Annotated in this window: 48 protein-coding genes and 1 pseudogene; 25 read left to right on the forward strand and 24 right to left on the reverse strand. The window is 35.2% G+C overall.

Translation table 11 applies throughout. The annotated features are described in order from the left end of the window. Positions 1-602: 602 nt before the first annotated feature. The 6 genes from EA412_11325 to EA412_11350 all read left to right on the forward strand — a co-directional run bounded on the left by EA412_11325 (position 603) and on the right by EA412_11350 (position 3817). A complete protein-coding gene (locus tag EA412_11325; GenBank protein ID TVR77312.1) occupies positions 603-806 on the forward strand; it encodes a hypothetical protein in 204 nt (67 codons plus the stop codon). A 96-nt stretch (positions 807-902) separates the two neighbouring features. Next, positions 903-1214: a type II toxin-antitoxin system RelE/ParE family toxin gene (locus EA412_11330; GenBank protein TVR77313.1), complete on the forward strand. Its 312-nt coding sequence runs from the start codon at positions 903-905 to the stop codon at positions 1212-1214. After that, positions 1201-1491, forward strand: a complete 291-nt coding sequence (locus EA412_11335) for an XRE family transcriptional regulator (protein ID TVR77314.1) — start codon at positions 1201-1203, stop codon at positions 1489-1491. The genes EA412_11330 and EA412_11335 overlap by 14 nt, the downstream gene beginning before the upstream one ends. Positions 1492-1570: 79 nt before the next feature. Next, positions 1571-2419 carry a GntR family transcriptional regulator gene (locus tag EA412_11340; GenBank protein TVR77315.1) on the forward strand — a complete coding sequence of 283 codons (849 nt, stop codon included), beginning with the start codon at positions 1571-1573 and terminating at the stop codon, positions 2417-2419. Positions 2420-2472: 53 nt separating this feature from the next. Continuing rightward, a complete protein-coding gene (rluF, locus tag EA412_11345; protein TVR77316.1) occupies positions 2473-3204 on the forward strand; it encodes a 23S rRNA pseudouridine(2604) synthase RluF in 732 nt (243 codons plus the stop codon). A gap of 157 nt (positions 3205-3361) precedes the next feature. Continuing rightward, a complete protein-coding gene (locus EA412_11350) occupies positions 3362-3817 on the forward strand; it encodes a hypothetical protein (protein ID TVR77317.1) in 456 nt (151 codons plus the stop codon). A gap of 88 nt (positions 3818-3905) precedes the next feature. Here the strand turns inward: EA412_11350 and EA412_11355 are convergent, their stop codons facing one another. From EA412_11355 to EA412_11370, 4 genes are all read right to left on the reverse strand, one after another. After that, positions 3906-6938: a hypothetical protein gene (locus EA412_11355; GenBank protein ID TVR77318.1), complete on the reverse strand. Its 3033-nt coding sequence runs from the start codon at positions 6936-6938 to the stop codon at positions 3906-3908. Positions 6939-6989: 51 nt separating this feature from the next. Next, positions 6990-8192 (reverse strand): exonuclease subunit SbcD, encoded by a 1203-nt coding sequence (gene sbcD / locus EA412_11360; protein TVR77319.1) that lies wholly within the window; start codon positions 8190-8192, stop codon positions 6990-6992. Between the two features lie 87 nt (positions 8193-8279). Next, the gene (locus tag EA412_11365) at positions 8280-9266 is read right to left on the reverse strand and encodes a hypothetical protein (protein ID TVR77320.1); all 987 of its coding nucleotides are present in this window, start codon (positions 9264-9266) and stop codon (positions 8280-8282) included. A gap of 27 nt (positions 9267-9293) precedes the next feature. Further along, the gene (locus EA412_11370; protein ID TVR77321.1) at positions 9294-10838 is read right to left on the reverse strand and encodes a hypothetical protein; all 1545 of its coding nucleotides are present in this window, start codon (positions 10836-10838) and stop codon (positions 9294-9296) included. Between the two features lie 162 nt (positions 10839-11000). On the opposite strand from EA412_11370, the gene EA412_11375 reads away from it, so the two are divergent. The 6 genes from EA412_11375 (at position 11001) to EA412_11400 (ending at position 18486) form a co-directional block, all read left to right on the forward strand. Then, the gene (locus EA412_11375) at positions 11001-12758 is read left to right on the forward strand and encodes a T9SS C-terminal target domain-containing protein (protein ID TVR77322.1); all 1758 of its coding nucleotides are present in this window, start codon (positions 11001-11003) and stop codon (positions 12756-12758) included. A 75-nt stretch (positions 12759-12833) separates the two neighbouring features. Next, positions 12834-14033: a glycosyltransferase gene (locus EA412_11380; protein TVR77323.1), complete on the forward strand. Its 1200-nt coding sequence runs from the start codon at positions 12834-12836 to the stop codon at positions 14031-14033. Between the two features lies 1 nt (position 14034). Next, entirely contained in the window at positions 14035-15231 is a 1197-nt protein-coding gene (locus EA412_11385) for a glycosyltransferase (protein TVR77324.1), read from the forward strand. Continuing rightward, the gene (locus EA412_11390) at positions 15200-16438 is read left to right on the forward strand and encodes a bifunctional 3,4-dihydroxy-2-butanone-4-phosphate synthase/GTP cyclohydrolase II (GenBank protein TVR77325.1); all 1239 of its coding nucleotides are present in this window, start codon (positions 15200-15202) and stop codon (positions 16436-16438) included. The genes EA412_11385 and EA412_11390 overlap by 32 nt, the downstream gene beginning before the upstream one ends. Before the next feature lie 5 nt (positions 16439-16443). After that, a complete protein-coding gene (ribD, locus tag EA412_11395; GenBank protein TVR77326.1) occupies positions 16444-17499 on the forward strand; it encodes a bifunctional diaminohydroxyphosphoribosylaminopyrimidine deaminase/5-amino-6-(5-phosphoribosylamino)uracil reductase RibD in 1056 nt (351 codons plus the stop codon). Between the two features lie 93 nt (positions 17500-17592). Then, complete coding sequence (locus EA412_11400; protein ID TVR77327.1) at positions 17593-18486, forward strand: WYL domain-containing protein; 894 nt, start codon at positions 17593-17595, stop codon at positions 18484-18486. Between the two features lie 210 nt (positions 18487-18696). On the opposite strand, the gene EA412_11405 is transcribed toward EA412_11400, so the two are convergent. Beyond that, entirely contained in the window at positions 18697-19728 is a 1032-nt protein-coding gene (locus EA412_11405; GenBank protein TVR77328.1) for an acyl-CoA reductase, read from the reverse strand. Positions 19729-19859: 131 nt separating this feature from the next. Here EA412_11405 and EA412_11410 point away from each other — a divergent pair, with 131 nt between their 5' ends. Continuing rightward, the gene (locus EA412_11410) at positions 19860-20207 is read left to right on the forward strand and encodes a 4Fe-4S dicluster domain-containing protein (protein TVR77329.1); all 348 of its coding nucleotides are present in this window, start codon (positions 19860-19862) and stop codon (positions 20205-20207) included. Between the two features lie 53 nt (positions 20208-20260). On the opposite strand, the gene EA412_11415 is transcribed toward EA412_11410, so the two are convergent. The 5 genes from EA412_11415 to EA412_11435 form a co-directional block, all read right to left on the reverse strand. Further along, a complete protein-coding gene (locus tag EA412_11415) occupies positions 20261-20821 on the reverse strand; it encodes an NUDIX hydrolase (protein ID TVR77330.1) in 561 nt (186 codons plus the stop codon). After that, on the reverse strand, positions 20808-21500 hold the full coding sequence (locus EA412_11420) for an NAD-dependent deacylase (protein ID TVR77331.1): 693 nt from the start codon (positions 21498-21500) through the stop codon (positions 20808-20810). Before EA412_11420 ends, EA412_11415 begins: the two co-directional genes overlap by 14 nt. Positions 21501-21509: 9 nt before the next feature. Beyond that, positions 21510-21968 carry a hypothetical protein gene (locus EA412_11425; protein ID TVR77332.1) on the reverse strand — a complete coding sequence of 153 codons (459 nt, stop codon included), beginning with the start codon at positions 21966-21968 and terminating at the stop codon, positions 21510-21512. A gap of 315 nt (positions 21969-22283) precedes the next feature. Continuing rightward, entirely contained in the window at positions 22284-24398 is a 2115-nt protein-coding gene (pnp, locus tag EA412_11430; protein ID TVR77333.1) for a polyribonucleotide nucleotidyltransferase, read from the reverse strand. A gap of 54 nt (positions 24399-24452) precedes the next feature. Then, a complete protein-coding gene (locus EA412_11435; protein TVR77334.1) occupies positions 24453-24725 on the reverse strand; it encodes a 30S ribosomal protein S15 in 273 nt (90 codons plus the stop codon). Positions 24726-24944: 219 nt separating this feature from the next. On the opposite strand from EA412_11435, the gene EA412_11440 reads away from it, so the two are divergent. The 3 genes from EA412_11440 to pdeM all read left to right on the forward strand — a co-directional run bounded on the left by EA412_11440 (position 24945) and on the right by pdeM (position 26956). Continuing rightward, on the forward strand, positions 24945-25124 hold the full coding sequence (locus EA412_11440) for a Lacal_2735 family protein (GenBank protein ID TVR77335.1): 180 nt from the start codon (positions 24945-24947) through the stop codon (positions 25122-25124). A gap of 69 nt (positions 25125-25193) precedes the next feature. Further along, the gene (locus EA412_11445; protein TVR77336.1) at positions 25194-26279 is read left to right on the forward strand and encodes a hypothetical protein; all 1086 of its coding nucleotides are present in this window, start codon (positions 25194-25196) and stop codon (positions 26277-26279) included. A gap of 17 nt (positions 26280-26296) precedes the next feature. Next, positions 26297-26956 carry a ligase-associated DNA damage response endonuclease PdeM gene (gene pdeM / locus EA412_11450; protein ID TVR77337.1) on the forward strand — a complete coding sequence of 220 codons (660 nt, stop codon included), beginning with the start codon at positions 26297-26299 and terminating at the stop codon, positions 26954-26956. A 9-nt stretch (positions 26957-26965) separates the two neighbouring features. Here the strand turns inward: pdeM and EA412_11455 are convergent, their stop codons facing one another. The 7 genes from EA412_11455 to EA412_11485 all read right to left on the reverse strand — a co-directional run bounded on the left by EA412_11455 (position 26966) and on the right by EA412_11485 (position 34431). Further along, on the reverse strand, positions 26966-27994 hold the full coding sequence (locus EA412_11455) for a glycosyltransferase family 2 protein (GenBank protein ID TVR77338.1): 1029 nt from the start codon (positions 27992-27994) through the stop codon (positions 26966-26968). Positions 27995-27996: 2 nt separating this feature from the next. Then, positions 27997-29097 (reverse strand): glycosyltransferase, encoded by a 1101-nt coding sequence (locus EA412_11460; GenBank protein TVR77339.1) that lies wholly within the window; start codon positions 29095-29097, stop codon positions 27997-27999. Positions 29098-29139: 42 nt separating this feature from the next. Next, positions 29140-30477: a hypothetical protein gene (locus EA412_11465; GenBank protein ID TVR77340.1), complete on the reverse strand. Its 1338-nt coding sequence runs from the start codon at positions 30475-30477 to the stop codon at positions 29140-29142. Positions 30478-30480: 3 nt separating this feature from the next. Then, positions 30481-31848 (reverse strand): hypothetical protein, encoded by a 1368-nt coding sequence (locus tag EA412_11470; GenBank protein ID TVR77341.1) that lies wholly within the window; start codon positions 31846-31848, stop codon positions 30481-30483. A gap of 1043 nt (positions 31849-32891) precedes the next feature. Beyond that, the gene (locus tag EA412_11475; protein ID TVR77342.1) at positions 32892-33245 is read right to left on the reverse strand and encodes a DUF2442 domain-containing protein; all 354 of its coding nucleotides are present in this window, start codon (positions 33243-33245) and stop codon (positions 32892-32894) included. Next, complete coding sequence (locus tag EA412_11480; GenBank protein ID TVR77343.1) at positions 33229-33462, reverse strand: DUF4160 domain-containing protein; 234 nt, start codon at positions 33460-33462, stop codon at positions 33229-33231. Before EA412_11480 ends, EA412_11475 begins: the two co-directional genes overlap by 17 nt. Positions 33463-34152: 690 nt before the next feature. Then, entirely contained in the window at positions 34153-34431 is a 279-nt protein-coding gene (locus tag EA412_11485) for a hypothetical protein (GenBank protein TVR77344.1), read from the reverse strand. Between the two features lie 24 nt (positions 34432-34455). On the opposite strand from EA412_11485, the gene EA412_11490 reads away from it, so the two are divergent. The 3 genes from EA412_11490 to EA412_11500 all read left to right on the forward strand — a co-directional run bounded on the left by EA412_11490 (position 34456) and on the right by EA412_11500 (position 38098). Next, on the forward strand, positions 34456-36621 hold the full coding sequence (locus EA412_11490; protein TVR77345.1) for a hypothetical protein: 2166 nt from the start codon (positions 34456-34458) through the stop codon (positions 36619-36621). 90 nt (positions 36622-36711) lie between these two features. Then, positions 36712-37341 (forward strand): DUF4294 domain-containing protein, encoded by a 630-nt coding sequence (locus EA412_11495; GenBank protein TVR77346.1) that lies wholly within the window; start codon positions 36712-36714, stop codon positions 37339-37341. Between the two features lie 160 nt (positions 37342-37501). Continuing rightward, the gene (locus EA412_11500) at positions 37502-38098 is read left to right on the forward strand and encodes an FKBP-type peptidyl-prolyl cis-trans isomerase (protein TVR77359.1); all 597 of its coding nucleotides are present in this window, start codon (positions 37502-37504) and stop codon (positions 38096-38098) included. A 21-nt stretch (positions 38099-38119) separates the two neighbouring features. On the opposite strand, the pseudogene EA412_11505 reads toward EA412_11500, so the two are convergent. Then, positions 38120-39001 (reverse strand): annotated as a pseudogene (locus EA412_11505) (pirin family protein). A 253-nt stretch (positions 39002-39254) separates the two neighbouring features. Between EA412_11505 and EA412_11510 the strand changes: the two are divergent. Together EA412_11510 and EA412_11515 are read left to right on the forward strand one after the other, a co-directional pair. Continuing rightward, on the forward strand, positions 39255-39650 hold the full coding sequence (locus EA412_11510; GenBank protein ID TVR77347.1) for a DUF4783 domain-containing protein: 396 nt from the start codon (positions 39255-39257) through the stop codon (positions 39648-39650). A 56-nt stretch (positions 39651-39706) separates the two neighbouring features. Then, the gene (locus EA412_11515) at positions 39707-40126 is read left to right on the forward strand and encodes a DoxX family protein (protein ID TVR77348.1); all 420 of its coding nucleotides are present in this window, start codon (positions 39707-39709) and stop codon (positions 40124-40126) included. Positions 40127-40132: 6 nt separating this feature from the next. On the opposite strand, the gene EA412_11520 is transcribed toward EA412_11515, so the two are convergent. From EA412_11520 to EA412_11545, 6 genes are all read right to left on the reverse strand, one after another. After that, complete coding sequence (locus EA412_11520) at positions 40133-41272, reverse strand: amidohydrolase (protein TVR77349.1); 1140 nt, start codon at positions 41270-41272, stop codon at positions 40133-40135. A 33-nt stretch (positions 41273-41305) separates the two neighbouring features. Next, positions 41306-41983: a peptidase M23 gene (locus EA412_11525; protein ID TVR77350.1), complete on the reverse strand. Its 678-nt coding sequence runs from the start codon at positions 41981-41983 to the stop codon at positions 41306-41308. A gap of 22 nt (positions 41984-42005) precedes the next feature. Next, positions 42006-43076, reverse strand: coding sequence for an alanine/ornithine racemase family PLP-dependent enzyme (locus EA412_11530; protein ID TVR77351.1), 1071 nt, complete (start codon positions 43074-43076; stop codon positions 42006-42008). Positions 43077-43084: 8 nt separating this feature from the next. After that, positions 43085-43546, reverse strand: a complete 462-nt coding sequence (locus EA412_11535) for an N-acetyltransferase (protein TVR77352.1) — start codon at positions 43544-43546, stop codon at positions 43085-43087. A gap of 13 nt (positions 43547-43559) precedes the next feature. Next, complete coding sequence (locus EA412_11540) at positions 43560-45005, reverse strand: sodium:solute symporter family protein (protein ID TVR77353.1); 1446 nt, start codon at positions 45003-45005, stop codon at positions 43560-43562. A 245-nt stretch (positions 45006-45250) separates the two neighbouring features. Further along, positions 45251-45802: a hypothetical protein gene (locus tag EA412_11545; protein ID TVR77354.1), complete on the reverse strand. Its 552-nt coding sequence runs from the start codon at positions 45800-45802 to the stop codon at positions 45251-45253. A gap of 389 nt (positions 45803-46191) precedes the next feature. Here EA412_11545 and secA point away from each other — a divergent pair, with 389 nt between their 5' ends. Genes secA through EA412_11565 form a run of 4 tightly spaced genes read left to right on the forward strand, consistent with a single transcriptional unit; the run spans position 46192 to position 51843 of the window. Further along, positions 46192-49512, forward strand: coding sequence for a preprotein translocase subunit SecA (gene secA, locus EA412_11550; GenBank protein ID TVR77355.1), 3321 nt, complete (start codon positions 46192-46194; stop codon positions 49510-49512). 20 nt (positions 49513-49532) lie between these two features. After that, positions 49533-50186, forward strand: a complete 654-nt coding sequence (gene deoC / locus EA412_11555) for a deoxyribose-phosphate aldolase (GenBank protein ID TVR77356.1) — start codon at positions 49533-49535, stop codon at positions 50184-50186. Positions 50187-50231: 45 nt separating this feature from the next. Beyond that, positions 50232-50681 carry an SPOR domain-containing protein gene (locus EA412_11560; protein TVR77357.1) on the forward strand — a complete coding sequence of 150 codons (450 nt, stop codon included), beginning with the start codon at positions 50232-50234 and terminating at the stop codon, positions 50679-50681. Next, positions 50674-51843 carry an amidohydrolase gene (locus tag EA412_11565; protein ID TVR77358.1) on the forward strand — a complete coding sequence of 390 codons (1170 nt, stop codon included), beginning with the start codon at positions 50674-50676 and terminating at the stop codon, positions 51841-51843. The genes EA412_11560 and EA412_11565 overlap by 8 nt, the downstream gene beginning before the upstream one ends. The last annotated feature ends 525 nt before the right edge of the window (positions 51844-52368 follow it).

Raw genomic sequence — 52368 nt, forward strand, 5'->3', positions numbered from 1 at the left:
TGTCACAAAATTAAAACTTAAATCAGCATTCTTTAAAAAAAACGAATTTCTTTCACTTGCCAATGCCGGAAAAGCAGCTTGACCTGTTGCCTGAAAGTACAATTGATCTCCGTTCAGGAGAGCTGACAATAAAAATCATCCCGACAAAAGCACTAAACAGCGTAAAAAGTCCAAACTCTGCCGTTGAATATAAACGAGTTATTACCGGATAAAAAATAACACCTATAAGCTGTGATACTGCTGAACCACCTGCAATTAATCCGGCACTTTTAGAAAAAGTACTGCTAAAAATTTTATTTAAAATGCGATTTTGATATCAGTAACTAATTGGGCTTAATCGGAAATATTTGCAATATAAAATTTTGCTTCTTAAGCATTATCACTTTTAAACTACTTTTTGTCACAATCTATAAAAAATTCAGGAATCAACATTCAAAAAAGAAATTGCTTGAGGGAATTTAATCATTTGGTTTAATAAAAAAAACCAGTTTATTGGAAGCCGCTGTTATTTTACCGCACTTTTGGATTGGTAGTCAGGAAGTTTGCGAAGGCTTATATTTTAGATCATCACTTGCGGACACTAGCGACAGAAGTGAATTTGCATGTTTCTTTATACCCTAAACAACAATAGCACTTTTTATATAACACTAAAGGTGTTGCACCAAAAGTGCTATTTTAAATTAAAAATAAGGTTTTGTTGGAAAAATTTGGCTTGGTTTGATGAAATGGATATGAAGTTTTTAGTTACTTGGTGGGGGGGTTCTAAAAAAAGAGGGTGGCACATACCACAGACAAACACCAGCTAAAAAGGAAAAAACCAACCCTAAAATTTTGAATAAAGTAAACTAATTAGTTAACTTTGTTGTTGTGGTAAGAGAAATTATTTTTTTGGAGACAAGGTAATTGACTTTTATAAAGCACAGGATTCTAAAATTCAAACCAAAATAGAGTATGTTTTAGATTTAGTGCGGTTTGAACGTCAAGTTCCGATTAAATTCTTTAAGAAATTAGAGAATACTGATGGGATTTATGAAGTACGAGTAATTACTTCAAAGAAAAGCATACGAATCCTCTGTTTCCGGGATGAAGGAACATTGGTGATTTTGACAAATGCTTTTTTTAAAAAATCACAAAAAACTCCGAGAAATGAAATCAAACTTGCCGAAAAGTTAAAAGGTGAATATTTAAAACAGAAAAAAGGTGAAAAACATTAAAACATTAAATCAACTTCTGGACGAGAAGTATGGGAAAAAAGGAAGTGCGAAGAGAGATCAGTATGATGCTGATTCTCTTGCTTTTCGTTTAGGTGTTATGCTAAAAGAGGCTCGTATTGAAGCGAACCTGACACAAGAAGAACTCGCCCAAAAAACCGGAACGAAAAAAAGTTATATCTCCAGAATAGAGCGGGGATTAAGTGATATTCAAATTTCTACTTATCACAAACTTATCGAAATCGGTTTAGGAAAACATCTTAATATTTCAATTGGTTAAAAGGCAAAAACCTTTTATCAACCCTTAACTGAAAAAAGCTTTAGAATAACTGTTATCTTTGCAGCATACAGTTTTTAATATGATATATATAGGGAAATACAATAAGCTACAGGTTTTGAAAGATACTCCTCAAGGGAAATACTTAGGTGATGATGTTGGCAATGAAGTGCTTTTGCCGAATGTGTTTATACCGGAAGGATTGGAAACCGGCGATGAGATTGAGGTTTTTGTTTACAGAGACTCAGAAGAACGACCGGTAGCAACAACCGAAAAACCACTGGCAACCGTCGGTGAGTTTGCAACTTTAGAAATCGGTAGCGTGCTGGATATTGGCACCTTTTTTAATTGGGGCTTACCAAAACAACTTCTGGTCCCAAAGGCACTGCAACACAAACCCATAGTCGCTGAAGATAAATTTCATGTGGTGCATATTCTCATGGATGAGGTTACAGACAGAATTGTTGGCACTACAAAGATTTCCCGGTATTTGGATAACTCTAATATAGAAGATCTTTCTGCCGGGGATGAAGTGGATTTAATCGCTTTTCATGAAACGAATCTGGGCATAAAAGTTATTATAAATCAAAAACACGAAGGCTTAATTTACCGGGATGAGATTTTTAAACCCATAAATTACGGCGATACTTTTAAAGGTTATATTAAAAAAATACGTGCTGAAAATAAAATAGACATCAGTCTTGAAAAATTCGGTTATCGTAAAGTTGATCCGGGCGCTGAAAAAATAATGGAGGTCTTAGAAACTTCTGACGGATTTTTGCCTTTGCACGATAAAAGCGATCCGGAATTGATAAAAAAACATTTAGGCATGAGCAAAAAGGTGTTTAAAAAAGCCATTGGCGCAATGTATAAAAAACGACTGATTCGATTGGAAAAAGATGGGATTCACCTGAATAAATCCGGCAAATAAAAGCTGATATAACACATAAATTTTCGCACAGATTTTTTAATTAAAGTACGTAAGTGGAAAAGCAGAATCAGGATTCAATCAGTTTAAATAAATATATCAGCAGCACCGGAATATGCTCCAGAAGAGAGGCTGACCAAATGATAAAAGACGGCCACGTCAGCATTAACAGGGAAATAGCCAAAACCGGCAACCGGGTGTTTGAAGGCGATATCGTAAAAATTAAGGGTAAACTTTTAAAATCAAAACCCAAAGCCGTTTATATCGCCTATAACAAACCCGTCGGCATTGTGAGTACTACCGACTCAAAAGAACCTAAAAATATCATTAAGAGCATCAACTATCCGCAGAGGTTATTTCCTGTCGGCCGCCTGGACAAACAGTCACAGGGTCTTATTTTTTTAACTAATGACGGGGATATCGTAAATAAAATTCTGAGAGCCGGTAATAATCACGAAAAAGAGTATATCGTAAGTGTTCGCCAAAAAATAGACGATCAATTTATCAATAGAATGAGTAACGGAATTCCAATTTTAGGCACCGTTACCAAAAAATGTAAAGTCCAAAAAATCAACGATTTTACCTTTAAAATCATACTGGTACAAGGACTGAACAGACAAATCAGAAGAATGTGTGAGTACCTCGGCTATGATGTAACTAAACTCAAACGCATTCGAATTATGCACATTACATTAGGGAATCTAAAGCCCGGAGAATGGAGAGCATTTACTCAAAAAGAAATCAATACCATCCAAAAACTGATTGCCGTTTCCTCTAAAACAGTTTAAATCTAAAAAAAAGCAGATTCATTAAACAAATTATGATTTTTTATTAATTTAGTGTTTTAATAAGGTCGTATTTATATGATTTTAAATCAACTACACTTTAATTTCTAATTTTTATAGAAAAAGATTGGAGCATTTCTATCACAATTAAAAAAACAAAATGAAAATCTTTAAAAACCTTTTGGTAATTATTCTGATAACTTTTACCATAACTTCCTGTAACAAAAACAGAGTGGAAGTCGGAGATGAACATTTAGGCGGTATTGTTATAGTCGTCGATGATAAAGGAAAAAATGGTGTAATAGCAGCTAAAAAAGACCAAATGGAACGCTCGGGAGTTGACGATTGGCGTAAAGCAAAAGACTTTTGTGCTGCTTATGATTTAGGTGGTCCCGGCTGGAGGTTACCAACTAAAGAGGAACTCATCATCATGAAAGATATGCGAAATATAATAGGTGGTTTTAAAAATGAGGTCTACTGGAGCGGCACTCTAAATGAAGACGGTACTAGAGCGTTTACACAAAATTTTAAACCGAATCAAGGTTTTTTCATCGTTTCTGACTGGAAAAATATTAATACTTGTTTTTACTGTGCAAGAGCGGTAAAAGACTTTTAATCTCATCTCTTTTTGAGATCCTTTAATACAGTGTATTGAATCTTAAATCGCTTTCTACTAAGCGGTAAATCTTTTACTGCACTTAATTTTATTCAATTTCAATTTCACTGTAACCGGCTCCCGTTTTTTTCATATTAATCCGGGTGGTGATTCTTTCTTTTAATTCATTTACGTGTGAAATAATACCTATTGATTTGTTATTCTCATTCTGCATTTGCTCTAAAATACTGATAGCCTGATCCAAAGATTCCGGATCTAAGGAACCGAAACCCTCGTCAATAAACAAAGAATCTATACGGACATTTTTTGCCGCCAAATCAGATAAACCAATAGCAAGTGCAAGACTGATTTTAAAAGTTTCACCACCGGAAAGCGTCGAGACAGATCGCCGGCTATTGCCCATATAGGTATCCATAACTTTTAGTACTGAAGACTCGTCCTGCTGCGGAACATCAAGTATATAACGGTCGGTAAATGCACTTAATCGCTTATTACCAAATTGAATTAACTGCTTAAGTGTCAGATCCTGAACAAAATTAGAAAACTTCTTTCCCTCTGCATCTCCTATCAATTGGTTCATTTTTTTCCAAAGATCAAGGTCTGCCTGCAGCTTTTCCAATTTAGCCTTCTCTGTTGAAAACTTAGCTTTCTGATCTTCATTATTACGCAATTGGTTTTCAATATTTCCTAATTTCTTGTTTTGTTCACTTTCTTCCGTTGTAAAAACATTTTTCTCTTCTTTCAATTTATTAATGTCGCCTATTAACTCTGTTTTTTTACGCATTTCACCTATTTCTAACCTCAGTGATTCGATTATAGAATTCAGTTTTATGCTTTTATTTTTTAGTTCTTCTAATTCTCTTTCCAGATCATCAGCTTCTTTTGGCGACAACAACTTATTTTTTAACTCTTCAATGGAAAAAACTTCGTGCGCACTGAGTTCCTTAAGGAGTTTTTCTGAAGTCTCTGTTTTTTCTTTTTCTAACAACTCTTTTCTTTGTAAAACTTTTGCTAAACTAATTTTTAAGCTTTCTGCAGATGTTGTTTGACGATTAAAATTTTCAGTCAGCTTACTTACATCTTTATCAATATCATCTCCGGTATAAAGGGCATCTTTTTCAGTCTTAAATATTTCAAATTGCTCCTTCTCTTTTTGATATGCTAAAAATACTTTCTGTAGGTCTGCGAGTATATCTGCCGCAGGAAATGTTTTCTCCAAACGAGTTAAATCTTTTTTACGCAAATCAATCTCACTTATTTTCTTTTTTACTTCTTCTAAACTTATGTTTTCAGGCCATTTTAATTCTTTAGCTTTCTGAATAATAGCATTTAATGTTTCTTTATTATTTTCTGTAACTGCTTTTATCTTTTCATTTCTTTCATTTATAAATTTTTCAGCATTAGAGATATTAGTAGAGATTTTAATTTTAGTGTTATTCACTTCCTCTAATTTGCGTTTTTTTTGATTTAATTGCTCTTCCAATAGAGAAATGTTTTGCTTCTTCAACTCTGTAGCGTAAGGATGTTCTGTAGAGCCACACAAAGGGCATGCCTCGCCTTCCTGTAATTCAGTCCGGTAATCTTCCAGACTTTTCGTTTTATGCAGCTCTGAAACTTGTTTTTCCAAATCCGGCAATTCTTTATTTAAAGTTTCAAACTCCACCTCTATTTTCTTCAAATCAGTTTCAAAGCTTGTGATTTCCTTTTTCCTGTCATTTATTTCATTATTATAATCGGCTATAAGATTACGCGTATTTTCATCCAATTGCTTTTTATCCTTCAGTGATTCTGCCTTGTCAATAGTTGATTGTATAACTAAACCTTCCTGCTTAACTACATCAAGTGAGTCAAATCCGGATTTAGCGATTTCACTAACAAAAGATGCTTTTTTAAGCTCTATTTCTTTTAAAATAAAATCTGCTTTTTGATCATGGTCAATTTCAACATCAAAATTACGCAGATGCTTAATTTGGTTTTTAATTCCTTCAACATGCTGTCTGGCATTTCTATTATGCCCATTAGCTTTTTCTATAAGCACAGAGACTTTCTTTTTAAACTCTTGTAAATCCTCATTAAAAAGCTCTTTTTCTATCTCTTTCTTCAGTAATTTAGAAGCTGCGTTTAAAGTTTCCGTTAAATCCTTTTCTACCTTTTGAATATCAGCAGAAATTTCATTTTCATCTTTCAATGCTTGTTTTAATCCTAAGGTTTTGTTTTCCAACCGATCTAATTCAGATTGAAAATGCCTTAACTTTTTATGTGATTGAAGCCTTATTTTATCATTTTTACGGCTATTTTTTTCAACTTCATGTTCAGACCATTCTTTATTTTTTGCAAGTAAATCTTGCTCTTTTTTCTCAAGACCCTCAGTATGGTTGATTTTTTCGGTTAAAGTTTGAATTTTCTTTTTGAGTATGGTTATTTGTTCATTGCTTTGTTTTTTTTCGATTTCTAAATTTTCAATGGTTTCCTCATCCAGAATTTCTATGCCTTCCATGCGTAAATGCTGATCTTTCACTTCGGTTTGGGCAGAGACAAATTTTCTATATGTCCTTCGGCCTATTTCTCTGTAAATTGAAGCTCCTGTAATTTCTTCCAGAAGCTTATTCCGCTCATCTTTTGCTGAGAGTAAAAGTTTTGAAAACTGACCTTGAGCTAAAATCATAGATTGAACAAATTGCTCATAATTCAGTCCTATAATTTCTTCATTTTTTGTAACTACATCTCCTTTTTTATCTGCTATAATTACTTGGGTTTGTAAATCTGTCAGCTCTTGCTTTCTATCACTTAAATTTTTGTTTCTGTTCTTTTTTATTGACCAGGACGAAAGGTATTTCTTTTCTTTTACTTCATATTCTACCTCTACATAACAATCATCCGTATTTTTTGTCATTATAACTCCCGTCTCCTCTATGATTGTATTGGTTATGAGCTTGTCAATACGAGGAATCCGGTTATACAAGGCAAGAGTTATGACATCCAGAAGCGTTGATTTTCCCGAGCCGGTTGCGCCTGTAATTACAAATAAACCGGCTTCTGCCAATAACCCACCGGCAAAGTCAATTTCATGCTCTCCGCGTAAAGAATGTATATTTTTAAATCTTATTTTTAATATCTTCACAATCTGTTTTTTATTTAGCCCAAACGGTCTTGGCTTACAATTTTAATTTACTTATTCTTTTTCATGAATTTCGGATAAAATCTCTCTGAAAGCATTTTTTAATTGCCCGACATCCGCTAAATCAGCTTCCTGCTCCAGTCTTTTTTCAAATAACTGCATAGGTTTGTAAGAAGAAATATCATCAGCCTCAGACAGCAAGCTTGATGTACCTTCAATTGCATTTTTAAAAACGAGCTTGAATTTTATTAACTGAAGGTTTACATTTTCTTCGGATGTGATCATCTCTTCATATTCACTAATGATAGTACTACTTTCATTTTCTTCTGTCACAATTATCTCTGCCAAATCTGCTAAGGGCGTTTCAGAATTATAATCCTCAATTTTGCTTTTCACACTTTCTAAATCTCCCTTTATCAAAACTAAATTCCGAAATCGGGGCACTTCAAGTCTCGAAAAATCAAACTTTTCCTTGTCGATATTAATTATGATTACTTCTTTTTTGTCTTCTTTTTCACTAAAACTTAAGGGAATCGGTGAGCCACAGTATCGAATATGCTCATGACCGGCACTTTGGGGCTTGTGAATATGACCCAAAGCAATATAATTTGCTTTATTACCAAAAATACGAGACTCTATACCGGCCTGATTACCAATTTGGATTTCACGTTCGCTATCTGAAACCACGGCACCCTGAGCAAATAAATGAGCCATAATTATAAACGGAATGCCATCGTAATGCTGTGTGTAATATTGATTCACTTCTTCAAAATAAGTTTCCATTCCGGCGCGTAATTGTTCTATTTTATCCTCATAAGATTCGCCCGGAGCAGCTTTTCGGATATCTTTATCCCTCAAAAAAGGAACCCCTGCCACAACTAGCTGCTCACCCCCTTTTTCAACTTTAATAAAAATATCTTTAATGTCTGAAGTAGCTCCTCCAATTACATGAATGTCCAAAGCATCTAATATATCTTTGGGAGCATTTAAAACCAAAGGAGAATCATGATTTCCGCCCGTGATAATCACTTTACAACGGAGGTGCAGCATCTTTTTTAAAAACGTATAATACTGCCTTAGCGCATGCTGTGAAGGATTTGCCTGATCAAACAAATCCCCGGACATAAGCAAAACATCAATCTTTTCTTTTTGAATCAACTCAGTCAGCCAGTCAAAAAATAGCTGAATATCTTCAGATAAATCAATTTTATGGAGTTGTTTGCCAATGTGCCAGTCAGAAGTATGTAGAATTTTCATACCACCAAATTTAAAACATCTAATTACGCATTTTTGCTTTCTGTAATTTTTTTTTAAAAAAATTGATGTTTTTAAATCTTTATTAGGCTAAAAAGCTGTTTGTAAAGGGGTCTGATCTAAATCAATAATATAAATACTTTTTCCGTGACCGACAGTCATAAATTTAGACTCATTCATAATGGCTATTGAATAAAGAGATAACTTTTCCGGTATTTGAAAACGTTCTGTCTCATTTGTTTTCCGGTTTATCATTATAACATCCCCACTTTGTGTGGTAGAAATGATTTTACCATTTATACTTTGCATTGTCCATAAACAGCCGGTTTCTTCAAACATTTCTGTATTCTGATTTATCCGTCCGGCAATTCCGTTCCTGTTATATCTGAAATTAGGTGCCCCGCCGTAAATAAGGCCATCTATATCATTGACAACATAAATCAGGCCTCTAACTCTGTCCAGTCGATTCCACTCTTTAAAATCGGTGGTCTTCAATATATGTGAATTCACTCCATTAAATGTAGCTGCAATTAAACTGCCATCATCTTTTTGAAGTATAGACCATACAAAGTGACTTCTATTCTTCCACTTAACCTGAATGGACTCCAGATTGGGATCAACTTTTGCAATAAAGCCTCTGGGTAGTCTTTTACGTCCTCTGGAAATACCGCTTGTGCCTCCGGAAACTAAAATGTCGCCGCTTTCCAGAACAATCATATCATAAAAGCATTTATTACCGAACCCGGAAAAGGTCTTGCTGATAAATGAATTATCTCGTGTATCAATACGGTAAATGGCTCCCCGGTTGGTTGCCATGAATACATAGTCACCTGAATTGACCATTTTTAATATATTTAATCCCGAATTCGGAAAATCTATATTCTCATAATTCCCAAAGGTGTCTATTCGCTTTAAAATGCCATGCTTCCCCCCTGCCCAATATTCATTTTCATTCACTTTAATAACAGAATAAAAACTACTGTCGCAAGACTCGTCATACATCACAGCATCTATATTTTGACCATAAATGACAAAAGTATAACAAGTAAATAAAATTATGTACAGCTGTTTTCTCATCTTAATCATCTAAATTGAATAGCTACTTCAATTTTTTTCTGATGTTTTTTCTGTTAAAAAATTATATTGTCCTTCCAGATAGGCACGATAGTTTGCCATTCCTTTTATTATTATAGCCGTTGTATAAGCGTCAGATTTCCAAAATAAAAAGGTTCTGACAACAGTACCACCTGAAAAGAACACTCCCCCATCCCATGATATACCTGTTTCATTTTTTAATGAGTGAGCAAAGATAAATTCTATTCCTTTTTCAATGGCATCTCTGCTATTATTTTTTTCATACTCACCTGCATTGATGAGCGCATTCACAGCATAGGCCGTGGATTGCAGCCTGTCCCGATTATTTATAACTCTTCTGGATGACCATCCGCCATCCTTTTCCTGATTTTCAACTATAAAATCTACTACTTTGCGAATTGTCTCCTCCGGTAATTGCACTCCCAATTGATATGCCTGAGTAAGTGAGTAAGGAAATTTATACCGATTTGGATAATAAAATCCGGCTCTGTCAAATCGTTCTTCATTAACTAATTTTACCAAATAATCGATAGAAGAGTTTGCCCCTTCAGCCATTTCTAATTCATCATATAAAGAAAGTGCGCTTAAAACATTTGCATTTACCACTCCGCAAAGGTCATTAGTGCCATAAGGCAAATAAGGCTCATAAGCATGCGGATAACAGATACTGAAAGGAAGATAAAAGGTTTTATTATGAAAAATAGTGCGAAAAATACTCCATTTTCTAAAGGAATGTTCCTCTGTAAGCCAGGTTAAATATGCCCCCGTTTCATAATCGTTTCCATATAAAAAGTTATACCAATGCCTGTTGGTTCTGTTCATATCACGATATTCATCAAAAATTGGAGAAATCTCTAAATTTTCAGGATTAACGCCACTTAATTGCTCAACCGATTCTTCACCAAAAATCTTTTTGTGCAGCAAAATGGCTATATACCCCAAAGAAGTATCGTCAGCATCTTCTACTATATTAGCGGCATTATTGATGTACCGGGACTCAAGTGGAAAGTTAGTTGGTCTTCTGACCAAATTTTGACCATCTAGTTTATCACCTCTCTTTAGATCCCGGTTTGGAGGCAGCAGATTCCAAAAATTAAATTTATTTCCATTTCGGTATCCTAATACCCGCTCAAAAGACGGTTTAAGCATTACCGGTATACTTTCATATTCCGGATAAAGAAGATAAATCTGAGCTAATGCATTATGAATAGAAGCAACTGAAAAACAATTGGAGTCATCTACTTTTGATTGCTCCCCCAATAAGATAAAATTACTTTTCAGATACATAAAAGTTTGCCACTCTCCGCTATAAGAATAACCTTCAATTGTTTCACTGCGTTGGGTATGCTGCAAATAATTAATCCCTCCTTCAATATGTGTAATTAATTCCTGATGCAAGTTTGAAATTTCTTTATGGTGGATAGCAGATACCTTTTGAGGTAATATAACTACACAAAAAATAAGCATTCCAAACGATAAACTTAGAGCCCTGAATGTTCTGTTTTCTAACATTTGAAAGTATAATACGAACATGTATATGCTTAGTTTCACCATAAGTTGTTAATCCAACTTTTTTAAAATAATTTGCAAAGTTAATAAAATGATATTTTAAAAAAAAAGCACATTTTTATAGCTCTGTGATGAATAAATTAGAAGCTCAAAAATATTATGATGAATATATGGTGTTTTTAAAAGTATTTGCACTTTTAAGTCAAAATGAAAGCCAAACACAGTAGTTTTTTGTTAAGGTTTTGCTATTTTAGTGTTAATTCTTTTACCTTAAATAATTTTCCTTCTAAAATGTTAAGTTTCAAATCATTTCTACTTAGATGTACCCTATTACTTTTTTTGACAAATGTTTTTTTTATAAAAACTGTTTTTTCTCAACAAATCATAAACTTAGAACTTCTTAAATACTATGACTATACTGAATTAAATGATTTGGCATCTTCTCTGGGATTACCCTCATCTATTGCCCCGGTAGAATATGAATTGGGATATTATAAATTGACATATACAACCACTGATCAGCATGGTCAACCAACATTTGCTACCGGAGGTTTAGTTATTCCTGCTAATGCAAGTTGTCCATTACCGATTGCCAGCTATCAACATGGTACAGAAAGTCGTAAAGCAAGTGTACCTTCAAATTTTTCTGATGAATATCAAATAGGTATCATTTACGGAATGGGCGGAATGGTCGTTGCCATGCCCGATTATTTAGGAATGGGCGATTCTCCCGGACTGCACCCATACATGCATGCACATACACAAGCAACTGCAACTGCCGACATGTTGCTGGCTATGCAAGAGCTGGAAGATTCACTTTACACCTCCAATGAACAGTTGTTTTTATTTGGATATAGTCAGGGTGGGCATGCTACTATGGCAGCTCACAGATATATACAGGATGAATTGCAAAGCACGTTGAATGTTACAGCCTCGGCTCCTATGTCCGGACCTTATGATGTCAGCGGCATTCAGGCAGATCTTATTGCAAGCGATGATCCGTACCCAACTCCCAGCTATCTACCTTATATTATTCTATCCTATCAGTCTGTTTATGGAAATCTCTATAATGATTTATCGGATATTTTCATTGCTCCTTATGACTCTATGATTCCTATCTGGTTTGACGGAACTTACTCCACCGGTTATATTAATCAACAACTACCTTCTGTTCCAAAAGATATCATTAAGCCTTCTGTGATTGACGATTATGAAACAGATTCGCTGAATCACCCGCTACGACTTGCATTAAAAGATAATGATGTAACAGACTGGGTACCTCAGTCACCTGTTCGTATGATTTACTGCGAAGCTGATGATCAGGTGAGTTACCTCAATGCAATTGTTGCTTTAGATAAGTTTACTGCCTTAGGTGCGACAGAAGTGGAGGCCGTTAGTGCCGGTGCCAGTTTTAATCATGGTCAATGTGTGCAAACTGCATTGATAAATGCAAAGCTATACTTTGATAATTATATTGAAAGAGAAAAGGCTCCTTTGATAGAATTTGACATTGTTCAAAACCCGGATGGAAATCAAAATGGTATAGTAGAACTGATAACAAACAATGATGTGAACTTTACCGTTGAATGGAGTGATGGCAACCAATCTGCTTACCGCGATGACTTAGGTATCGGAAACTATGAAGTAAGCCTCTTTTTTGAAAATGGATGCATAGTAAATAAGACTTTAACATTGCCTTTTAGTTCAACAGCTAATACCGCTAAAGTTAAAAATATTCGTATTTCACCCAATCCGGCTCAAAACTCTATATTCATAAATTCCGGAGAAGTCGGTTTTAATGTAGTTACTATACATGATTTACAGGGCAAGATTGTGAAAAGAGAAACTTTTTCAAACACCAAAGATTTTCATGTCAATGTTTCCGATTTAACAAAGGGTTTATACCTGATACATTTACAAAATACCGAAAGCGTATACACTGAAAAGTTAATTATCATTGATTGAGCCGGGAAATATTCATTTCCTGTTTAACTTTGCTGTTTCTTGTATCAACTTAACATGTATAAATAAGGTTCTTTAATGAAAGTATTGTTTGTCTGTAAAAAATCTCCATTTCCGGACCATGATGGGGAGTCTCTGGCTATTTCTCAATTAATAGAAAATTTCATCGCTGAGGGGCTTCAGGTTGATATACTTTTCATGAAAACGCCAAAGCATCCCATAGATAAAAAAGACTTTCCGGAGGAAATTCTAAATAACTGCCGGGTGGAAAGTGTGACAGTAGATACGAATTTAAAAATTCCCGATGCGGTCCTAAATCTGTTTTCAAACATTTCATACCATGTAGATCGTTTTCTATCTCCTGAATTTACCTCAAGGCTGTCTCAGATGCTAAATGAAACTAAATATGATATTATCCAGCTTGAAGGTTTATATATGTCCTTATATACTCCGGTAATTAAAAAAATACAAGCAGATGCCAAAATCGTACTCAGGGCTCATAATGTGGAGTTTGAGATTTGGGAAAGGCTTACAGAACAATTACCTTTTGGGCTTAAAAAAGCGTATTTAAACCTTCAGACCAAACGACTAAAAAGCTTTGAAATTAATCAGCTCAACACTATTGACGCTATAGTTCCGATTACGGAAAAAGATGCAGATACTTTTAAACAGCTGGGTTGCAAAATTCCGGTACATGTCAGTCCTGCCGGATTTAAACTCAAAAAATGGGACAATATTCAAAATGCAAACATCATAAATAAAAGCATTTACCATCTCGGTGCATTAGACTGGTTACCGAATCTGGAAGGTATTGAGTGGTTTTTAGAAAAGGTCTGGCCGGAAATAGTTTCTGAAGAGCCCGAAGCGAATTTTTACATAGCCGGAAGAAACTTTCCAAAAAAGGTAAAATTTTCGTCCCAAAAGGGAGTCCATCTTATTGGAGAAGTTAAAGATGCAAAAGAATTCTGTATAGATAAACAACTCATGATAACCCCGCTTTTTTCGGGTAGCGGAATGCGATTAAAAGTGGTTGAAGGAATGGCCGCCGGAAAAACAATAGTCTCTACCAAAATAGGCGCAGAAGGAATTAATTACACCTCCGGGGAAAATATTTTAATAGCAAATACGGCTGAAGAATTTACATCTGCTTTGCTGGAATGTTTTAAAAATGAAGCTTTAACAGAAAAAATTGGAAAAAACGCACGGGATTTTGCATTTAAACACTACGATAGTCATAAATTTGCGCAAGATTTAATCGCTTTTTACAGCCGCATATAATATGGCTTTACTTTTTGAAATATTTTTTTGGCTGTCCGTCTTTGGAATCGCCTTCAGTTATCTGATTTATCCTGTTATTTTAGATTTCAAAAGCCGTAGAAAACTGCCGGAATGGATAACCTTTGCCGGAGAAAAGAAATGGCCGGATGTATATATATTGATGGCTGTCTACAATGAAGAAAAGGTAATACAAAAAAAGCTGGAAAGTATTATTTCTGCGCATTATCCCTACGGGAATATTCATCTTTATATTGGTTCTGATTGCTCTACGGACAAAACAAATAAAATCGTTGAATCTTATCAAGTCTCTAATCCGAACCTGCACTTCTTTGTAATGGATCAGCGTTCCGGAAAATCGGGTATTCTAAACTTTTTGCACGAAACAATTAACAAAAATAAGGCTGTCAGCAAGAATGATGTTTACATATTAACCGACGCCAATGTAATTTTTGACAAGTATACCGTTTATGAATTAGCTAAGCATTTCAAGGACGAAAAGATGGGTGTAGTAAATGCTAATATATTGAATATCACACCAAATAGCAGAGGCATTGCACAGGAAGAAAAAACCTATATTCAGCGTGAAAATCGAATAAAATATATGGAAGGCATTAATTGGAATGCCACCATAGGGGCCTTTGGAGCCTGTTATGCTCTAAGAGCAGTAATCTTTGAAAAAATCCCTGTTAATTTTTTAATGGAAGACTTTTATCTGAGCATGAAAGCCTTGGAAAAAGGATACAAGTCTATAACAGACCTAAATGCACAAGTCACGGAAGATGTATCTGAAGATGTAAAACAAGAATTTAAACGAAAAATAAGAATATCTGCCGGAAACTATCAAAATCTGAATAGATTCAGGCACTTATTACATCCTAATAAAAAAGGAATTGCTTTTGCTTTCTTTTCTCATAAGGTTTTACGCTGGTTAACGCCTTTTTTGATTATATTTTCACTCATTTTCAGTGGTATTCTCGGAACTGTTTCCGATTTTTACAGTTATATATTTTGGATACAGTCAGCATTAATAGTTTTAAGTTTAATTGATTACTTTTTACAACTGCTTCGGATTAAAATACCCGGGATACGATTGATTAGTTATTTTTATATGATGAACCTGGCTCTCTTAATAGGATTTTTTAAATATTTAAAAGGAATAAAAACAAATGTCTGGCAACCTACAACAAGAACAAATTAAATTAGACAAAGTAGAAGATGCTATTGAAGATATACGAAATGGTAAGCTTGTAATAGTCGTCGACGATGAAGACCGTGAAAACGAAGGAGATTTTATAACTGCCGCTAAGGTAGTAACTCCTGAAATCATTAATTTCATGGCAACCTATGGAAGGGGGCTGATTTGTGCACCTTTAGTGGAAGACCGTTGTGATGAATTAAATTTGGAACTAATGGTCGGCAGAAACACTTCACTGCACGAAACCCCTTTTACAGTTTCTGTAGATTTGATTGGTTACGGCTGCACAACCGGAATTTCAGCAACTGACAGAGCTAAAACCGTACAAGCTTTGATAGACCCTAATATCAAACCGGAAGAATTGGGGAAACCCGGTCATATTTTTCCGCTAAAAGCAAAAAGAGGCGGCGTTTTAAGAAGAGCAGGACATACGGAAGCAGCTATTGACCTCGCTCGTTTAGCCGGGTTTGAGCCGGCTGCGGTTTTGGTGGAAATCATGAACGAAGATGGCAGCATGGCAAGAATACCGGAACTACAGGTAATTGCTCAAAAACATAATCTCAAGCTAATTTCCATAAAGGATCTAATTACTTACAGACTTGAAAATGAAACTCTCATAAAAAGAGAAGTAAGTGTAAAAATGCCTACCAAATACGGAATTTTCGATTTAGTTGCCTACTCACAGCTGACGACCGGCGAGAATCACCTGGCCTTAGTAAAAGGCAGCTGGGAAGAAGATGAAGCTGTAATGGTCAGAGTTCACTCTTCCTGCATGACAGGCGATATTTTGGGTTCTCTCAGATGTGACTGCGGAGATCAGCTTCAGGCTGCTATGAAAAAAGTGGAAGAAGAAGGAAAAGGTGTTGTTTTATATATGAATCAGGAAGGTCGCGGGATTGGCCTGCTCAATAAATTAAAAGCTTATAAACTCCAGGAAGAAGGGAAAGATACAGTAGAAGCAAACCTTATGCTTGGCTTTAAAATGGATCAAAGAGACTATGGAATTGGGGCTCAGATTCTAAGAGACTTAAGTATCTCTAAGATTAAATTACTTTCCAATAATCCCAAAAAGAGAGCAGGACTCATTGGTTACGGACTCGAAATTGTCGAAAATATAAATATGGAAGTTGAACCCAACTGCCACAATGAGTTTTATCTGAAAACGAAAAGGGATAAAATGCAGCACGATATTTTAAAAGGCCATAAATAATTCTAATGGATACTGTGCATAAAAAATATATGCAAAGGTGTATCCAGTTGGCTGAAAATGCAGCCGGACAAACCTACCCAAATCCATTGGTTGGTTCTGTAATAGTTCATGATGACAAAATTATCGGAGAAGGATTTCATAAAAAAGCAGGCCTTCCTCACGCTGAGGTTGAAGCCTATAATTCTGTGCCCGAAGACAAAAGAAAACTCATACCCGAGTCTACCATTTATGTGAATTTAGAACCTTGCAGTCACTATGGAAAAACTCCGCCATGCAGTGACTTGATTATTGAAAAAAAGTTCAGGCGGGTAGTTGCAGGTGGACTGGATCCAAATCCAATAGTGAGTGGGAAAGGCCTTAAAAAAATAGAAAATGCCGGCATAGAAACCATCTATGGCATTTTAGAAAATGAATGTCGCTTTCTAAACAGAAGATTTTATACTTTTTTTGAAAAGAAAAGACCATTTATCATTTTAAAATGGGCCCAAACTCAAAATGCTTACTTCTGCCCTATCGGCTCTGAAAAAAAATGGATAACCAATAAATTTGCAGATATCCAAACCCACCTGTGGAGAAGCCGGGAAAATGCAATTTTAGTTGGTTCAAATACGGTTTTGATTGATAATCCCGGATTAAATGTCAGACATGTGGAAGGGAAAGACCCTATCCGAATAATTTTTGATCCGGAAAATAGCATTCCCAATAGTCATCCTATCTTAAACCATAATAGCAAACTCATCATTTTTAATCATCTCAAAAATAATACACAGGATAATATAACTTATTTCAAAATTGATTCTAAAGAAAACTTTATAGATAAAGCACTCGAACATTTGTATTCAGAAGGCATACAATCCATTCTGGTTGAAGGCGGCAAGTTTACTTTGGATAAGTTTATTGACAACAATTTGTGGGATGAAGCGAGAATTTGGATTGGTGACAGCAATTGGGATGATGGAATCCCGGCACCATCCTTAAATCAGAAAACTAAATATTCAACTGACATAAAAGGAAATACATTACAGTATTTTTTCAATACTCTAAATGATAATAATTTTTAAACACAATTTGATGTTTTATCATTAAATCTGTTATAATAATTGAAATAAGTAAATTATACATTTATATTTGTTTTATTCTAAAAATAAAACAAGATGTCTGCCCACCAAAAAATATACAGAATTTTCAATGTTATTAGTCGTTTGCGTTCCCCAATTGGTTGTTCAAAGGAAAGAATGGCTGCCGATTTTGATGTTAATGTACGAACTATTGAAAGATATTTTGAATTGCTGAGAGATATCGGATTTAATATCGAAAAAAAAGGTCCCCGGTTTTTCATCAACAAATTGGCTAATGAAAACCTAAAATATGAGAACTTTATCATTTTTAGTCTGGAAGAAGCCTCTTTAGTTAAAGAATGTTTGCTGAATCACTCAGGGCAATCCGTTTTTAAAAACAGCTTACTGCAAAAACTCTATGCTCTAACTGAAATAGATGAAATAACAGATGAATTTTATCTTTTAAACATTAGTAAAAACATCAGTGAGATTCGAAACGCTATTAAAGAGAAAAAGCAAATTATACTTAAAAACTACACTTCAGTAAATAGTGAATCAGAAAAAGATCGCTGTGTTGAGCCTATACGGTTGATTCAATATTGCAGATATTTATTGGCTTTTGAACCGGAAAGCAATAGTGTGAAACAGTTTAAAATCGAACGCATTCAAAGAGTTGAAAATACCGGTAAAAATTGGACTAATGAAAAAAATCATCAAACTCTGGAAACTGACATTTTTGGGATGAACGGAGAAAAGAGTTATCAAATTCAATTGAAACTTAGTTTACGTGCTTACAGTCTCTTAACCGAAGAATTTCCGGGCTCTGAAAGGTATATAAAAAGATCTAAAAAAAATATTTACTTTACTCCTACCGTAAACTCTTTTAAAGGCATTGGCAGATTTACATTAGGCCTGATCGATGAGATTGAAGTAATAGAATCCGATGAATTTAAAAATTACCTTTCAGAAAAATTAAAAAAAGTTTTATAACGACACTAGTTGTCGCAGGCATAGTTGAACTTTGTATTTATAAGTAAACAAAGCACTTAAGAATATAAATTTCAAGCATGTATTTTTTTTAAACACAACTGAAAACCAAGATTGTTTTGTTTGTTAAACCTGTTAGCTTGTCTGTGTCATTCTACCCTTATCCGGTTCCTTTTTGGCGCAGGCAACTAACAGGCTATTTTATCAGAAAAACTAATGATTCTTAATCAGAAATTCCAAAGTATTTTGACCATCAGCATAATCATCCAGCTCAGGAAATTGGGTTTTCCCAAATGAAATTGCAAGTTTTTTTTCACGTAAAATCTCATTTTCACCGGCTATACATTGTATTCCATCTTTAAAATTATTCAGCATTTCTATTCCGTGCTCTATATTCTTATACTTTTGATAATGTAAGCAAGAAACAGGTGATGAAAGAGAAGCATCTTCATAAAGAATTAAAAAATCAGATACCAAATGCTCCCGTTTACTCAATAACAGTAAAGAGCGGTGATAATCAAAATTATTAAGATATCCTGTATGTTGTGAAAGCTTATATTTATCCTCCCAAATATCCAGCAACTTAGTTACATCATAGTCTTCCGGAATTAAGACATTTGTGATATTCCGGCAACCCAGACCAAAATACGTAAATACATCATCCGACAGTAATTTCAGCTGCTCATCGCTTTCAGTTCCATCTAAAAAAGCTACAGAATTTCTGTTTTTGCGCAAAATGTGAGGGTACTTGGAAAAATAATATTCAAAATACCTGTGTGTATTGTCATCACCCGTAGCTATAATAGCATCAGGGGAACTAATCCTTTCTGAGAAATGAATATAATCTGCAATCTCACTATTTTGAGATTTTAGAAAATCATTAATAATCGGCCATAAAAACTTATCCTTTGAGGACATTTTAATTACTGAAGTATAATTAGCGATAAAACCGGCTAAAAAATCATGAAAACCGACCAAAGGAATATTCCCTGCCATTATCAGGGCTAACTTTTTAGACGGCTTTTCATTTGGTATTTTATCCTTAAAACTATCAGTCCATTTCAGTAATGCATCCTCATTCAGGAATTTTTGGGCTATATGCCCCAGAGAACGGTTTACATTATCTTCAGTGAACCATTTATTATGCTCACCGGCTAAACGAATCCCTTCTTTTAAGACAGCAGGTTTTTCTTCTAAAAAAGCTCTCAGATTACCGAGCAATTCAATTTTTTCTTTCAAATCCATTTTGCAAAAATACAAAAAAGTGCCTGCAAAAATTCAGAAAATTAAACTCAAACATAAAAAGCGTTGTTACGTATTTAATGATTGCATTTTATTAATTTTGCAACATGTTTTTTTAACTAAAATCTATTTGTATGGCTATAATGATAACTGATGAATGTATAAATTGCGGAGCATGCGAACCGGAATGTCCGAATAATGCAATTTACGAAGGCGGAGTTGAGTGGGCAATGTCTGACGGAACGACAGTAAGTGGAACCGTTAAATTAAAAGACGGCTCTGAAGTAGATGTGAATGAACGATTTGACCCGATAGCGGAAGACTATTACTTTATTGTGCCGGATAAGTGTACAGAATGCGTAGGTTTTCACGAAGAACCTCAATGTGCCGCTGTATGTCCTGTTGATTGTTGCGTTCCTGATCCGGATAATGTGGATAGTGAAGAAGAGCTACTTGCTCGCAAAGAAAAAATGCATTTATAATCCATTTCAACTTTTTCTAATAGCGGATACTTTTGGTAATTCTTTAGTGTCCGCTATTTTTTTTGCCTTAAATGATGCAATTTCAGTATTGCTGCCACACTTATAGCATCTGTAATTTCTCCCTTCATTACCATTTCAAAAGCTTTAGAAAAATGCACTTTTTTAAGTTGCAATTCCTCCGTTTCCTCTTGTTCAATCTCCCCTACTTTTTGAAAATCTTCAGCTATAAAAACAATTGCTTTTTCATCGGTTATGCAATTAGAAGTATGCAAATCCATTAATTGAGTATATTTAGCCGCAATAATTCCGGTTTCTTCTCTAAGCTCACGCTTTGCTGCATCCAGCACATCTTCCCCTATCGGGCAACCTCCTTCAGGAATTTCCCATGAATATTGATTCAGGGGATAGCGATATTGACCGACCAAATAAATATTATCATCACTATCCAGAGGTACTACGCCTACAGCAACACTTTTTACCATTACAACACCATAAATGCCGGGCTTCCCTGCCGGGTTTAGTACCTTATCTTCACGCAAACGAATCCAGTTATTGTCATAATGCACCGAACTGTCTAATAGTGTCCACGGATTTTTTACCTTACTTTCCTTCATTTAAAATTTTTTTGATTTGCTCTACCCCTTCCGTAGCTGATTTTTTAATAAAATGAATATTATCAAGACCATGTACAGGAGGCGATGTGGGGTCAACAATATACACAGGCACGCCCGGCCTGGCATAATTCACAAGGCCGGCTGCAGGATATACCTGCAAAGAGGTTCCTATTACTATCACTATATCAGCTGAAGGCATCAAATCCATGGCTTTATATATCATAGGGACTGCCTCTCCAAACCAAACGATATGCGGACGTAACTGACTGCCTTCCGGACATAGATTACCGGTTACCAAGTCTTTTTCCCAATCATAAATTAAATTCTCATTGCCGGTGCTTCTTACTTTGAGCAATTCACCATGCAAATGAATAATATTCGTTGAACCGGCTCTTTCATGTAAATCATCAACATTTTGTGTAATTACCGTGACATCATAATTTTTTTCCAGATCGGCAATGAATGTGTGCGCTTTGTTGGGCTTAACTTCTTTAAGTTGTTTTCTACGCATATTATAAAAATCAAGCACCAAATCCTGATTCATTTGCCAGGCTTCAGGGGTTGCTACATCCTCTATTCTATAATTTTCCCATAAACCTCCGCTGTCTCTGAATGTAGACAAACCGCTTTCTGCACTAATACCGGCACCACTTAAAACAATTATTCTTTTTTTGGTCATAGATTTTTGCTATTGAAGTTTGATATATTTTACGGCTTCTAATTCTATGCCTCTAAAACCGTCTTCCACATTTACTTTCATGCTTAACTCAACTACTCCCGCTTGTCCTCTTCTTGTATTATATTCCCAAACATGCCAACCTATTTCGTCAGACTGACTTCTGCCGTATTTACGTGTGAAATATTCATAGACATCCTTTTCAATTGTCTGTATCATTTCGAGGTTATTCAAAGAATAGAAAGCCGTTATCATATCCAATTCACCGGCACCGTTAAAAAAATACTGTATATCCAAAAAATCATTTGTAGATGCTCCTTCCGGCCTGTCAATATAATGTAAAAAATCATTGTCCTCATCCAATAGCTCACCATATTCTGCCTCTTTAACTTCTTCTATAGATACATCAAACTCAATACCTCTGAACACTCCGGATCTGTCACCTATAAATGCTTGAGAAACCGGATCCATTCGCTCAAAATAATTGCATGATACGAAAAAGATAAGTGACAATAGAAATACATATTTTACATTATTCATGATGCATTTTTTAATAAAATTAGTTACTAATTTACAGATTGAAAGTCATTTTTTGAAAACTAACACTAACTAACTGACAATTCAAACGTGAAAGTACTATAGTTAGATTTATTTTCAACAGGCTTTTTTCTAAAAATATCAAAAAAAATAGACAAAAAACATGCTAAAAGTAGAATTATAAAGCGTTTATTAAAAAAAAAGCCTGAAAGAAATCTTTCAGGCTTTAATTGTGCTTAGTTTAAAAACTTAGTTTTTATTTAAAAGAACTTTTCTAGAAAGTTTATATTTTCCTGTTTTTTCGTCAATATCAAGCAATTTTACATTCACCTGATCTCCGATATTTAAGACTTCTTCAACTTTCTCTAAGCGTTTCCACTCTATCTCAGAAATGTGAAGTAATCCTTCTTTACCGGGTAAAAATTCAACAAAAGCTCCGTAAGGCATAATCGTTTTTACCGTTGCTTCATAGACTTCTCCAATTTCCGGCATAGTTGTAATACCTTTAATCATACTCATTGCCTTATCAATCGCTGCTTTATCTGAAGAAACTATTTCAATAATACCCACATCACCTTTTTCTTCGATAGTAATTATTGCTTTAGACTGCTTTTGAATTTCCTGTATAACCTTACCGCCCGGTCCTATTACCGCTCCAATAAACTCTTTAGGAATACTGGTTTTGACAATTCTCGGTGCATGAGGTTTGTAATCTTCACGCGGCTCATGAATTAATGTGTTCATTTCGTTAAGAATATGAAGTCTGCCTTCTCTTGCCTGATGTAAAGCTTCTTTTAATACATTAAAATCAAGGCTTTTCAATTTAATATCCATCTGACATGCAGTAATTCCCTGCTCTGTACCGGTAACTTTAAAATCCATATCTCCAAGATGATCCTCATCTCCTAAAATATCGGATAAAACCATATATCGGTTGCCATCAGAAATTAATCCCATAGCTATACCTGAAACAGGAGCTTTTACTTTCACACCGGCATCCATTAAGGCAAGTGAACCGGCACATACTGTAGCCATAGATGATGAACCGTTAGATTCAAGGATATCAGAAACGATACGAACAGTATAAGGATTCGTTTCGCTATCGGGTAATACTTTTTTCAATGCTCTTAAAGCAAGATTTCCGTGTCCTACTTCTCTTCTTCCGACACCTCTGTAAGGTCTTGCATCACCGGTACTGTATGGAGGGAAATTATAGTGAAGCATAAAGTCGAGTGTACCACTGGTAGTAGCTCCATCAACCATTTGCTCATCCATTTTTGTTCCTAATGTTACGGTTGTAAGTGATTGCGTTTCTCCTCTTGTGAAAATACTTGAACCATGCGCTGACGGCAAATAATCTATTTCACACCAGATTGGGCGAATTTCATTATTCTTACGACCATCTAAACGAATTTTATCACTTAATGCAACTTCTCTGATTGCTTTTTTTGATATTGAACCAAAATATTGATTTATCATAAAAGCCTTTTCCTCTTTTTCTTCCTCTGATAAGGTTTCCAAAAGGGCTTCTTTCACTGCTTTAAAATCGTCAGCACGCTGAAGCTTATCGGCATTTTGCTTTCTGGCGACTTCCTGAATTTTATCAAAACAAAAATCTTCTATTCGCTGCTTTAATTCTTCATCATGATTTTCATGAGAATATTCTCTTTTTTGAACATTTAGCATAGCTACCAACTCATTTTGCTTGGTACACTGTAGTTTAATAGCCTCATGCCCTACCTCTATGGCCTTAATCATTTCTTCTTCAGAACATTCATTCATCTCACCTTCTACCATGATTATACTCTCTAATGTTCCTGCCATAAGCATATCAATATCAGCTCTTTCTAAATCCGTTTTTCCGGGATTCACAACATATTCACCATCAATTCTGGCTACTCTTGCTTCTGAAATTGGACCGTTAAAAGGGATATCAGAAACTGAAATAGCTGCACTAGCAGCCAAACCGGCCAAAGCATCCGGCATATCATCATTTCCTAAAGAAATAAGATTAATATTCAAAAAAGTATCTGCATGATAATCATCAGGCAACATTGGTCGAATAGCTCTGTCTACTAAACGGCTGATTAAAATCTCATGCTCGGAAGGTCTTGCTTCTCTCTTAAAAAAACCACCGGGAAACTTTCCTGCTGATGCGTATTTCTCCTGATAATCTACTGTTAATGGAAGAAAATCTACATCTTCCTTAGCTTCTTTAGCGCTGACTACAGTTGCCAGTAACATAGTGTTACCCATTCTAACTACAACGGAACCATCAGCCTGCTTAGCTAACTTTCCCGTTTCAATTGTAATTTCCTTGCCATCCGGCATTTGGAAACTTATACTTGTTCCTAATTTATTCATTTATGATTATTTTGTAACTTAAAAAGCCCCCTAAGGCTTTTAATTTTTGGGGGCTTATCTTCTTAATTTTAAATCTTCGATTAACTTTCTGTAACCTTCCAGATTTCTTCTCTGAAGGTACTTTAGCAACCTTTTTCTCTTTCCAACCATCCGGTTCAGGGCTTGTGTGGTTGAAAAATCTTTACGATGTTTCTTCAAATGGTCTGTTAAGCTCGATATACGAAACGTTAATAAGGCAACCTGGCCTTCTACAGATCCTGTGTTCATTTCTGAACCACCGAAATCTTTAAAGATTTCTTGTTTTTTTTCTTTTGTTAAATATGACATTGTCTTTACTAATTTTCCTTTTTGTAAATCAGCCACAAAGTTAGCATTTTATCTTTTAATTTTATCATTTCTCTGCAAAAAATTATCTGCTGTTTCTGATTTTAACGGTAAAAAAGGCAAATTTAATTTGAATAAAGTGCACTTCGGAGATCAATTACCAAAATTCAATGCCCTTTTTTCAAACTATTTAGCAATCAAGATGTTTATATAAATAAAAATATGTTTGGATTATTTAAGAAAGACCCCCTAAAGAAATTAGAAAAAGATTATCTTGAGCTAATGGAAAAAGGCAGAGATGCTCAAAGAAATGGTGACCTCCATGCCTACGGAGATTATGTAGGAAAAGCTGAAGAAATAATGAAAAAAATTGAAGAGCTAAAGAAAAAAGGCGAGTCTTAGCCTTACATTCTTTTATTTTATGTTATTTCTTCTATTTTTGTAAAAAAATTAAATAAACAAAGTTAAACTATGATTCACGAACAACTATTAAAGTTAAAAAGCTATAAATCTTATCCGTGCGTTTCAATTCTATTACCGACCAGCCGGACTTTTCCCGATTTCAAAAAAGATGAAATTGTTATTAAAAACCTTTTGAAAGATGCCGAAAGCAGACTTTTAGATAAGTTTCACAAAAGAGAAATTCAAAGCATTTTGGATAAAATGGAAAACTTCCAGAAAGAAATAGATTATAAACACCTACTCGACGGAATGGGTATTTTTATATCTAATGAAACGCTGGAAATTGTTTATATGCCTTTCCGGGTTGAAAAAAATGTAGTTATAGATGAATCTTTTCAGGTGAGGGATATCGTTCATACTTTAAACAGAATGTATCATTATGCGGCTGTGGTTATAAGTGATAAAAAGACTAAGGTTTATGAAGGCTATAACAGTAGTCTTTCTGAGATGGAATTGGAAGACTTTCCGGTAGGAATAGATGATTTGGCAAACCACGATTCAAGCTTTGGAGACCCCAGAGCCAGAGATAAAAGTTCATTTGATGAAAAAAACAGACTTAAATTAGTTACTTTCATTGATGATGCTCTGACAAAACACGTTAGTCAGGATTTACCTTTAGTAATTATAGGTGTTGATAAACAAGTAGGTTTTTTCAAGAAAATTACTAAAAATGAAAGCCATATTTTATTTTATATCACAGGAAGTTATGATTACGCTACTCCTCACGAATTAAATAAAGTGATTTACCCTCATTTAGAAGAACATATCAAAAAAGAAAAGGAAAGCTTACTTGGTTTACTTTCAGAAGCGGTTAGCAGAGGTACATATACTTCCGGCATCAGTCAGGTTTGGAGAAAAGCGCATGAAGGCAGAATTCGCACCCTGATTGTTGAAGATAACTTTTCTGTTGGTGCGGACCTGGAAGAAGGCGGTTTGAGTATAAGCCTGAATTCAAACAAAGACAGAAAGTCCCATATAGAAGATGCTGTGGATGATGTAGCAGAAATGGTCATCTTAAAAGGCGGTAATGTCCGTTTTGTAAAAGAAGGCTCATTAGAAAAGCATGATCGTATTGCTTCTATTAACAGATATTAATATTTAGCCTGACAGGCATGTCGCAAAACTTTATTACGATAGAAATTGCCGGGCAACAGCTAAACTTGTTGCCCGAAAAGGCAATTTTTCGTCCGTCAGATAAATCACTTATACTTTCAGATGTGCATTTGGGGAAATCTGCTCATTTTAGAAAAGCAGGCGTACCTTTACCGCAACAAGCTGATTATGAAAATTTAAATCGTTTAGAAACGCTAATTGACAAATTTGAAGTGAAAAAAGTAATCGTTAACGGAGACTTATTTCATTCTTTTTACAATAGCTTTGCCTCTTTCTTTCTGGAATGGAGAATCAAAATTCCGATACCCATGTTACTTATCACCGGCAATCACGACTTAATGCCGGATAGTTTTTACAAAGATGCAAATATAGAATTAAGCAAAAATCCTTTTGTTGATGAGCCTTTTATTTTTTCTCATGAACCGGATTCCATAGAAGATCAATTGGATTATTATGCCTTTTACGGACATATACATCCCGGCATAAGGCTTCATGGTCCGGGCAGACAAAGTCTGAAACTCCCTGTATTTTATTTTACAGAAAAATATGCTCTTTTACCGGCATTTGGTTCCTTCACAGGACTGGCTTTTATAAAACCGGTTAAAAACTCCAGAGTATTTGTATGCCTTAAAAATGAAGTTTCGGAAGTGAAAAGTTAATAAGAAAAATTACCTGCTGAGTTCAGAGGCTTTTGAGACCGGTTTTTTATTTAAAAGATAAAAATGAAGAATACCTTTCAAATATCCGCTTCCGTAAGAAAAATGCAAAATGAAAAAAGCAGCCATTATACCAATCATATCTTTAATTACAGTAGATTTCCTATAAGCTGAGTAAAAAGAACCCATGAGATACAAAAGCATAAAACCAATGTAAATAAAAATAAATTTAACATTCAGCAAAGCCGGCAACCAGGCGGTAAACAAAAATAAAACAAAGGCGGCCGGCACTAATTGTCTGAGAGTAGTAATTGTCTTATGTTTTTTATTTACAAACACTTTCCAGTAGCCATATTGAAAATATTGTTTATAAAGCTTACTGAATGATGCTCTTACATAATATTTTGATTGTATTTGTGCCGAAAGGTAAATCTTGAATCCGGAATTTATCAACCTGAAATTGAATTCATCATCCTGATTTCGAACCAGCGATTCATCAAATAAGCCTATTTTTTCAAAAACCACCCTTTTATACATGCCGAAAGCCACCGTGTCAACATAACCTTCTTTTGTACCGGTTCTGAAATAAGCGGTGCCTACTCCAAAAGGCGATGACATAGCCGCAGCAATTATAGCTGTTTTAGCATCTTCATTTACATTTTCTATTATTCCACCGGCACAGCCTATTTTATCGTCCAATTCAAAAACTTCTACAGATTTTTTAATAAAATTTTTATCTACTGCTGCATGGGCTCCCAAAATCACGACAAAATCTGTTTCAGACATTGTAATTCCTGCATTCAAAGCATGGGGAGTCGTTAAGTGAGGATTGTCTATCAATTGTATAAATGGATATTTCTCTTCATACTGAGCAACAATTTTTCGGGTATCATCATCACTTCTGCCATCACATACGTAAATCTCCAATTGACTCAAATCAAAGTCACTTTGAATTAATGAATCCAAACATTTTCCAATATACTTTTCTTCGTTTCTGCAGGGTATAACAACTGCAACGCTTTTTTGCGAAAAAGGCTCCATAGTTAATCTTTTAATCCCGCATATAAATGCCTTAATTTTTCAGCTTGTGTAGACCAGTTCAGTTCAGTTTCTATAGCTTTTATCCCGTTTAAAGCCATTTCCCGGCAAAGCTGAGGATTTTCCAGTAAATATTTAATTTTTTCGCGAATATCTTCCGGTTTAAGGGGGTCTGCTGTCAATCCACACTCGTATTTTTTCAGAATTTCTTTCCACATTGGAAAATCTGATGCTAAAACAACTAAACCGGCTGACATATATTCAAACATTTTTACCGGTAAGGCTTCCTTATATTTTTCTGTGGGATGTAACATCACCAAACCTATACTGCTTTTACTGTAAATTTTTTGAACTTCTTCAGGTCCTACAAAGCCATATTCTGCAACCTTTTTCCAGCCCGATAAATTAACTAACTCATCCCGGAATGAAAGCGGCGAATAGGCTCCGGCTAAATGAAATTCTACTTCCATTGAACCCACAGCTTCCACCATTTCCCTAATTCCCCGAATTTTGGTTAATCCACCTACATAACATAGCGAATTTTGATTTTTTTCTGCAAAGTCTGTGTTTTTAAACATTCCTTTTATTGGATAATTATAGGTCAAAATCGTTTTTTCCTTTTGATATTTTTGAAATCTCAGATAAGGAGCTTCATCTGCTGTCACAATTCCACTAAACTTTTGAGCAGCATGTTTTTCAATTTTTGTAACTAAGCCTGAAACGGTTTTCCTTAAAAATGAGGGGATCCAATGTTTACTTAAAACTTGTTTTGGCAAATCTTCATGAACATCATAAATTACTTTTTTACCTTTTTTTTGCAATTTTAAAGCATATGGAAGTAATTCCGGGTCATGAAAATGATAGATATCTGCATTTACCTTTTTTGCTTTTTTATAAACCTCATAGGTGCTAAACAACATTCTGCTGAATCGACCGGCCCTCTTTTTGCCTGCATCTATTATTTGAATGCCTTTGTCAAATTCATCTCCCAGACCATCAGCTACAATTAAATAAACCTCATACCACTGAGAAAGACTTACACAGTTTTTATAAAAAATCCTGTTGTCTTTTCTGGGATGAGCTGATGTAAGGTGACATACTTTCACACTATAATTTTTACTATCCAAAATCCTTAATCAATCTATCCCCTATTTAACTTTTTCCTTGAATCTGCTTAAAAAGTTATTTGAGGAGCTTTTGCTACCTTCCATAAAAGCTATGATTGCAGCAAAGGTAAAAAAATCACGTATCTCAACAATTGATGAGGATTTCATAGCATTTAGAAATAAAAATAATGCACATAAAATAAAAAGCATCAATACAAACTTATTTTGCTTTACTTTTATAAATATAAGAGCTATAAAAGCTAAAAAAATTATCAACCCAATTATCCCCAACTCATATAATATTTCCAACAAAATATTATGAGGATAATCCAACAAATCTTCACCACAACAATAATACGCATAGGTTCCAAATCCTTTGCCAATCATGAAATTGCTAAAACTTTCAGTACTTACTTCAATTACATGCTGAATATGCCATACCCGTGAAAAAACAGACCGATTCATTGAACTTGATATAAGCTTTTCCCCTGTCTCCACTGCAGCTTCTTCATCTCTTTTTTCCTGTAGATAACTGGCTATACTTTCAGGATTATCTTTTGTTCCAACAGCATCCAGGAGTAACAATGTTCTGTAATTTGCCCGGTCAAAAGTCCATTTTTTGTTTTCATCTATTTGAATAAAAATCAATAAGACTATCTGCAAAACAATGAGTGCCCCTACTTTTTTAGCAAGTAACGTAGTATTTAAGTAAGAAAATATTCTTTTTCGCTCTGCTATAATTAATATCAAAAAGACCGGCAGCAAAATAAAAACAGTTCCCCGGGCTGCCATATAGTAAATGATAAAAAAGAAATAGTACGAAACACAGACTGCCAGAATTTTATTTTTAAAATAATAAAGGCTTATCAAAGCTGCCACGCCCATTTTGAAAGACAATGCCAATCCAAAACCGACTAAGACAATATAGTTTAGATGAAATTGATCTTGCGGTAAATAATATTTTGCATTGGGAGACAACCAAAAATATACCTGTGAAAAAAGAAAAGAAAAAAGGATAAAAAGCTTTATAAATAGCTTAGCATTAAATTTCGTTCGAAAAAAAAGCAAACTTACCGGCAACATTATGGTAAGAAAGTAAAATGCTTTAACAAATGGGTAATTAATATCCGGTATATTGAGCAATGAAAATAATGCCCATAAATAAAATAAGACTAAAAGGCTGAAAATACTTAGTTTTAGCTTGTCTTTAAAAAAGTCAGTTAAATGATTTTTCTCAAAAATAAAATCTTTAGCGGCAGCTGCAAACATTAAAACTCCGGACAATAAAGTCAAGTCTATCGGTAACTGCAAACCTGCTGAAAGGAGCAGACTTTTTGCCAAACCGGAAAACAAATAAATTATAAGCAGAATTTCAAACATTATCTATGAGCCCGAAGATGCCTTTATGATTTTTTTATAAATATCTTTCCTTTTCCTCCATCTAAAATCATTCAAATTGCTATTATGCCAAAGGAGTACAAAGTTACCATTATACTTTTTAATCCGCTTAATGATATCCATAATATTTCTTAAAAACATATCGTTCTTTTTTGCATGCTTATCTACTGCTACTTCCATAACATGAAGGCTGTATTCCTCTATATTTAATGTACGCCTTTCTAAAACATCAAATGGTTTATAGGGATAGCAAACGCCTGTTCTGAAACCCGGGAGAGATGAAAATCCTACTCCCATATGCTTTTTCAGTCCTGCTTCCTCCCAAATTCTCCAGGTATATGGAATGGAAAACCGCAAAAAATGTTGTCTCCCACTATCAATTTTACTTTCAGCGGGCTTTGCTTTACTTAATCTCTCTAACTCCTCCCTAAATTGCAGACGATTATTAAAAGCATCATAAGAAGGGTGAAATCCGATTTTGTGATTTCTATTATGAATTTTTTGGAGTAGCTCTTCAACTTCCGGGCTTCTGATATCAAACCAGACATCTTTCTCCCCTTTAAATCCGGGTAGAATATTAAATGTGGACACTAAATTATTCTGTTCTGAAATATCCATCAAAAAATCAAAAGTGTCATAAGGGTCTTTTCCGCTAAAAAGCTTTTCGAGATATAAAAAGACATCCTGAAAAAATAAATAGGGTGACTTTCTGGACAAGAGATTGCCGGCACTAATGCGAAGGAACCTGTTAAAATCATCAAATTTTTGAAAAAAATCTACATCATGGGTAATATGTGATTCAAAGGTTCTGGCTTTCCTTTCTCCGTTATAACCTGCTTCCAGCAACAGATCCCATAAAAACTCAACATAAGTATTAACTATTGGTGTTTTATAAATATCGTTTTTAACCACAAACGACAACTTATCCGGAAAGCGACCATGTTCATCTTTTTCAGTAATCACGTTTTCTTCCCATCGGCTCAGCATAAAAAAAGCAGATGCAAAAATATCATATCCGCAATCTATATCTGCTTCTGTTGATTCCGGAGATTTATCAAAAAAATCTGCTCCAAAAACCAGGTTTAGCTGCTCGTTTGTTCTAAATGGATTATCAACTACTATAACCTTATCAGGGATTGCCGATTTATCCAGATAATCAGTATCATTCCAGAAGCCGGAGAAGAACTGCTCTCTTATACGAATTTTCTTTTTGTTTGGTAATTCTATGGTATAAAAAAAACGCTCCGGGTCGGTAACTGTCTTAATTTCAATACCTAAAAAATCCACAAGCATAGTGCGGATTATATATTCCTTTTCAGGCAAATTTCCCTCAGGTATTGTGATTTTAAGCATTTCGCAAAGTTAATCGTAAATTAAAAACTGTCATATTTATATGCAAATATTAAGGGGGAAAGCTTCGCAAAGTCCCAAGAGACCGAGAACCAAAGGGAAAGTAGGCAGTAGCAGTAGGCACTATGCAGTCAATGGAAAAATTATGATGGCAAATGGCAAATGTGGTGGAGCTTCCTCCTGTTGGCATCGCCGCTGCCTGAGCGGCCTGTACAGAGCGGAGTCGTAGTAAGTCGAAGGCAGTACTTAGTAATAAGAATATCGCATTCGCGTCTCGCGAGCGTAAGTGTTGAGTAGCCTCCGACTGGCATTCAATGTTCTAAGGCTATTTCTTAAGTTAGATTTTTCATAATTTCAAGTCCGCTGACTTCGACACGCTCAGCCACCTATCTACCTTTCAATAAACTGTTTAAACCTGCCCCCAATCAGGAGATTGTCACACTTCAAGCATGCCCGCAAGGCTCCCCTTTTGAAGCTCACAATGACGGTGGGGAGTCAGGCTGTTCTCTGTCCATTTTCTGACATAAACAGTCATTCCCATTCAGAGATAAACCACTAATCCCTCTCTAGCAATAGAGAGGGTTCAGGGTGAGTAATATACAGAGCATAATGAGATTGCTACTCTTTGAATATCCCGGAACAAAGACTCAAAAGAGGAAAATGGAAAAAATTATGATGGCAAATGGCAAATGGATCTAAACTCTAATTGAAAGACCATAAAGCAGCCGTTTCGCAGAAGGCATGCGGCCTTTATTCCGGACTTGGGGTACCCGCTGCTTGAATCTTGCGTGAAAAATTTTACTGTTCGACGCAAGGAGTTTAAAATTTTTAGCAAGTGAAAGCTTAGCGGGTCAAGGAGGAATTCAGCCGCGATTTTTTTGTTGACCCTTTATTTCTAAAAAAAGGTTTAGGAAAGTATTTTTTAATGTAAAAACCCTCTCTGGTTTAAGCATCTTTATGACCATCATTTATCCGAGCGTCTCGCTGATTTTTTATCAAATATTCCATTTAATACTTGTGTGCCATATGCGACAGGGTGGCAAATGTCAAGCGAATAAAATCTCGTCATCACCATTACTCTTCAGACTTCTAAGAGCTTGATTCAATGCAAACTTTTTAATAAATCCTTTAATGGACAAATCTTCATCTAAACTTTCCCATCTAATTCCTATACCATCCTTGATTAAACGCCAATCTTCCAATTCAGCATTAGAAGCTGTTTTAAGTTTCGGATAATCTGAAAGGCGACCTTTCAATACATTTCCTGTATTAAACAGAATCAATAAAACATCTAATTCTTTATCGATTATTAATGTCTTAGCTCTTAATTTTTTCTCAAATATTAAACGGTCAAATGAATCATTTGAATGTTTATTTCTAATATTATTTGAAGTACTCATACCATGCTTCTTTTAATGTTTCCTGAAATTCTTCTACCAATTTAGCAATTTCTCTTCGTTGACGTATTGTAAAACCATAACTATAAACCTCTTCAATCGGTTCTAACCAATATTTAGCATTTCCTTCTGCCTTTTCTACGTGAATATGAACAGGTTCGTCATTCTCATTACTGTAAAAATAAAAACGGTATCCTTTTACTGTAATTACTGTAGGCATAACGATTATAAAACTACAACATTTTTCTTGTTTTCTTGATTCCACAAAAGTGATATTTTATTATGGAAATAAATTATACGCAACACCCTCTGTTCATAATCTCTCTCTAAGACCATTATTTATACTAGCGTCGCGCTCATTTTTTACCAAATATTCTTTTTACTGCTAATTTAAACTGATAAAATCATTTCAAACAGTCCTCATCGCTGTTTGGGATTTGTAATCAGTCACTGTTTGAGTTTTATTTTTTTAGCAAGTGAAAGCATAGCGGGTCAAGGAGGATAGCAAGACACAAGAGACCAAATTCCAAGAAGACTAAGATCCAAGTGAAAAGAAATGTAAAAATTATACCTGGAAATGGAAAATGTTGTGAGAAATCTCCCTATCAATACGGAGATGCTTCCTGACGTCAGCATGACAGAAAAGAGGAGGGTTTTACTATTTAAAAAAGGGTTAGAAGTGCTTGATAAAACTTTTGAAACCCCCTGCCCCAATCAGGAATTGTCACACTTCAAGCAAGCCCGCAAGGCTCCCCTTTTGAAGCTACCAATGACGGTGGGGAGTGAGGCTGTTCTTTGTCTATTTTCTGACATAAACAGTCATTCCCATTCAAAGATAAACCACTAATCCCTCTCTAGCAATAGAGAGGGTGCAGGGTGAGTCATATATAGAGCATAATGAGATTGCTACTCATTGAATATCCCGGAACAAAGACTCAAAAGAGGAAAATGTAAAAATTATGATTAAAAATGTGAAGGAGCTCTCACTTATAAACATCGCTGTTGCATATAAATAAACTGTTTCAATATTAATACTGAGATGCTTCCTGACAACAGCATGACAGAAAAGAAGGAAGGGGTTGCCTATTTTAGCGAGGGCAATACGGACAATAAAAGAAACAAAATTCCTTAAAATTGAGCTTTCTTTATTTCGAACCGATAAATCAATTTTGAAATTGTATTTTAGCAACGCCAAAAACCATATACATTAACCATGAATATTAATAAGAGCTTCTTCATTTTTTTTATACTCTTTCTCTCCTTTCACAAATTATATCCTAATCAATACAGCATTTCAATAAATCTTCCGCAACAATTGCTGGAAGAAAATATTAGTAAACATGCAATTTTTGATGTAAAAGAATTGCTTTTTGAAGCCTGTAACTGCGATATAAATTTTAACAATGAAACAGCCGACATAATCATAGAATTACCACATATTGACCTCAGCCTTATGGCTGAACCTAATCGTTTTTCTAAAAAAGCTGATTTCCCGTTTTATCACTTACCGGAACATGATTACAAATGGACATTACATCAAAATGAAAACCGGATATACCTTCAATTAGAAACTATTTCCTTTTCAGGTATCAGTAACGGACTTTACGGTCTTTTACAAGAAAAGCTGGGTTTTGCATTTATTCATGCCCGGCAAACTATAATTCCGGATCTCTCAAAATGGCCCTTAAAAACGGCTTTCACCTGGGAAGCTAAAGCCAGATTTGATAAAAGAGGTTTCCATTTACACACTATGCACCCGATTGAACTGGCAGAACCTCTTTTAGACCATACGTTTCCCGGTGGATTGGAAATGATAAAAGAATATCTGGAGTGGCTTGTGCGGAATAATCAGAATTATTTTGATTTTAACTTGCTCGAAAGCATTGATTTAGACTACTGGCCTCAATATGCCAAAGAGTTTGTCATTTATGGTCAGGAAAGAGGAATTATAATGGGGCTGGATGTTTCCCTACATATGATTCAACAAAAAGCATTTAAGCTATATAAAAACCCTCCCTCTTCCTTTAGAAGCCGCAGAAACCAAATCAGAAGAAATCTTGATAAATTATTTACGGCTCCGTGGGATTATATAAACATGGAGTTTTCAACTACAGAGTTTTCTACCGGAAATCAATATAGAAAAGAACAACTCAGGCTTTATATAATCGATTTACTGGAAGAAGAATATGATGCAATACTAACCGGTCGCGAGCATGTTGTTAAAAAAGATGAACTCATTTCAACGGGAAGCACATATACCCTGACTGATGAAGAGAAAGTAACAGATGCCAAGAGGCAAACCCTGGTTCACACCGTGATGTTCTATGCGCTTGAAGATGAAAGTGCACCTGTATATGAAAATGAAAATTTATCTCATATGCTGGACTTAATGAAAAAGGAAATGCAAGTGAGGGAAACCTGGTTTTATCCGGAATCTGCTTATTGGATAACTTTTGATAACTCTGTTCCAATGCTTCTGTTACCGTATCTTTCCGGTAGATTAAGAGACATTTTGCTTTGTCATAAACTTGGAGTGCCGGGTCATATAACTTTCTCATCCGGCTGGGAATGGGGTTATTGGTGGATTGACTGGAGTATTGCCCGCTGGAGCTGGGAACACACTTTTGATGAAAAAATTCAAGATACACATGCCTTACAGTATATAAATGATGTTTTTCAAAACGACAGTATTTTTACATTTTTCAATAAACAATTGGATTTACATGAATCTTATTTACTGGAAGATGAACTAATGCGCTACATGGCTGCTCAAACTGTCACTGATGAAATTCCACCTCCATTTAATAAAGAATTTCACCCCCGTCCAAGATGGCGATATAAAGATTTGTATAGAAAATCAGACAGTTTAACCTTAGATTCCTTAAAAACAGAAGGAATTATACCGCTACATGAATTTGGAGATGCCTCTTTAATCATTTCTGCTCAATATGAAAAGTACTTTGCCGATGATTCTATTCCTTTAATCCGGGATTTAAAAAAAGAACTTTATAATGCAATGGTAATAACTGCCTTGCGTGCTAAACACCGGGCAGCTACCTTGGAATACCTATCAGCAAAAAGACGCTCTAATATAGACAGAGACCGTGATTTTGATGAAAATAAATACCTGGAGGTTGCCGGGGAAATCAGAAGTTCCGCCCAGCATATAGTTGATGAAACGGAGTTGCTCTATCGCTATCCGGTTGAGCTTATTGCCAGACCTTATAAAGGACACACCGCTTACCCTTACGGATACCTTTACATACCATCAAAACTGCATTTTTGGGAAAGAGAAGAAGAACAGATAAGAAGAAACCGCTGGGGCCCTTTATTTATGAACATCTGGGACATATTGATGATAGGTGGCTTGAAAAATTGAAACTTTTCGATTAACTTTAGTATTAGCTGATAAATACAGCTATTTTATTTTTTGGCACTCAATTTGTCATTGAATACATAAATCTGACTTATGCTACGATTAATAATACTATATGCCGTCATCCTATCAGCAATCACAGCTAAAGGAGAAGACAAACCAACTGAAGTTAAAAATTTTGATCCGTCAAAATCTTACGAAATAGTTGAAACGGATACATTCAATGGAGAACAAATGCCAACTGTAAACTTAAATGAGGTACAGGTTGCGACTCTCCGCCATGGTGATGCGATGGCAACTCATCATTATAATCGTCTGCGAAGAAATCTGATGATAGTTTATCCCTATGCTAAATTAGCTGCCCAACTTTTAGATGAAATTGATAATGAAGTTGAACAGTTCACCCGTCGCAGGCATCAACGCAGATACATGCGTGAAAAACAACAGGAACTAAGAGATTCTTTTGAAGCTGAATTAAAAGAACTTACTGTTACTCAGGGGAAATTATTGGTAAAATTAATCAACCGGGAAACGGGAGATGATTGCTACCGACTGATACGTGAGTTGAGAAACCCTATACAGGCTGTTTTTTGGCAGAGTTTTGCAAGGTTTCATGGCTATGATTTAAAAGAGCCTTACATTGCAGAAGAAAATCAGGATATAGAAAGAATTCTAAAGCAACTGGAAGAAAGTAATTTCCCTACAGAAATCAGCAAACGTTAAAATATTTTCTGTTGAATTTCTGAGCTAGCTGAATAAGATTCTTATATTTGCACCAAAAAAAGTAATGTATTATACTAAAATAACTATCGTATTATTTGTTTCTGCCTTTCTCTTTGCTTGTTCTGGTTCTAAAGAAGTCGTTCAGGAAAGAACTTATGATATGGAGGATGAGAACCAAAAATTAGCCTATAGCATCGGCGTAAACATAGCAGAGAACTTAAGACTTCAGGGTGTTAACAATCTTGATATAGAAGCCTTTACAAAAGCTTTGGAAGATGTTTATCAAAATGACTCGCTATTGGTAACTGAAGAAGAAGCAAATGCTTTCATACAAGATTATTTTCAAAATTTAGCGCAAAGACAAGCAATTTCAAATTTACAAGAAGGACAAGCTTTTCTTGATTCGGTAGCAGCGGTAGAAGGTATAGTAAAGTTACAAAGTGGTTTACTTTATGAAGTCATAGAAATGGGTGACGGACCAAAACCCGGAATAAACGATCAGGTTAAAACACATTACCACGGTACATTAATAAACGGTGATGTTTTTGACAGTTCTGTAGAAAGAGGAGAGCCTGTTACATTTCCTTTAAACGGTGTTATTGCCGGTTGGACTGAAGCTCTACAATTAATGCCTGTTGGCTCAAAATGGAGATTATTCATACCTCCAACATTAGGATACGGAGAAAGAGGAACGGGTGGCGCAATCGGGCCAAACGAAACATTAGTTTTCGAAGTAGAACTGATTGAAATTAAATAATTTCCCGGTAAAACCTGAAAATCACTCAGGCAAAGAGCCAAATTTTCCAGCCTGAAAATCTTGATAAGCCTCTAGAATTTCACTTTTATTGTTCATGACGAAAGGCCCGCTTGCAAAAATGGACTCTTTCAATGGTTCACCGCTAATTACCAGAACTAAAGCTGCTGAATTTGCTTTTATCTTAACTTCTGTACCTTCATTTCGAAATAAGCAAAGATTATCTGTATCAACCTCAGTATCATTTTGCAAAAGGATGCTACCTTCAATGACCAATAAAGCTGAGTTAAAGCTTTCCGGGAGTGAAAAGTCTATTTCCTCTCCCCCGCTTATATGTAAATTATAGAGATTAACTGCTGAAAAAGTTTTTGCCGCTCCTTTTAAATTAAAAAATTCTCCGGAAATAACTTCGGCATGAGATTTTTTTCCTTCATAGAAATAAACAGGTATATCGCTTTTTCGAAAACCCTAATAAGATGGGCTTTCTGATTTGTATTTAGCCGGTAAATTTACCCAAAGTTGAACCATTTGAAAAGGCCCTCCTTTTTTAGAAAAGTTCTCTTCATGATATTCCTTATGTAAAATCCCTTTTGCCGCAGTCATCCACTGCACTCCACCTTCTTCTATTACTCCAGAATTACCGGTACTGTCATGATGGGCAATTTTTCCCTTATAAGCGATAATGACCGTTTCAAACCCTTTGTGAGGATGCACTCCGACTCCCCTTTGCTTTTTAGATGGAGGAAAATTATATAGTGAATTATAATCAAAAACGATGAAAGGATCCATGCGTTGCATTGGAATTGCACCGCCTCCGGGTATAAAATTATGTACCCTAAATCCGTCTCCTACAAAATGTGGTTTCGGCGGTTGAAATATCTTTTCAATTTTTTTTAATATCTTCATATTTTAAATCAACTTTTTTGGAAACAAAAAAATTAAATGCTAGTAAAGTAATTATCCTTATTAAATGCTTGCAAGACTGAACTATTTAAAGTTGGCATAGTTTTCGTTTATAGTTCATAACAGAGGAATGTTATTTTTTTATTCTTTTATAAATACTAATTAAAATTAGATAAAAAATAAAGAAATGCTTAAAATTGAAAATAACTATTCCCATTTTTATCAGCTTCTTTCAAGTAAAATTAAATAAATAAACATGAAGCCACTTTTATTAACTTTTTTTCTTTTTACATCCATTTTATTTTTAGATATAAAAATATTACCGGCTCAGTCATTAGAGAATATCTCATTAGCTATAGAAACAGCCAATGCCAGAGAGCTGTCCAGATACTTTGATAATAACGTAGAAGTTACTATTGTAAATAATGAAGGCATGTACAGCAAGGCACAAGCTGAATTGATTGTAAAGGATTTTTTCAGTAAAAATCCACCGAGTTCTTTCAGGATTATTCATCAGGGTTCTTCTGACAGAGGATCTATGTATGGAATAGGTACGCTGATCACCCCTCAAAAATCGTTTAGAACCTATCTTTATGTGAAAGAAAACAACGGCGGTTTTCTAATACAACAAATCCGATTCGAGGAAGATTAACAGAAGTTGTACAGTTTTTTAGTCAGACTTGTATTAAACAGCTACAAAACATCACCATGAGCTTATTCAATAAAATTTTATTTTCTGCCGGTGCCAAAAATTATTCTTTTGGATTATTAATTTTAAGAGTAGCTTTTGGCTTGGGTATGGCATGGCACGGACTGGGTAAATTAGACCGTATAGAAGGTTTCACTGAAGGTGTCGCCGCTATGGGTTTTCCCATGCCGGAGTTTTTTGCTTTAGCAGCTATCTTTTCTGAGTTAATCGGCGGGTTATTTTTAGCTTTGGGTTTTCTTTCCAGACCTTCAGCATTATTTATAGCTTTCACCATGTTTATAGCTGCTTTTATCAGACATGCTGATGATCCGTTTTCAGGTAAAGAAAAAGCATTGGCTTATTTAGTTGTAATGATTGTCTTATTCATTACCGGACCCGGAAAATATTCTGTAGATTATAAAATTTCCAACAGAAAATAATTTTTGTTACTTTTCATAGAGCTCAAAGGCTTTAGCCAATTCTATATATAACATAATAACTTCTTCCATAATTTCATCCGGAAAGTCATAATCGCTTTGGTGTAAAGGCGGTTGAGATTTCCCGGCACCCACTCCAAGTAATAAAATTTTATGCTTTTTTGCAAAAAAACCAAAGTCTTCAGACCAGCGAAAAGGACTTTGCGCTTCCTGAAAATCTTTATTTAGTTCTTCGCATGCAGCTTTAAGCTTTTCAAAAGCTTTATTGTCATTAGTTACGGCAGGAAACCATTCAGACCATTTAGTTTTTACCTTTAATTTATATTTTGAAGCTTCACTTTTAACCTTCTTTAAAGCAGCTTCTTTTAATTTATCGAGTCCTTTATCATCTGAGCTTCTGATTGTAAATGCCAGAGTAGCATCAGCCGGTATAGTGCCAAAGGATATATTCCCCATTTTTAAATGAATAAGTGTGTTTATATGAAAAGTACCTTTTTCTGCATCTATATCGTATTGCGGGAGCTTTTTGCTCAACCTCAATAAAGCTCTTAAAGGTGATTTTGACTCTCCCGGATGACCGGCATGCCCACTTTCTCCCTTAAGTGTAATCTTTAAACCTATAGAAGCCGCAGCAATTTCACCTTGTTTACAAACAACTTTTCCTTTTTTAACTCCCGGAAGATTATGTATCGCAAAAATAAAATCCGGAGCAAAATCTTTCAATTTATCATCTTCCATCATAGCTTCTGCTCCCTGTCCGTTCTCCTCTGCCGGTTGAAAAATAACGCTTAGCTTCCCTTTTTTAAGAGGATTCTCTCCTATGTGCTTGACCAGTCCCAGAACGATAGCCATATGTCCGTCGTGACCACATGAATGAGCAACACCTTCGTTTTTAGATTTATACTCAACTTTAGTGGTTTCTGTAATCGGCAACGCATCGAGCTCGGCTCTAAAAGCAATATGATTACCTTCCTTGCCGGTATCATATTCAGCCAATATCCCATTCCCACCGATTTTATCTGTTATTTTCCATTTTTTTCCACCAAGCTTATGAATTTGCTTTTTAATATACTTTGCCGTTTCAAATTCCTTATCTGATAATTCAGGGTTTTGGTGTAAATAATGCCTTATTTCAATAATTTCTTCCATTTTCTCTTTTTACTGACTGTTTTATTCTTCAATTTATTTAGGGAATATAAACAAATCATAGGGTGATGGACATATTTTTTTAAAAAAATCTACATCATTTTCAGAAATCACCCCCGGGAAGTCACCTTCATACGCTTGCAGGTCGGTTATTAGCTGAAAATGTAAATGAGGCGGCCACTCTCCATTTTCTGATTTATTACCAATATGAGCAAAAACCTCACCTTTTTTAAGCGATTGATTAACTTTTAACTTCTTCAGGCTTTCTTTACTTAAATGTCCGTATAAAGTATAAAAAGCTCTCTGACCTTCTGTCTGATGCTTCAAAATTATAGTTGGTCCGTAATTTCCTTTCCCTTTGTTATTTTTAAAACTATGTACAACGGCATCTAATGGAACGAAAACTTCAGTACCTTCATCTACCCAAACATCAATACCTATATGAATATTTCTAAAACTGTCCTTTTTACTTCCGAACAAATCACTTCTTTGATACCAGCTTCTTTTTTCAAAATACCCTCCAAATGCTATTTCAGCATCATTTAGTAATTTTTGATTCTTAATAAACGCAACGGCTTTATTTACTTTTTGATCTTCAGGTATTTCTGGATTTTGACTTAAAAAAGATTCTAAATCGATTTGTATTGACTTTTTTGAATCAAACAGGCCGGCGATAGGAGGAACAGCAATCCCTTTCAAATTTGTGAAATCCATTTTCAAAATTTAGGAAAGTAAATCACTCTACAACCTTTTCTATATAATAAGAATTCAATATTGCTAATGCGCCCATATACTTAAGTTCAAAAGCTATCAAATCACCCACTTTATAATTTTTAGGGTTTTTACCTAACTCTATAACTATCATATCAGAGCTGGCTCCACTAATTGAAATATTCTTATCCTTTGGTATTAAAAATTTGGGGTCTATATCTAACAGTCCAATATCAATTATAGCCCTATAGGAAGTTTTTCCATAAAGTTCAGGATTAATCTCCGCTTTATCTCCACTTGGATTTGTTCCCAATTCTCCGGATGGAAGTACCGGTTTTTCTGTCAATTCGATTATTTCAGTATATAATTGAAAAACGCCACCTTTCATTCCTTTAATAAGCTTATCTGTAAAAAGATTGATTCCAAAAAATAAGGTTTCCCCAACTCTAAAATGGTTAACCGCTTTGGGAAGCTGCTTTCTATATAAAAGAGGAATCATTACAGAAGTACCACCACTTACCCAGGGTATCTTAATATTGAATTTTGCTTCAATTATTTGTTTATATAACCCAAGCTGTATAAGCTTATCCTGTGAGGGCATTATCCCATGTAAACAGTTCAAATTCGTACCCAATCCAACAACTTCAATATTGGGGAGTTTAAAAATTTGCCCGTAAAAATCAACTAAATCATCCCCCATAACACCTTCTCTCAAGTCACCCATTTCAATCATAATGATGATTTTATGCTTTTTCTTTTGCTTTACTGCCTCTTTAGACAATAACTCTATGGTGTCAGACTCAGTGTTGAAACTCACATCCGCATACCGGATAATACTAGGTATACTTCTTTTGGGAGGTGGCTTTATATATACAGTCTGTACGTTTGGGTTCAGCTCTTTAACTTTTTTTAAATTACTGATTCTAGAATCATGAATCTCATTAATATTAAGGTTCATCAATTCCTTAATAAACAATTCATTTCCACAAAGTAATTTACTGACTACTCCCCAATCTATATTATATTCCTTGAATAAGTCATTCAAAAATAAATAATTATGACGAAGCCTGTCTTTGTATAATTTAACAAATGCCATTGAATACCTTATTTCGACTTTTCTTTAACTAAACGCATTTCCTGATACTTGGTAGTAAAGCCCATTTTTTCATATAAAAACCTGGCCGGGTTATCAGGCTCCACGTGAAGAGCAATGTTCCCCTGAGAGAATTTAATCGCCTTTTCCATTAATTGCTTACCTACTCCTCTACCCCGCATATCTCCATGTACTGAAATATAAACTAACAAATTTTCAGGAACATATCCCTCCATTCCTGTTTGCAGCATAACCACACAACCAACTATTTTATCATTTTCGCTGGCAACAACTACAAAACCGCCCTGATGGTGAAAATCACTCAAAGCATAATCAAGTGCTTTTCCAATATCTTCCTTGGTATCACCATACTCGTCTAAATGGTTATACAAAAAATCAACGATTTTCAGTCTCTCAAGAGTGGTAACTGTATCAATTGAACATAAAAGGTTATAATGTATTTCTGTTTCCATAATTTATATATTTTTATCTGTTTTTGTTTGGGAAAGTTAATGAAAAAATTACAAAAATTAATAAAGCAGCTGAAATTCCAAATATATTTGCGTCTAAACCAAAGGGTAAGTCCAGCTTAGAAAAAGACAAAATCAAGGTTGTAGCACCTCCACTAAGCATCGCTAAAAATGCACCTACAGCACTGCTTTTTTTCCAATACATAGCACCCACAACAGGCACTAATAAACCGGAAACCATAAATGCATAAGATAAAAGCATTAATTCCAGTACATTTGGAATGACACTTGCAATCAACAAAGCAATGACACCCAATACCAAAGTAGCAACCTGTGAAAGCTGATAAAACTCCGGAGAGTTTTCTTTTATATTGATAAACTTCTTTAGGATATCCGAAACGGTATTCCCGGATGAAGCAACCAAACAACTATCCGCCGTTGACATAATTGCCGAAAAATATGCCGCCAACATTAAACCCATCAAGCCGACAGGCAATACAGCCCTAAGCAGTAGAGGTAATCCCATTTCCACATCCATGCCCTCAACACCCAAAGCACTTTCAAATCCAAAAGGTGCAAACATATTTTGCTCAAACGCAACTCTGGCTAATAAACCTAGCGTTACACCCATAAATGCCATTATGGGCCATTCAAAAAGTCCGGCTATATACCATGCCTGCTTCGCCTCTTTTTCACTTCTGGATGCATAAATTCTCTGGTAAAGAGTCATGCCTACAAACCATATTGGTATAATTGTAACAGCCCAGTTCAAAAGTTGTTGCCAACTTATATTAGTTAAAGTAAAAAACTCAGGTGCAAGTACATTTTGAATACTTTCCCAGCCTCCTACTGCATAATAAGAAACCGGTATTCCAATAAAAATCAAACCTGATAATAAAAGTATCCACTGAGCAGTATCTGTATAAATAACGGCTTTTATACCACCCATAGCTGTATAAACTATAACAATAAATCCCATTATGTAAAGAGCAACATTTAAATCTAAACCTACAAAGCTGGCAGATGCTAATTTAGCACCGGCAAGCACCTGAGAGCTTGTAAAGCCTAAATAACCAACCGCAGAAATAATACCGGCTAATAAAGCTACCCGCGGACCATAGTAATGTCCAAAAACTTCGGGCAGGGTGAAAAGTTTCTTAATTTGTTCAATCTTTTTGACCTTAGGAATGAGAAAAACAGCACTAAGCCAGGCACCAACTAAGCCGGTAAATAACATCCAGGAACCACTTAAACCCATTACAAAACCTAAACCTCCCAATCCAATTGAGAATCCCCCGCCAACATCTGTAGCCACTACAGATAAACCAATATGCCACTTGCCTATGTTTCTGCCTCCAACATAATAATCTTCCTCGCTGGTGTTCTTACGCATAAAGTAATACCCTACGCCTAAAACAATTATCATATAAATAATAAAAATCGATAAATCAATGATGTGCATCTGAAGAATTAAAATTAGATTTTCACAAAACTAATTTTTTTTTGGCTTTTGAAAAGAATTTAATAAATTGTTTATCAATATTTTATAGTAAATCAAAAATTAATCTTTTGAAAATTACATAAACTGTAAATACATAGTTTTGCTATAACTATTTAACTTACAATAAAATACTCATAAGCTTTTGGAAGCATTGTTATATGAAATTTTCATTCTGAGAAAACTTAAAACAATTATTAAATCTATTATTATTTTTTATCCTCTTCCGATTTTTTGTTGATATCGGTATCTTCTTCAGAATCCGTTTCTGCCCCCTCCGGATCTGCAACCGGTTTTTCAATTATTTCGGTTTTGACTTTTTTAACTTTCTCCGGTCTTTTTTCACCTTTCCGACTTTTTTCCTCTACTACTTCACTCTTAACTTCTTTTTTCTCTTTCGGCCAAAAACTGGTACTGCCTGTTTTTTTAATCAAATAATAACCCGCTGAAATAGCAATAATCACAGATGAAATACCCAGAATTTCAAAGCCGGAATATTCTTCAAAATCAAGAACAATTACTTTTCTTGCAATGGCTATCAAAGCGACAAGCATTACTACTTCTACGTGAATTACATTTTCTTTAAAATACACTTTTATGGTATCCAGCAACTCAATTCCTATCAAAACCAATAAAAAGACACCAAAAATATTGAGCATATTATCTAAATCCAATATAATCGTGTCTTTCTCAGTATCCACCAAAGCTAAATAAACGGTATAAGCCAACTCTATAGTCGCTATTATCAGTAATAATGACATGATACCGATTAGGGTAATAATAATGCCTCTTTCTACAAATCTGACAAACTTTTTCAGCTTTTCCGGTGTACTTCCTTTACCTTCCGTATTACTATATTAATGCTTAAGATTAAGAAACTATTCTCTAAAAAATAAATCTTTTACCGAATATTTATACTTAAAAACAGATAAAAGCCCTTACATCACAAGTAGAAAAAAGTCTTTTAAGGTTATTGGAGGAATCGGGATGAAAGATAAAATGTGAAAACATAAATGAATAGCAAGATAGTGAATGAACAGATTAATTATTAAATTTGCGCATCAGATAAAATAAAATATCGCTAAACCACTTATCTTATTTAGGTAGTTTTAGCGATTATTGAATGTTAAAGTAAAAACACACAAAATATATGCTTGATTTTTTTGTAAAAGGTTTATCAAAATTATTTGGAAATAAATCAGAGAAAGATGTTAAGAAGATGCTTCCTATTGTTGAGAAAATCAATGAGGAATATAAAGCTTTAGAAAATATCAGTCATGATGAGTTAAGGAATAAAACTGTTGAATTCAGAAAGCGAATTGCAGACCACCTTCAAAATATTGATGATGAGATAAACAGATTAAAATCTGAGGCTGAAGATTCAGAAATTGACGAACTTGACAAAGAAGATATTTATAAAGAATTAGATAAACTCTATAAAGACAAAGACAAAGAACTGGAAGTAGTTTTAAAAGAGATTCTTCCGGAGGCTTTTGCAGTTGTGAAAGAAACAGCCAGCAGATTTTTAAAAAATCCCGAAATTGAATCTTCTGCCACAGACCTAGACCGTGAGCTTGCCGTAGATAAAGAGCACATTACAATAAAAGGTGATAAATCGATTTTTAGTAATCGGTGGAAAGCAGCAGGAAACGAATTGGAATGGAACATGCTCCACTATGACGTGCAGTTAATTGGTGGTATCGTCTTACACGAAGGAACTATAGCCGAGATGGCTACCGGTGAGGGTAAAACATTAGTTGCAACTCTGCCTGCCTATTTAAACGGACTATCCGGATTGGGAGTACATATAATCACAGTAAACGACTACCTGGCTAAAAGAGATTCTGAATGGATGGCTCCAATTTTTGAGTTTTTGGGACTAAGGGTAGATTGTATAGATAAATATCAGCCTCACTCTCCGGAAAGGCAAAAAGCCTATGCTGCCGATATTACTTATGGTACAAATAATGAATTCGGCTTCGATTATCTGAGAGATAATATGTCAAAAAATCCGGATGATTTGGTTCAAAAGAAACTGCACTTTGCCATGGTTGATGAGGTCGATTCGGTATTAATCGATGATGCCCGTACCCCTTTAATTATTTCAGGCCCGATTGAAAAAAGTGATGAGAAATTATTCTATGAATTGAAACCGAGAATAGAAAAACTGGTTGAAGCTCAAAAGAAAATTATACACGGTTTTATGCTGGAAGCAAAACGCCATATAGCTGAAAATAAAACTACCGAAAAAGACGGCGGACTTGCTCTCTTAAGATGCGCAAGAGGTTTGCCTAAATACAAACCCCTTATCAAATATTTAAGTGAACCGGGCAAAAGAAGTATACTTTTAAAAACAGAGAATTACTTCATGCAGGAACAGTCTAAAAATATGCCGCTTGTAGATGAGGAACTCTATTTTGTAATCGAAGAAAAAAACAATACAGTTGAATTAACTGAAAAAGGGATTGAACTGATTACCGGCGGTGGTGAAGATCCCGACTTTTTTATCATGCCGGATGTAGGTGGTGAAATTGCAGAACTTGAAAAATCCTCACTTTCAGCGGAAGAAAAACTTAAGAAAAAAGACAAACTGCTTCAGGATTTTGGTATAAAATCAGAACGCATTCACGCTGTTCAGCAATTGTTAAAGGCATATACTTTATTTGAGAAAGACGTTGAATATCTGGTATCAGACGGAAAAGTTAAAATCGTTGATGAGAACACCGGAAGGGTAATGGAAGGCAGAAGGTATTCCGACGGATTGCATCAGGCAATAGAATCAAAAGAAAGTGTTAAAGTTGAAGCCGCTTCTCAAACTTTTGCGACCGTTACTTTGCAAAACTTTTTCAGAATGTACCATAAACTATCCGGTATGACCGGTACCGCTGAAACTGAAGCGGGTGAGTTTTGGGAAATTTACAAACTGGATGTAGTTGTTATCCCGACAAACAAACCGATTCAAAGGGATGATATGCCGGATAAAATATATAAAACCACTAAAGAAAAGTTTAATGCCTTAATCGATGAAGCAAAGGAACTTCAGGAAATTGGAAGACCGGTACTTATAGGTACCACCTCAGTAGAGGTTTCTGAAGTATTAAGCCGAATGTTAAAATTGAGAGGTGTTAAACATAATGTTTTAAATGCAAAACAGCATGGTCGCGAAGCTGAAGTAGTTCAGGAAGCAGGCCTTCCGGGAGCTGTAACTATCGCCACCAACATGGCCGGTAGAGGTACCGACATTAAACTCGGGAAAGGAGTGAAAGAATCAGGTGGTTTAGCAATTCTTGGCTCAGAACGACATGAGTCCAGAAGAATTGACAGACAGTTGAGAGGTCGTGCAGGTAGACAGGGTGACCCCGGATCTTCAATCTTTTACGTCTCTTTAGAGGATAATCTGATGCGATTGTTTGGTTCTGACAGAATCTCCAAATTTATGGACACTTTTGGCTATAAAGATGGTGAAGTTTTGCAGCACCCAACTATTACCAAATCCATTGAAAGAGCTCAGAGAAAAGTAGAAGAAAATAACTTCGGCAGAAGAAAAAAGCTTTTGGAATATGATGATGTAATGAACTCACAGAGAGATGTGATTTATTCTAAAAGGAAAAATGCTTTATTTGGCGACAGACTTTCCATGGATATCAGTCACACCTTTTTTGATGTATTATTGCAACTGATAAACAGAGCAAAGGAAGATCGGGATTTAGATACTTTCAGCCTGGATTTGATACGCTACTTCTCTATTAGTCCTGATATTGAAGAAAATCAATTCCTTAATACCCCGGCCGAACAGTTAGCCGAAGACTTTTATAAATTGGCCGATGAAGCATATAAGAGAAAGCATAAGCAAATTGTAGAAACAGCCATGCCTGTTCTTAAACGTGTTTATGAGCAAAGAGGAGAAAGTGTTCGCTTCATAGGTGTACCTTTCAGTGACGGGCGTAAAACACTGCAAATAGTAGTAGAATTAAAGCCTTGTATTGAGACGGATGGAAAAGATTTGATTAAAACTTTTGAAAAGTCAATCTCCCTTGCATTAATAGATGAAAACTGGAAAGAGCATTTGCGACAAATGGATGAACTTAAAAATTCAGTCCAGATGGCCGTTTATGAGCAAAAAGATCCGCTCCTAATCTATAAGCATGAAGCCTTCAATCTATTTCAAACCATGCTTTTGGAATTGAACTATGAAATGTGTTCTTTCTTATGCAAAGCTAACATCCCGGTTCAACAACCCGAACAAGTTCGAGAAGCTCAGGTAAAAAGGTCAGATTCAAGCCACCTGAAAGCAGGGAGAGATGACATAGCAGGTATTACTACTCCGGGACAACAGGCGCCGCCACAGGGCTCAGCCGGTGGTAGTCCGCAAAGCAAACCGGATCCGATTAAAGTTGGTCCTAAAGTTGGAAGAAATGAACCGTGTCCTTGTGGAAGCGGGAAAAAATACAAACACTGTCACGGTAAGTAAATAATTTACAAATTAACACAATGAAAAAAATCAATGAACGAATCGAGCATACGCTTCTAAAACCCAATTCATCCATTAAAGAAATTAAGTCTTTGTGTGAAGAAGCTGTAAAGCATAACTTTGCCGGTGTATGCGTAATCCCATTTCATGTTAAAACCGCAAGAGAAAAGTTAGGGGAAAACAGTAAGGTAAAGTTAGTAACCGTGGTGGGATTCCCTTTTGGTTACAATTGCACCTCTTCAAAAGTTGAAGAATGTAAAAGAGCCATAAATGATGGAGTTGATGAAATTGATATGGTCATCAATCTGGCTGCTTTAAATGAAAAGAACTACAATTTTGTTTTAAATGACATTCAAAGTGTGGCAACTTATATTCATTTGCAAAATAAAATTGTGAAAGTTATCATCGAAAGTGGAACATTAGACGAGAGTCAAATTAAAAAAGCATGTGAAATTTGTGAAAAAGCAGAAGTCAACTATGTTAAAACCTCTACCGGATTTAATGGTGACGGAGCTTCAGTAGATGCCGTTAAATTAATGAGAGAAGTGCTGCCTAAAAGCATAAAAATAAAAGCTTCCGGTGGAATAAAAGACAAAAAGTTTGCAGAGGAGCTAATCTCAGCCGGAGCAGATCGATTAGGAACCTCTTCCGGAATAAACTTGATTAGCGGATAGTAGAATTTTAATAAATTATTACTATCTTAAACTAATTTTTATTTAATGATGAACTACACTGCTATCCGATTTATTCAAATAATTATCCTTGGAGCAATTCTTTGTTTTAATACGGAAGTCTTTGCCCAAAAAGATACTGCAAAAGTACATGGAGTAATTCTGGTGGAAGCAGACCCTTTAATCATGCAACTGCTGAATGCTGAAGTAGAGTATATGAAAGAGAATCCGGTTATGTCCGGTTTTCGAATACAAATTATAGAAGCCCCAAGAAGAGCAGAAGTTTTTAAAAAACAAGGTGAAGTACTTAGGGTTTTTCCGGATGTAAAAAGTTATGTCGTTTATCAGCAACCATCTTTTAAACTGAGAGTCGGAGACTACTATAATCGCTTAGAGGCTTTGAAAATGCTGAATGAAATTCAAAAACACTTCCCTGCAGCATTTGTAATCCGGGATAACGTCCAAATACATGAACCAACAAACCCTTTCGATGATTGACCCCAAGATAATTCAACAGGATGCCGAAGAGTCATTAGATTATTTAATAAATATCCGTCGGCAAATCCATCAATTTCCTGAGTTGGCTTTTGAAGAGTTTAAAACTTCAGCACTGGTAATAGAGGAACTTAAAAAGCTAAAGCATATAAAAGTTAAAACTGTTGCTAAAACAGGTGTTTTAGGCATACTTGAAGTTAATCCTGATTTTCCATACATAGGACTTCGAGCTGATATGGATGCCTTACCAATAAAAGAATTGAATAAAGTCAGTTATGTATCGCAAAATGAAGGTAAAATGCATGCCTGTGGTCATGATGCTCACACTTCTGCCCTATTAGGTGCGGCAAAAATAATCTGTAAACACAAAGACAAACTTCACCATAATATCTTATTTATTTTTCAACCCTCTGAAGAAAAATTACCCGGTGGAGCAAAAGTTATACTGGAAGAAGGTGCGCTAAAAGCCTTTAATATAAAAACAATTTTCGGACAGCATGTCTATCCGGAACTTCCTCCGGGGAAAATCGGCGTTAAAGCAGAAAAATATATGGCCTCTGCAGACGAAATCTATATAGATATAATTGGCAAAGGCGGGCACGCAGCTCTTCCCCATTATTTATGCGACCCGATTCCTATTGCGGCTGAAGTTATTCTCTCTTTACAACAAGTAATTAGTCGCAGTTCTGACCCGGTCATTCCTTCTGTTTTGTCTTTTGGTAGGATTATAGCTGAAGGTGAGACAAATATTATTCCTGAAAAAGTGCGTATTGAAGGTACATTCAGAACATTTGATGAAGTATGGCGTAAAAAAGCACATCAAATCATACACGATAAAATACACTATATCTGTAAAGCAAATGGAGCAACAGCAGACATAGATATACAGGTTGGTTATCCATTTGTATATAATAATCCGGACATCACCGCTAAATTTAATGATTTTGCTAAAAAGTATTTAGGTGATTCAAATGTCGAAAAGTTAGAACTCAGAATGACGGCAGAAGATTTTGCTTTTTATGCACAGGAATACCCTTCTTGTTTTTACCGTTTTGGAACCGGACATCCGGGAGCTAAATTACACCGGCCGGATTTTGATATAGAAGAAAACTCTCTTTCTACGGCTGCCGGACTGATGGCATGGATAGCTATGCAAAAATATTAATGGAATAGGTGAGAAAACGAATATAAATCGGGTGCAATAATTTTTTTAACAAAATCCTAAAAAGGGTAATATTAAACTTAAGTTATGGCTGGTACATTCACACAAATTTAGGCCCAATGCATATTTGCCGTTAAAGGCAGAAATAATCTTCTGCATAAAAACTTTCAAAGAAGAATATATGGAGTTTTTGGATAAATTTTTGGTACCATACGAAGATAGATTTCTTTTTGATTGGTTAAAGTGAATCATGTCACTCCTTCGGAGTTGTCTTACTATCATTGTATGTTCTATAATCCTAACACCCCTTCGGGGTTAGAGTTTTATTATCCAAAACTAGGAAACCGTCGGTACTTAAATATCAAATTATGCTTCGGGCTACCCCTATACTGTGCCACGACCGTTAGCTTTCGGAACAAGCCCGAAGGCCTTTTGTTATTATAGCAATAAATCTAATCTTTAACAAAACCCTGAAAGGGTGAAATGTGTCTGGTACTTTACACAAATGTACGTCCAATGCATATTTGC

The sequence above is a fragment of the Chitinophagaceae bacterium genome (genome assembly GCA_007695095.1).
In the GTDB taxonomy this organism is placed as follows: Bacteria; Bacteroidota; Bacteroidia; order Chitinophagales; family REEL01; genus REEL01.

Coding starts and splice junctions, on each gene's coding strand:
- EA412_11370 (TVR77321.1), bottom strand. CDS start 10,838: ATGGTGAAACTAAGCATATACATGTTCGTATTATACTTTCAAATGTTA.
- EA412_11470 (TVR77341.1), bottom strand. CDS start 31,848: ATGCTTAAAATCACAATACCTGAGGGAAATTTGCCTGAAAAGGAATAT.
- EA412_11435 (TVR77334.1), bottom strand. CDS start 24,725: ATGTCATATTTAACAAAAGAAAAAAAACAAGAAATCTTTAAAGATTTC.
- EA412_11560 (TVR77357.1), top strand. CDS start 50,232: ATGATGAACTACACTGCTATCCGATTTATTCAAATAATTATCCTTGGA.
- EA412_11390 (TVR77325.1), top strand. CDS start 15,200: ATGTCTGGCAACCTACAACAAGAACAAATTAAATTAGACAAAGTAGAA.
- EA412_11520 (TVR77349.1), bottom strand. CDS start 41,272: ATGGAAGAAATTATTGAAATAAGGCATTATTTACACCAAAACCCTGAA.
- EA412_11445 (TVR77336.1), top strand. CDS start 25,194: ATGATTCACGAACAACTATTAAAGTTAAAAAGCTATAAATCTTATCCG.
- EA412_11480 (TVR77343.1), bottom strand. CDS start 33,462: ATGCCTACAGTAATTACAGTAAAAGGATACCGTTTTTATTTTTACAGT.
- EA412_11365 (TVR77320.1), bottom strand. CDS start 9,266: ATGAGAAAACAGCTGTACATAATTTTATTTACTTGTTATACTTTTGTC.
- EA412_11495 (TVR77346.1), top strand. CDS start 36,712: ATGCTACGATTAATAATACTATATGCCGTCATCCTATCAGCAATCACA.
- EA412_11510 (TVR77347.1), top strand. CDS start 39,255: ATGAAGCCACTTTTATTAACTTTTTTTCTTTTTACATCCATTTTATTT.
- pnp (TVR77333.1), bottom strand. CDS start 24,398: ATGAATAAATTAGGAACAAGTATAAGTTTCCAAATGCCGGATGGCAAG.
- EA412_11540 (TVR77353.1), bottom strand. CDS start 45,005: ATGCACATCATTGATTTATCGATTTTTATTATTTATATGATAATTGTT.
- EA412_11340 (TVR77315.1), top strand. CDS start 1,571: ATGATATATATAGGGAAATACAATAAGCTACAGGTTTTGAAAGATACT.
- secA (TVR77355.1), top strand. CDS start 46,192: ATGCTTGATTTTTTTGTAAAAGGTTTATCAAAATTATTTGGAAATAAA.
- EA412_11385 (TVR77324.1), top strand. CDS start 14,035: ATGGCTTTACTTTTTGAAATATTTTTTTGGCTGTCCGTCTTTGGAATC.
- EA412_11515 (TVR77348.1), top strand. CDS start 39,707: ATGAGCTTATTCAATAAAATTTTATTTTCTGCCGGTGCCAAAAATTAT.
- EA412_11525 (TVR77350.1), bottom strand. CDS start 41,983: ATGGATTTCACAAATTTGAAAGGGATTGCTGTTCCTCCTATCGCCGGC.
- sbcD (TVR77319.1), bottom strand. CDS start 8,192: ATGAAAATTCTACATACTTCTGACTGGCACATTGGCAAACAACTCCAT.
- EA412_11400 (TVR77327.1), top strand. CDS start 17,593: ATGTCTGCCCACCAAAAAATATACAGAATTTTCAATGTTATTAGTCGT.
- EA412_11490 (TVR77345.1), top strand. CDS start 34,456: ATGAATATTAATAAGAGCTTCTTCATTTTTTTTATACTCTTTCTCTCC.
- EA412_11545 (TVR77354.1), bottom strand. CDS start 45,802: ATGTCATTATTACTGATAATAGCGACTATAGAGTTGGCTTATACCGTT.
- EA412_11475 (TVR77342.1), bottom strand. CDS start 33,245: ATGAGTACTTCAAATAATATTAGAAATAAACATTCAAATGATTCATTT.
- EA412_11350 (TVR77317.1), top strand. CDS start 3,362: ATGAAAATCTTTAAAAACCTTTTGGTAATTATTCTGATAACTTTTACC.
- pdeM (TVR77337.1), top strand. CDS start 26,297: ATGTCGCAAAACTTTATTACGATAGAAATTGCCGGGCAACAGCTAAAC.
- EA412_11535 (TVR77352.1), bottom strand. CDS start 43,546: ATGGAAACAGAAATACATTATAACCTTTTATGTTCAATTGATACAGTT.
- ribD (TVR77326.1), top strand. CDS start 16,444: ATGGATACTGTGCATAAAAAATATATGCAAAGGTGTATCCAGTTGGCT.
- EA412_11325 (TVR77312.1), top strand. CDS start 603: ATGTTTCTTTATACCCTAAACAACAATAGCACTTTTTATATAACACTA.
- EA412_11440 (TVR77335.1), top strand. CDS start 24,945: ATGTTTGGATTATTTAAGAAAGACCCCCTAAAGAAATTAGAAAAAGAT.
- EA412_11425 (TVR77332.1), bottom strand. CDS start 21,968: ATGGATCCGGTTTCTCAAGCATTTATAGGTGACAGATCCGGAGTGTTC.
- EA412_11565 (TVR77358.1), top strand. CDS start 50,674: ATGATTGACCCCAAGATAATTCAACAGGATGCCGAAGAGTCATTAGAT.
- EA412_11410 (TVR77329.1), top strand. CDS start 19,860: ATGGCTATAATGATAACTGATGAATGTATAAATTGCGGAGCATGCGAA.
- EA412_11500 (TVR77359.1), top strand. CDS start 37,502: ATGGAGGATGAGAACCAAAAATTAGCCTATAGCATCGGCGTAAACATA.
- EA412_11465 (TVR77340.1), bottom strand. CDS start 30,477: ATGTTTGAAATTCTGCTTATAATTTATTTGTTTTCCGGTTTGGCAAAA.
- EA412_11405 (TVR77328.1), bottom strand. CDS start 19,728: ATGGATTTGAAAGAAAAAATTGAATTGCTCGGTAATCTGAGAGCTTTT.
- deoC (TVR77356.1), top strand. CDS start 49,533: ATGAAAAAAATCAATGAACGAATCGAGCATACGCTTCTAAAACCCAAT.
- EA412_11420 (TVR77331.1), bottom strand. CDS start 21,500: ATGACCAAAAAAAGAATAATTGTTTTAAGTGGTGCCGGTATTAGTGCA.
- EA412_11455 (TVR77338.1), bottom strand. CDS start 27,994: ATGGAGCCTTTTTCGCAAAAAAGCGTTGCAGTTGTTATACCCTGCAGA.
- EA412_11380 (TVR77323.1), top strand. CDS start 12,834: ATGAAAGTATTGTTTGTCTGTAAAAAATCTCCATTTCCGGACCATGAT.
- EA412_11415 (TVR77330.1), bottom strand. CDS start 20,821: ATGAAGGAAAGTAAGGTAAAAAATCCGTGGACACTATTAGACAGTTCG.
- EA412_11375 (TVR77322.1), top strand. CDS start 11,001: ATGAAAGCCAAACACAGTAGTTTTTTGTTAAGGTTTTGCTATTTTAGT.
- EA412_11530 (TVR77351.1), bottom strand. CDS start 43,076: ATGGCATTTGTTAAATTATACAAAGACAGGCTTCGTCATAATTATTTA.